The sequence below is a fragment of the Pseudomonas sp. SWI44 genome (assembly GCF_002947915.1).
GTDB lineage: Bacteria > Pseudomonadota > Gammaproteobacteria > Pseudomonadales > Pseudomonadaceae > Aquipseudomonas > Aquipseudomonas taiwanensis.
In genome coordinates this window covers 1,721,655-1,779,325 of record NZ_CP026674.1, presented here as the reverse complement: position 1 = coordinate 1,779,325, position 57,671 = coordinate 1,721,655, and the positions used below count along the sequence as shown (strand labels likewise).

Genomic DNA, 57,671 nt, shown 5'->3' with positions numbered 1-57,671 from the left:
CAGTGGATGCTGTTCATCGAAGGCATGGCCTCGGTGGTGCTGTGCTTCTTCGTGTTCTTCTGGCTCGACTCCAAACCACAGGACGCCAAGTGGCTGGGCAAGGCCGAGCAGGATGCCCTGGTCGAAACCATCGACCGCGAGCAGCGTGAGCGCGAGGCGGGCGGGGTGGTGAAGGTGTCGGCCTGGCGACTGCTCAAGGACCGTCAGATCGTGCTGTTCTGCGTGATCTACTTCTGCATCCAGCTGACCATCTACGCAGCGACCTTCTGGCTGCCGAGCATCATCAAGCGCATGGGCGAGCTGTCCGACATTCAGGTGGGCTTCTTCAACTCCATCCCCTGGCTGATCTCGATCCTGGCGATGTATGCCTTCGCGGCAGGCTCGGCGCGCTGGAAGTTCCAGCAGGCCTGGGTGGCCGCCGCGCTGGTGGTCGCGGCCATCGGCATGTTCATTTCCACCACGGGCGGGCCGGTCTTCGCATTCGTCGCCGTGTGCTTCGCCGCCATCGGTTTCAAATCGGCCTCGTCGTTGTTCTGGCCAATCCCCCAGGGGTACCTGGATGCGCGGATCGCTGCGGCGGTGATCGCCCTGATCAACTCCGTCGGCAACCTCGGTGGCTTTGTCGCTCCCACCACCTTCGGCCTGCTCGAGCAGCAGACCGGCTCGATCCAGGGTGGCCTGTATGGCCTGGCGGTGACCTCGGTACTGGCAGCGATCCTGGTGTTCTTCGTCCGCACCCGCCCCAACACCTCCTCGAACAGCCTCAAGCCGCAGTCGGCGTTGAGCCAGACCCACTGAACCTGCAGGAAACCCTACATGAACATGCAGAGCACTCCAGAATCCTTCAGCGGCTCCCCGGTACACACCGCTACCCCAGTGGTCACCGACCTGCGCGTGATCCCGGTGGCCGGCCACGACAGCATGCTGCTCAACCTCAGCGGTGCCCATGGCCCGTACTTCACCCGCAACGTTGTGGTGCTGCGTGACAGCGCTGGCAATACCGGCCTGGGTGAAGTGCCTGGCGGCGAGAGCATTCGCCAGACCCTGGAGGACGCCCGCAGCCTGGTGGTCGGCCAGCCCATCGGCCACTACCAGCGCGTGCTCAACGCCATGCGCCAGACGTTCGGCAACCGCGACGCTGCTGGTCGTGGCCTGCAGACCTTCGACCTGCGCATCACCGTGCACGCGGTGACGGCCATCGAGTCGGCCTTGCTCGACCTGCTTGGCCAGCACCTGGGGGTGCCGATGGCAGCACTGCTGGGTGAAGGCCAGCAGCGCGAAGCAGTCAAGATGCTGGGTTACCTGTTCTACATCGGTGACCGTCAGCAGACCAGCCTGGCCTACCGCAACGAAGCCGACGCCGATAACGACTGGTTCCGCCTACGCCACGAAAAAGCCCTGACCCCTGAGGCCGTGGTGCGCCTGGCGGAAGCTGCGAAGGCGCGTTATGGCTTTGGCGACTTCAAGCTCAAGGGCGGCGTGCTGCGTGGCGAGGAGGAGATGGAAGCGGTCACCGCCCTGGCCGAGCGCTTCCCTGAGGCACGCATCACCCTGGACCCCAACGGTGCATGGTCACTCAAGCAAGCCATCGCCCTGTGCCGCGACAAGCACGCTGTGCTGGCTTACGCCGAAGACCCATGCGGTGCCGAAAATGGCTACTCGGGCCGTGAAGTGATGGCGGAATTCCGTCGTGCGACCGGGCTGCCAACCGCCACCAACATGATCGCCACCGACTGGCGGCAGATGGGCCACGCGATTCAGTTGCAGTCGGTGGACATTCCGCTGGCCGACCCACACTTCTGGACCCTGCAGGGTTCGGTGCGTGTAGCGCAGATGTGCAACGACTGGGGGCTGACCTGGGGCTCGCACTCCAACAACCACTTCGATATTTCCCTGGCCATGTTCACCCAGGTGGCGGCCGCGGCGCCGGGCGAGATCACCGCGATCGACACCCACTGGATCTGGCAGGACGGCCAGCGCCTGACGCGCGAGCCGCTGCGCATCATCGACGGCCATGTGCGCGTGCCGCAGCGCCCCGGGCTGGGCGTGGAGCTCGATGAAGACCAACTGGCCAAGGCCCATGAGTGCTACCGCAACATGGGGCTCGGCGCACGGGATGACAGTGTGGCGATGCAATTTCTGATTCCGGGCTGGACGTTCGATCACAAGCGGCCCTGCCTGGTGCGCTGATTCCAATCTGCTCGCGAAAGCCCTTTCGCGGATAAACCGCTCTTACAGGCACGGCGCCGTCCCCAAAAACCGCCGGGATCCTGTAGGAGCGCGTTTCACTCGCGAACACCGGCGAAGCCGGTGCCATCCTCCCGGAAACGTCTACTCCGCCCTTAACCCCGCCCCGCAGGCTCACGCCGCTCCAGCACATCCGCATGAAAAACGAAACCTCCAATTCGCCAGCAGGCGCGTTCAGACACGCCATCTGCAACTTGTGACGCAATCGGAAAACCCTTGTCGTGATCGCGCACCTACGGGACGTTCTCGTGTAATTTCCTACAGCCTCACAGGGCTTAAATGAAGCCCGAATTCCGCTGGCGCGTTGCTCTGTAAAGCGTGCAAAAGGCCTACAACAGAGCGCGAGTGACGTGCCCCTTACGTTCTTCCCAAGGAGATTTTTTCGCTTACGTCTGCCCGTCCTTTCCTTGTGTCAGCAAAAAGAGAACAACATCAATGAGCACCGTGGGATCTGATGGCAACCTTGCACAAGGTTTCAAGCCACGTCACGTAACGATGCTGTCCATCGCGGGCATCATCGGCGCCGGACTTTTCGTGGGTTCCGGGCACGCCATCGCGGCGGCCGGGCCAGCAACCATTCTTTCTTACTTCGTGGCCGGAACCCTGGTGGTGCTGGTCATGCGCATGCTCGGCGAAATGGCCGTAGCGCACCCCGATACGGGTTCATTCTCCACCTACGCCGACCAGGCCATAGGCCGCTGGGCCGGCTACACCATCGGCTGGTTGTACTGGTGGTTCTGGGTCCTGGTGATTCCCATCGAAGCACTTGCCGCCGGGCACGTGCTCAACGCCTGGTTCCCGCAGGTGGACAGCTGGATCTTCGCCCTCGCGTCAGTCCTGCTGCTGGCCAGCACCAACCTGTTCAGCGTGGCCAAGTACGGTGAGTTCGAGTTCTGGTTCGCCATCCTCAAGGTCACGGCGATTCTGGGCTTCATCGGCCTAGGTTTCGCCGCGCTGATGGGCTGGCTGCCCAACCGCGAAGTCAGCGGCCTGAGCACCCTGATGGCCGAGTACGGCGGCTTCGCCCCCAAAGGCTGGTCGGCGGTGGTCGGTGCCTTCATCACCGTGATGTTCAGCTTCATTGGCACCGAGGCGGTGACCATCGCCGCATCCGAGTCCAGCGACCCCTCGCGCAACATCGCCAAGGCCACCCGCTCGGTGATCTGGCGCATCAGCACCTTCTACATCCTGTCGATCTTCGTGATCATCTCGGTGGTGCCGTGGAACGATCCACAGCTTGCGGTGGTGGGTTCGTACCAGCGCGCGCTGGAGATCATGAACATCCCCAATGCCGCACTGATGGTGGATTTCGTGGTGCTGATCGCCGTCACCAGTTGCATGAACTCGTCGATCTACATCGCCTCGCGGATGATGTACTCCTTGGCCAAGCGCGGTGATGCCCCAGCCTTCCTCAACAAGACCTCCAAGGTCGGCGTGCCGCGTGCGGCCGTGTTCGGCAGCACCCTGATCGGCGCGGCCATCGCCGTCCTCAATTACTTCGCGCCCAAGGGCGTTTTCGAGTTCCTGCTCGCAAGCTCCGGCGCCATCGCTTTGCTGGTGTACCTGGTGATCGCCATTTCCCAGCTGCGCATGCGCCGTCGCCTGGAGCGGGAAAATGCCGAGCTGAAGTTCCGCATGTGGCTGTTCCCATGGCTGACCTGGGCGGTGATTGCCTTCATCAGCGGTGCGCTGGCGGTGATGATGTATACCCCGGAGCACCGGGCTGAGGTGACGGCGACCTTGAGCCTGGCGATCGTGATTTCCTTCCTAGGGATCGTGACCTCGCGTGGGCATGCGCGGGCAGTGGCGGTGCGGTCGGTGGGCTGATGGGGTTCACTGATTGAAGGTGAAAAGAGCACCCTGGGATGGGTGCTCTTTTTGTTTGGGGGCGACTTGCTTCAACGCAGCAGGCCCAATTCAGCATCATCCAGCAGGGCTTTGCCCAGCGCGCAGAGGTAATGCGCAGCCCATATCAGGCTGGGTTTGTCCTCCATCAACCCGTCGATGGTCAGGTCTCGTGCATAGCCCATCAGTTCCGAGGCCTGTTCGCGGGCGTTTTGGCAGGGGATGCCGGCTTCGATGCGAAACAGGGGGTGGGTCTTGTTTTCACCTTGGTAGAAGATGGTTTTGCCCACTGTGCATTTGATGTCTTCGGTGGCCATTGAGGAATCTCCCTGGGGTGGGACGGTGCCTGGGCTGGCCCTATTGCCGGCAAGCCGGGCTCGTACAGGTTCAGCGCTCGACGAGGCGGGGCTGAGTGGGGGGGAAAGGGCCAGGCAGGTCGTGATGGCGGGTCAATGCAGCGTTTGCGGGTCCGCTGGTTGTTGGACCTGGGCCAGTGCGGTTTCGAGTAACCTTCGCAGGGTTTCGAGCTCGTGCATCGACGCCATGAGCAGCAACGATGCGGGCGATTTGGGCTGCATCAGCATCGCTTGGTGAGCGACGGCTTCGGCACAGACTGCGTAGTCCGAGGCCAGGATGAGCGTGTCTTCCAGGGAATGGAGGTGGTGGGGTGGATCGGGGACAACCTTCAGCATGGTTCGGCTCCTGACGTAGTGAAGCGGCCACCAACCGCGGCTAATCAGTAAGGTGGCAGCTGTACGCGGGTTAGCCGACCGGGACGTCAGGCACCCGGCGCACCCGAAGGTGCCCCACGCACAGCCGCCATAAGGCGCCAATGCCGATTGCTCGGTATTGCACTGCTGCGGTGTCCGACGATTGCGGGCGGCTAAACCCGGTCGTTGAGTACCAACGACAGGCCGAGACTAGAGTCAGCATTCAGCGTGTGCAATGGAAAATAGGCGAGGGGAGTATCTTTGGGAAATGGCCTACACGGAAGGGCTTAAGTCTGATTTTTTGGCTCTCAGACCCCGAACCCCAGACCCGGGAAAGAAAAAACGCCCGAAAGGGCTTCTTGTTTGAGAGTTGGGCCGGGGGAATCTGAAACGATTAGCTATCTTGTTGGAATATGTTAGAAAAGTCCGGTTTGATATTTGATTGGAATACCTTTTGGAATACCGAGTGGCTGGATTTGAGCTCAGGATCCCGTGGCGCTCCTTGTGGCTGATCTCGTGGTCTCTGCCGGTGGAGCGGTATTCAAACATCGGCGAGGTATAAGCCAGCGTCAGCCTCCATCCTCACTAGGTTCTCAATGATTTGAGCGCGTTTCACGCCATGCGTCTCAGCTAGCGCATCAAGCTGAGCGATCACCGCTTTCGAGAGTATGACGTTGACCTGCTTCTTGTCTGCAGCGCGTTCGTCGAACTGCTTACGGGCCCATCGCTTCTTGATCTCTCGAATCATCGCCGCCCGTTCGTAACGGCCTACATCAGCATGGTCGAAGAACATCAGCAGCTCTTGGTGGTTGCTGATTGGCGCTTGCCTGGATAGCGGTGACAAATGCTTCTTCTCAAGCCATTCCCAGGCGCAAGCACAGCGCCTTTCGCTCTCCTTTTTATCGGCAAACCACTCGAACTCGACGTCCTTCGCCTTGTGCCTACGCCAGTCCCGGTGAAGGTCATCGACCTGGGACGCCTTCTCAGCAATATCGACATCCCAAAGGTCGACCATGGCGATGAGGCGATCCTTGCCAGTGAGGTGGACTAGGCCGCGATGCAGGCGCAGGTCAGTCATCTGTTCGATCTCGCGGATCAGCCACCGGTACTGCCGTTCATCCTCTTCGATCCAGTCCAGCTTTTCGTTTGGCAGTAGGAATCGGTCCTTCTGTCTAGGGATGCGGGACTGGAAGAACCTCTCGCCCCTCAGGGCCCTGGCTATCTCGTCACGCATGGTGAGGCCGTTGCAGGTTCTGAGATCAAGCCTGGCCTCTCTGTAGTAGTAGAGGAACAGCCACAACCAGATGTCGTGGCGATGGTTTCGATGAGGCTCTTGGAGGAGCTCGCTCAGCCTGTCCGCATCCTTATTGGATGCGCGATTGTTGATTTCCATGTCATCTCATCTGGATCTAGGGGCGGCTATGGGGGCAAAATCTAGATGATTCTACATTGATTCTATTGCTGATCTAGATAGATTCTTGCTGATTTCTATGCTTATTCTATGGCGATTCTAGAATCATATTGTTTAATTATCTCCAGATTTCATTGGGGTTTATTGAGGTTATTGCAGGCTTCAGAGTCTCTTTTAGCTTTTCATTGTGAAATAGGAGAGCTCAGCACAGTACGCGCTGCTGGAAGCATGGCTTGGTAGCCACGCTCAGGCGGGCGAAAGTGCATCTAGGGTGAGACTGGTCTGATGTACAAACTCAGGCCGGATGCCCTGCTGGGCGTGGCGTGGGTCCAGGCGATTTCTGAATGAGGTCGGGTAGTCACAAGGTGGGGCCAGGGTTTGAGTCAGCGCTCGGGACCAGAGCGCTGTACATATGTACGTTCACAGCTTGAAGGTGCACTGTATGAGCGCCTGCGGATCAGTTCTTCAGTGTTTTTTTACCAGCTCTGCCAATCCTCTGAACGAATACGAGGAGCCCCGTTCATGAGGATCATCCGTCTGAAAGAAGTCATTGACTCGACCGGCCTTGCCCGGTCGACCATCTACAAATACATCGCGGAAGGCACCTTCCCGAAACCGGTGTCACTGGGCGACCGCTGCGTCGGCTGGGTCGATAGCGAAGTGCATGACTGGATCCTGGCAAGGATCGAGGAGCGGGACCTGGCAGGCGGGACTGTGCTGCGCCCGACCAGCCACTTAAGCGTGGCTAGCTAGAAATGACCATCTGCGCCATGATCGGCTAAGGCTGGTCATGGCGTTTATGCCGCTGGAAAGCCCAGCGCTCTCAGCTAACTCTCCCTGGAGGCCGATCGGTAAATCTCTCGGCAGGCTCGGCAATGTTGCTCCCCATTGCCTGGCCAGCCTGGGATGGCCGCTGGGGCTTGGGTCGGGATCCAGTTATATAGCTCTAGGCTATCAATTTATAACCATCCAATAGCCTGAGCTCTAATAGCAACACGAGCGCTATTACCCGGCCTATGGGTTAGGTCATCAGTTAAAAAATACACAACACGTACCTGGTATGCGAACCCCAATCAGGTACACAATCATGACCAAGCGAAACACCAGAACCGTTCGATCTCAATCCTATATCGCTATCCGGATTGAGCGCCTCATAAACGCCATCCAGCGTACAGACAGCCAAGCCTTTCGAATCACATACTCGAAGCATGGTGATGAGCAGGTCAGTGAAACCAGGCTGTCAAAATACTTCGATGGGATCATGCAGATGGTCGCGTTGTTCCATTGTGATGCGGAGTATCAATGCAGCTGGCAATTGAGCCTTTTTCAGGAAGCCTGTCAGGCCATTGGGGTTGAGCGCAGTCCCTTTGGCATTACCTGCTTGAACGAGAGTGAAACGCGCTATCTGAGCATCAGCGAGGCGCTGAACGAGCTGACCAAGAGCATCCGTACTCTCCTCACCCAAAAGAGATTCAAGCGTAGGGAACACGACCAGCGCTACCAGGCGATTCAGCAAGAGATCGAGGTCGGCCGCTATGTTGATACCGTGCTTGATCGCTACGCCCGTACCTGCGTGGTCAGGGTTGATCTGTATTATCGAACTGAAGCCCAAGTTAGGTTGCGTGTGGAGCGCGTTTTCGACGACCTGAATCGGTTGATTGCTGAGCGTGAACGTAACCTGATTTTCGATCATGAAACTGGCTACATCTGCAGCGTTGAACAAGGCGAGGATCGTGGGTATCACATCCATGCTGCTTTCTTCTTCAACGGCGCTGAAGTGAGTGCCGACATCTACAGGGCACAGCGGATCGGTGAGCTGTGGGAGCGCATCACCCGTGGTCAGGGTTGCTTCAACAACTGCAACCTCGAAAAAGATAAACATCAAGACAGACTGGGGATTGGCCTGATCCATAGGCGTGACCTGAGCGCGCGGGATAACGTGCATTACGCCATGCGTTACCTGGTCAAGAATGATCAACATCTGCGGCTCAAGCCGGTAGGCGCTCGTTGCTTGCGTAAGGGGCTGACAAGGAGGGTTTCCGGGATGACTAAGCTGTCCATTCCCCGGCGAGCGTAACTCATCAGGTAGGTTGGGGTTTATGGCTCAAGTTCGCGCTGGTGATTCGAAGGGTTGCCAGCGTGCAGGGTGCTAACACGGTGCTTGTGGAGTCTTGGTTGGCCGACGGTTTAGTCTCTGGTCAGGAGTCTAAGGCTAGCGTGAGTGCTGTGGATGACAGAGAAAGGGAAGCGATGCCGGCAGCATTACCAATCGGTTTATGAAAGGAATATCAACACTGAAAACAGCTTGGGCACTTATCCCTGCTGGAATCGTTTTCCTACCTCTGCGTGCTGGCCTATCAGGCATTTGCCGAAGATGCCTCCGATGATCGCTCCGGCCAGCAGTGGCAGGTATACAGCCGCATTATCCTGAGGAAACCTCAGGCTGCCCGGAGGAAGAGTTTCATCTGAACGAGTCACGGCTCGGGCATCGCTGAAGCGTCACCTGTCACCGATTATTTTCCCGAATCGTTTGCCGCTGATGCAGCTAGATGTCGTGGAAACCTGGAATGACTATCCGCAGCGTTGGCTTCTGGCTCGGAGTGGGCATTCTTCTGTTTCCAATCATCGTCGTCTGGTTCCTGCTGCGTCAGGATCATAGCACCACTAGCCGGGTAATTGGCTTTGCTTGGCTTTCCCTGGTTAGTGACTGTCTAGCCAGCAATTCGAAGGCTGTCATGAGCGGCCAGAGCCAGCCGGCCAAGGTTGTTGCCACATCCGAGCCGCTGATTGAAGTCGGGGCCCAGAAATTGGCTCAAGCCTACGACCGCAACACGGTCGCGGCTGATCAACAGTTCAAGGACAAGCGATTCAAAGTGACCGGAGTGGCGGATAGCATCAATGCCGATCTGTTCGGCAACCCCTATGTCACTCTGTGTGGTGGGGTAAACCAGTTAATGGATCCGCAGTTGAGCTCGATGACACCCATGCCAACTACGCCGCCGCTCTGCAGGGTGACATGCGCATCAGCCTGATCTGCACAGAGCGCGGTGATGTGGCGAAAACGCCAATGTCCAAGGATTGCGTACCAGATTTTCAGTAAGAAATTGGCGAGTACTTAACATTCGCTTTGACCCTAAATTGCCAGGCCAAATCGAGTGTCGATGGCCGTCATACCAAGTAAACTCATCAATTTTACGATTATCTGGATGCCTAAATGGTCAAGCTGGAAGACATCACCAAAGACTCCCAGATTCGTGGCCTGCATGGCGACGAGGTGGTGAAGGTCATCAGCGTCGATAAGGTCGGTGACTCGGCAATCAGCGTCGTCTACCAGAAGAGTGCGGGTGGCTACGGTGATCAGATGCTTTTCCGTAGCGATGAAGCTCGCCTGGAGCTAGCCCAGGCGGGCAAGGCCTGGGCATTTGATGCCCCCGGAGACGATTTCAAGCTGGGCCTTGAAGCCTGGCGTATCCAATTGGCTCACCTTTTTGACCCGATGATGGCAGTGCACACCTCTAACGTCGATCCGCTGCCGCACCAGATTTCCGCCGTCTACGAATCCATGTTGCCTCGTCAGCCGTTGCGATTTGTACTGGCTGATGACCCCGGGGCTGGCAAGACCATCATGGCCGGTCTGCTGATTCGCGAGTTGCTGATGCGTGCCGATGCTCGGCGTATCCTCGTGGTGTCGCCCGGCTCACTGACTGAACAGTGGCAGGATGAGTTGCTGGAGAAATTCGGTATCAAGTTCGAAGTGTTCAGCCGTGAGAAGCAGGAACAGTGCGCCACTGGCAACTACTTCGAAGAGCAAAACTTGCTCATCTGCCGCCTTGACCAGCTCTCGCGCAATGAGGACTACCAGCTCAAACTCAAGAATACCGACTGGGATCTGATCATCGTCGACGAAGCCCACAAACTGTCGGCCAACTACTTTGGTAACAAGGTCAACAAGACCAAGCGCTTCGAGCTGGGCGAGCTGCTCGGCTCGATCACCCGACACTTTCTGTTGATGACGGCCACTCCGCATAACGGAAAGGAAGAAGACTTCCAGATCTGGCTGTCACTGCTCGATGGCGATCGCTTCTACGGCAAGTTCCGCGAGGGAGCCCACAAGGTCGACGTATCCGACCTGATGCGGCGCATGGTCAAGGAAGAACTGCTTAAGTTCGACGGCACCAAGCTGTTCCCGGAGCGACGTGCCTACACTGCCAATTACTCGCTGTCTGACCTAGAGGCTTCGCTCTACCACGACGTGACTGAGTATGTGCGCAATCAGATGAACCTGGCGGATCGTCTCGATGGTCAGCATAAGAGCAACGTCGGCTTTGCCCTGACACAACTGCAGCGCCGTCTGGCTTCAAGTCCTGAGGCGATCTATCAGTCCCTGCGCAATCGTCGCAAGCGTCTGGAGAATCGAGTCGAGGAAGAGAAGCTGCACCTGCGTGGTGTCGCCAGTGTGCTGGGCGAGTACCTGGTAAAAAAACGCATCGAGGTGCCAGACAATCTCGACGACATGGAAGACGAACTCAGCGCAGACGAGTACGAGCTGTATGCCGACCAATTGGTTGACCAGGCCAGTGCTGCAGAAACCATCGCTGAGATGGAAACTGAAATCTGTCTACTCCAGGGCCTGGAACAGCAGGCGCAGCGCCTCGTGGCCTCGGGCAGTGACCGTAAGTGGGAAGAGCTGTCCTGTCTGTTGCAGGACTCCCCGCAGATGTACAACGGAGAAAGTCGTCGCAAGCTGATCATCTTTACCGAGCATCGCGCCACCCTGGATTACTTGGTCAGACGCATTGCCGACATGCTTGGGGATCCGCAGGCCATCGTCACCATCCATGGCGGTACCAATCGTGACGAGCGGCGCAAGGTGCAGGAAGAGTTTCGCCACAACTCGCGCGTGCTAGTGCTGATCGCCACCGATGCGGCGGGTGAGGGCGTCAACCTGCAGAATGCCAACCTAATGGTGAACTATGACCTGCCCTGGAACCCCAATCGGCTGGAACAGCGTTTCGGCCGTATTCACCGTATCGGCCAGGATCAGGTCTGCCACCTGTGGAACATCGTCGCCAATGAGACCCGCGAGGGTGAGGTGTTCCAGAAGCTGTTCGAGAAGCTGGAAATCGAAAAGCAGGCTTTGGGCGGTAAGGTGTTCGACATCCTGGGCGAGGCCTTCGACAACGTATCGCTAAAGGATTTGCTGATCGAAGCCATTCGTTACGGCGACTCGCCCGAAGTACGTGCACGGCAAAGCCAGGTCATCGAAGGGGCGCTGGACACCGAGCATCTGCGCGAAATACTTCGGCGCAACGCGCTGGTTGAGCAGCACATGAGCCTCGACCAGCTTTATGCCGTCAAAGAGGAAATGGAGAAGGCCGAAGCCCGCAAGCTACAGCCCTATTTCATCCGCGCATTCTTCAATGAAGCCTTCATCAGCGTAGGTGGTGAGCTGCGCAATCGCGAGCCTGCGCGCTACGAGATTCGTCACGTACCGGCCGCATTGCGCGAGCGTGACCGGGTAATCGGTGAAACCCGTACGCCTGTGCTCAAGCAGTACGAGCGCATCTGCTTCGAGAAAGAGCAGGTGCGCGTGCCGGGAAAACCCATGGCTGACCTGATCCACCCTGGTCATCCGTTGATGCAGGCACTGACGGATATCACTCTCAGCGCTCACCGTGGCAAGCTCAAGCAGGGCTCGGTACTAGTCGATCCCAATGACGACAGCCTAGTCCCTAAAGTGCTGTTCATGCTCGATCACAGCGTGCGTGAGAGCGCGAGCCATGGTGTTGACCAGCCGAAAATCGTCTCGCGCCGTCTACAATTTGTGGAGATCGACCCGCAGGGCCAAAGCAGCAATGCGGGCTGGGCGCCGCACCTTGATTTTTTACCGATCAAGCCGGAGGAAATTGCTCTGGTGCAGGACGTGCTAAACGCATCATGGCTGCAGAAAAATCTAGAAAATGTCGCGCTACAACATGCATCGCAACAACTGGTGCCTGAGCACTTCAACGAAGTGAAAAGCCGTGTTGTGCGTCAGGCCGAGCGCGTGCTGGCAGCGGTACATGAGCGCTTGGTCAAAGAAATCAACTACTGGTCAGATCGCTACCTCAAGCTCAGTGAGGACGTGGCTGCAGGCAAGCAGCCGCGCATGCAGCCGGGAAATGCACGTCGCCGCTATGAGGAGCTGACCGCTCGACTGGAGCAGCGCACACGTGAGCTACAGGCCATGCAACAAGTCAGCTCTGCCACCCCTGTGGTGATTGGCGGAGCACTGGTGATTCCTGCAGGACTGCTGGCTCAACGCCAAGGCGATACTGCGTTCTGCGCAGATGCCGAGGCGCGCTCGCGTATCGAGTGGTCTGCTATGCGTGCCGTCATAACAGTTGAACAGGCACTGGGGCATACCGTGAAGGATGTTTCCGCCGAGAAATGTGGCTGGGACATCACTGCGCGTCCGCCAGTTGCCGCCGATGGCAGCATCAAGGATGACCGTCATATCGAGGTCAAAGGACGCATAAAGGGCTCAACCACTGTCACTGTGACCAAGAATGAGATCTTCTCCAGCTACAACCAGGGCGAGAAATACATCCTCGCCATCGTGCTTGTAGATGGTGATCAGGTGGACGGTCCGCATTACATAAAGCACCCGTTCAAAAGTGAACCGGAATTCGGTGTGGCCAGTGTCAATTACGACATGGGTGAGCTGTTATCCCGAGCGATCAAGCCGGAGGAGAGCCTATGAAGCTCGAACGACTTCATCTGAAGAATTTTCGCTGTTTTGAAGAGTTATCGTTGAGTTTTGGTAAACGATTGACAGTGATTGTTGCTGAAAATGGGGCGGGTAAAACCGCTATTTTGGACGCGATTGCGATTGGTTTTGGTCGCTATTTGACTAAATTGCCTGGGGTCAAAGGCATTGCCATCAAAGATACTGACCTGCGCGTTGTTAATGGGGAGCGCGCTACTCCGTTTACGATGCTGGGTTGGGAAGTAAATACGATTGACCAGAAGGCTGTTATCTGGATAACGGGTCGTAGACGTGATGGCTCAGTTACAGCATCTGATATTAAAAATGAGCTTTCGGAGCACCTGTTGGCTTTGTTGCCAAAGGGTACTAAAGAAATTGATGAATTAGCCTTAGGGCTCGCACATGCTGAGGCAGAGCAGCAGCCATATTTTCTTCCGGTCATCGCATATTACGGGACCAACCGAGCCATTAGGGAAGAGGTTCAGCGTCGTCGTGGCTTCAAGAAGAAGTTTTCTCGATTTGATGCGCTAAGTGGTGCGCTAGAGGCTGACGCACGTTTCCGATCTGCATTTGAATGGTTCAATGCCATGGAAGATGCGGAGCGGCGCGAGCAGAAAGAACGTCGTGATTTTGATTACAAAAACTCTGACTTAGAAGTTGTTCGAAGCGCCATTGAACGAGTACTACCAAGCTTAAAGAGTCCTCGAACAGAAATTCGCCCGCTACGTTTTGTTATCGATCACGTAACGCCAGATGGTCAAGTTCGAACGCTGAGAATTGGACAGTTAAGCGATGGCTATCGCATCGTGTTGGGCGTCGTAATGGATTTGGCGCGACGCATGACGGAGGCCAACAGTTGTGGCCTACCGCCGAGCCAGAAAGGAGTTAATCCTCTGGACATGCCAGCGATTGCACTGATCGATGAGCTGGACTTGCATCTGCACCCAAGATGGCAGCAGCGTATCGTGACCGACTTGATGCAAACATTCACGAATACTCAATTTATTGTTACCACGCACAGCCCTCAGGTATTGAGCACCGTCAAGCGCGAGAATGTTCGCGTAATTAGTACGGATTCCGCAGGGCGGTCTTTTGTCGGTCTGCCATTGGCGGCTACGTATGGTGAGCCCAGCGGCGATGTGATGCACAGTGTCATGCTGGTAGACCCTCAGCCTCCTGTGGTCGAGAAGTCAGATCTGGAACGGTTGACTGAAATAGTCGATCAGGGGGGGTACGATAGTGAGCCGAGTGCTCCGGGCTTGATGCAACAGCTGATTGATGCTTTCGGCGAGCAACATCCACAGCTGCAGCGTCTGCAACGCAGTATTGTGCGGCAAAGGGCGCTTAAGGGATGAGGCATATTCGCAAGCAAGGGAATGGTGGATACCATTTAAATCAGTCACACGCCAACCCACCACAGACGGATCAAACTGCGACCAGCCGTTGGAGCAGTTTTGGTCATAAGCCAGATGTGCTGGATTACCTGCTTTATGAGCAATATCAGCTGTGCTGCTATAGCGAGATGCGTGCTGACGTAGATGGCTTGGGTTACCACATAGAGCATGTGGAGAACAAAAAACAGCATCCTCAACGTACTTTCGATTATTCAAATCTCGCTGCTAGTGCCTTGGAGAGTGATGAACTTTCGCCCTTTGTTGCCGCTCAACCAGTAGCAAATCAGCCGCAGGCTGTATTCGGTGGTCATGCTCCTGGCAAGCAGCGATCTGTCGATATGCAGCGATTCATTCCGCCGCATCAGGCGGACTGTGCGCACTTTTTTGCTTATCTGTCAGACGGACGTATTGTCCCCGCGAGTGGGCTGGATGCCGTGGGCACAGATCGCGCCCGCTACACCATCGACCTGCTTAATCTGAACAGCCCGTACCTAGTGACCAAGCGCCGCAATTGGTGGGGTGAGCTGGACGACTTGTTTACTGACCACGTTGCCAATGAAATGGACCTGGGCTGTCTCGCTTCCATTGATTTGGTCCCGCGCAATCGTGCTCTAAGCCCTTTTTTTAGCCTGACCCGCCAGTTCTTTGGCCGTATTGCCGAAGATATCCTGCTTCAGAATGCCCCGGACTTGATATGACTTATCCCATCAAAACCCCGAAAAAACTCATCGAAGTCGCACTGCCTTTGGACGCGATCAACGTCGCAGCGGCCCGTGAAAAGTCCATCCGTCATGGTCACCCCAGTACTTTGCACCTGTGGTGGGCGCGGCGGCCGTTGGCGGCGGCGCGGGCTGTGATCTTTGCGCAGATGGTCAATGACCCTGGCTACGAGCGTCATTTGGGGCGCGGAGTGAACAAGGAAAAGGCTGCGGCTGAGCGTGAGCGCCTGTTCAAGATCATTGAGGAGCTGGTGCAGTGGGAGAATACCAATAACGAAGAGGTGCTGGGTCGAGCGCGGGCGGAGATTTGGAAGAGCTGGCGCGAGACGTGTGAGCTGAACAAAAGCCATCCGCTGGCTGCCGAGCTGTTCAATCCAGAAAAGCTGCCGGGCTTCCATGATCCGTTTGCGGGCGGTGGTGCGCTGCCGCTTGAAGCCCAGCGCCTCGGCCTAGAAAGCTACGCCTCCGACCTCAATCCGGTGGCGGTGACCATCAACAAGGCGATGATCGAGATTCCGCCCAAGTTCGCCGGTCGTGCTCCTGTCGGGCAGGAAATCGCCGGTGACAAGGGCAGCAAGAAGCGCGCAACCCGCGATGCCTTTGAGGACTGGTCGGGCGCGAAGGGTTTGGCCGAGGATGTGCGCCGCTATGGTGCTTGGATGCGTGAAAAAGCACAGAAGCGCATCGGCCAGCTCTACCCGCAGATTGAAGTGACTGCTGAAATGGTCGCCGAGCGTCCGGATCTGGCCCAGTACCAAGGTGAAAAGCTCACGGTCATCGCTTGGTTGTGGGCGCGTACGGTAAAAAGCCCCAACCCGGCGTTCAGCCATGCAGAGGTCCCGCTGGTATCATCTTTTGTCCTATCGAACATGGTGGATAGAGGTGCGTGGGTCGAGCCAGTACTGAAGGGTGATTGTTACCGATTTTTTGTGAAGGTAGGTACACCGCCAGTTGATGCCCAGGCAGGCACCAAGGCTCATGGCAGAGGAGCAAACTTTCGGTGTCTGCTCTCGCAGACACCGATTAGTGGCGATTACATCAAGGCGGAAGGTCAGGCGGGGCGCATGGGCGTACGCCTGATGGCAATTGTTGCTGAGGGGCTGCGCGGGCGAGTTTATCTTGAGCCCACAGCGGAGCATGAGGCGATTTCAATCCCCGCTTCCCAGCCGTGGAAACCAACTGCGGATATTCCTTCGCGTATGACTGGTGGGAATTGTACCCCTTACGGAATGACAACTTGGGGTGACCTTTTTACACCCAGGCAGCTGGTTGCGTTGAACAGCTTCTCCGATTTGGTACAGGAGGCCATCGTCCGCGTGCATGATGATGCCCTGGCGGCCGGCATGGCCGATGATGGTCTGGGCCTGGATGAGGGCGGTACGGGTGCTACGGCTTATTCGCAGGCTATTGGTATTTATCTGGGGTTTTTTATCGGAAAGCTTGCTGACAAGGGGTCGTCTCTCTGCACATGGGACTCTGGTCCCACATCAACCAAGACCGCTTCTGGTCGCTCTGCTCGTGTGGCGACAGTACGAGTTACATTCGGTCGTCAGGCACTGCCGATGACGTGGGATTTTGCAGAGGTAAATTTCTTCAGTGATTCAGTGGGCAGCATGGGGACGGTGCTGAAGACATTGACTGCGCCGTTGGATTATTTCTCGGTTACGGCTAGCGGCGGGCATGGCTGTCAGTTTGATGCTCAGACCCAAAGCATCAGCCATAACAAGCTTATCTCTACCGACCCACCGTACTACGACAATATCGGCTACGCAGACCTGTCGGATTTCTTCTACGTCTGGTTGCGCCGCTCGCTACGCCCGATCTTCCCTAGTTTATATGCCACCCTGGCGGTACCCAAGGCTGAGGAGCTGGTGGCCACCCCACACCGGCATGGGAGTAAGGAAAAAGCTGAAGCCTTCTTCCTTGATGGCATGACTGCCGCCATGCACAATCTGGCCGAGCTTGCTCATCCTGTCTTCCCGGTGACCATCTATTATGCCTTCAAGCAGGCGGAAACCAAGGCTGAGGCCGGCACCTCTAGCACCGGCTGGGAAACCTTCCTCGCTGCCGTGCTTAAGGCAGGTTTCGCTCTGACTGGCACTTGGCCTATGCGTACAGAGTTGGGCAACCGCATGATTGGCTCCGGTACCAACGCGCTTGCCTCCAGCATCGTGCTGGTCTGCCGCCCACGTGCCGTCGATGCGCCTACTGTCTCTCGCCGCGAATTTATCCGCGAACTCAACGCCACCTTGCCAGATGCCCTGCTGGATATGACCCGTGGCGGCATCAACTCGCCGGTGGCCCCGGTCGACCTTTCCCAGGCCATTATTGGCCCCGGCATGGAAGTTTTCAGCAAGTATAGCGCCGTGTTGGAAGCCGACGGCTCGCCGATGAGCGTGCGCAGCGCCCTGCAACTGATCAACCGCTTTATCGGCGAAGACGACTTTGATCACGACACCCAGTTCTGCCTTGCCTGGTTCGAGCAGCATGGCTGGGCGACAGGCAAGTACGGTGATGCAGAGGTCTTGTCCAAGGCCAAGGGCACCAGCGTCGGTGGCCTGGTGGATGCCGGGGTGGTGGACAGTACCAGCGGTAATCTGCGCCTGCTCAAGTGGGCAGAGATGCCGCGTGACTGGTCGCCGGAGGACGACAACCGTGTGCCGGTTTGGGAAGCCCTGCACCAGCTGATTCGCGCCCTCAACCAGGACGGTGAAACCGCCGCGGGCCAGCTGCTCGCACGCATGCCCGACAAGACAGCCGGCCTCACTGCGCTGACTTATCGCCTCTACACCCTTTGCGAACGCCAGGGCTGGGCCGAGGAGGCCCGTGCTTATAACGAACTCCAGGGCGCTTGGCTCGGTATCGAACAGGCCAGCCAGGAAGCCGGTCACATCGGCAGCCAAGGCGCATTGGATATTTAACGCAGCATCTTTGGGATGAATTGACGTAAAGGAATAAAGGGATGCAACGGGACGATGCTGAGAGGCTGCTGAAAGTCGCTATTGGTAATGCGGCAGCCGTATTTAGGGATGGACAGTGGGAGGCTATCGATGCTCTGGTCAACCAGCGCAAGAAAATGCTGGTTGTCCAGCGCACAGGCTGGGGCAAGAGCTCCGTGTACTTTATCAGTACGCGGATTCTGCGTGATCGAGGGCAGGGGCCAACCATTATCATCTCGCCTTTGCTGGCGCTTATGCGTAATCAGATTGAGGCGGCTGGTCGGCTGGGCATTAACGCTGTCACCATCAATTCCACAAATTCCCATGAATGGGAGCAAGCTCGGCAGGCGGTGCTTGCCGATCATGTCGATTGCTTGTTGATCTCTCCGGAACGGCTGTCGAACGATGGTTTTATGGAGACCATTCTTCAGCCAATCGCGGATCGTATCGGCCTGATGGTGATTGACGAGGCGCACTGTATTTCCGACTGGGGGCATGATTTTCGGCCGGATTACCGGCGCATCGTCAACATTCTGCGGTTCCTCCCGGCCAATACCCCTGTCCTGGGGACGACTGCTACAGCCAATGATCGTGTGGTAAAGGATATTCAGGCGCAGTTTGGTGATATCCATATCGTGCGTGGCACGCTGACTCGAGAGAGTCTTGCGTTGCAGAATTTGCCCATGCCGGATCAAGCGAGCCGTTTGGCATGGCTGGCTCAAACCATCCCGACGCTACCGGGTACTGGCATTCTGTATACGCTCACTCAGCGTGATAGCGAGCAGGTCGCTCGCTGGTTGCGCGCGAATGGGATCAGTGCAGCGTCGTATCACAGTGATGTAGCCCACCCCGAGTTCGATAACAGTGACCAATACCGTCAGCACCTGGAAGATGAGTTGCTGGCGAATAACATCAAGGTGTTGGTAGCGACCACTGCGCTTGGTATGGGCTATGACAAGCCGGATCTTGGCTTTGTCATTCACTACCAGGCGCCTGGCTCCATCGTTGCGTACTACCAGCAGGTTGGTCGAGCAGGGCGGGCGATCGATTATTCGCTCGGTCTGCTGATGTCTGGAGAGGAAGACGAGAAAATTCATGCTTTTTTCAGGCGCTCGGCCTTCCCACCGGCTGGCCAAGTTCGGCACTTACTGGGTGTACTAGCAAGTCATGATGGACTGACGCTTCGTGATTTGGAGGAGCACAGCAACCTCGCTCATGGGCAGATTGAGAAGATCGTTAAGCTGCTCAGCGTTGAAAACCCTGCACCGCTGATCAAGATCGGCAGCAAGTGGTATCGCACACCGGTTCCTTACGAGCTTGATGAAGAGCGAATTGCTCAGCTCACCTCGCTACGTGAGCAGGAGTGGCAGCAGGTGCAGGCTTATCTGAATGAGACTGGCTGCCTGATGGCTTTTTTACGCTTTGCGCTTGACGACCCGGAGCATGAGGTGTGCGGTAAATGCGCAAACTGTCTGGGTAAGGCGCTGGTGTCCGGTACTGTGGACAGCAGACTGATACATGAGGCCGCGACCTTTATTCGGCATGCCGAGTTCCCCATCAAGCCCAAGAAGCAGGTGGCCAAGGGAGGCTTTCAACATTACGGTTTCCCGACGAACCTGCCTCCTCATCTTCAGGCCGAAGAGGGGCGTGTGCTATCGCAATGGCGCGATGGCGGCTGGGGAGATTTAGCGGCTGACGGCAAGGAACGAGGCCAATTTGATGACGCGTTGGTTGCTGCTATGGCGGAGATGATCCAAGCGCGTTGGCGGCCCGAGCCCAAGCCCACGTGGCTGTGCTGTGTGCCTTCTCTGGGGCATCCAACGCTGGTTCCTGAATTCGCTCGGCGGCTGGCGGCTGCTCTGAGGATTCCCTTTGTCGAGTGCGTAAGCAAGGTCAGGCAGAATGAGCCGCAGAAGTGGCAATACAATCGCTTCCACCAGTGCCGGAATTTAGATGGTGTGTTCGCAGCAGGCGAAGGCATCCCATCGGGCCCGGTACTGCTGGTTGATGACATGATCGATTCAGGCTGGACGATGACCGTTATTGCTGCACTGCTTAGGCGTGCGGGTAGCGGGCTTGTCTATCCGCTGGCAATTTCATCTACGGCAAGCAAGGCATGATAAATACCAATACACAGTCGATCCTGCTGCTGACTTCTTACTTCTCGAAGTCAGCTGGCTACGCCAAACCGCTTTCTCCGACGGAGTGGGGGCGTTTCGCACTGTGGCTCAACGAGCAAGGCAAGACGCCTGCAGACCTGGTGACGGCTGAGCCGCGTGCAGTGTTGCAGGGCTGGCAAGATGACAAGATCTCATTAGAGCGCATCGAGCAGCTGCTTGGGCGAGGGCATGCATTGGCATTGGCCCTGGAGAAATGGAGTCGCGCAGGGATATGGGTGCTTACTCGCTCGGATGCAGACTATCCCAAGCTGCTCAAGCAGCGGCTGCGTAACAGTGCTCCCCCTGTTCTGTTCGGTTGTGGCAATGCGCGCTTGCTGAATCAGCGGGGTGTTTGTGTGGTTGGTGCACGCAAGGCGGATGACGCGGACCTCGGTTTCGCCACGGCCTTGGGTGAGCGTATTGCGGTGGCAGGTTTGTCTGTGGTTTCGGGGGGCGCGCGTGGCGTCGATGAGGCTGCGATGTTGGGTGGTTTGAAACAGGATGGAACCGTCATCGGCATTATGGCAGATAGCCTGCTGTCGGCGGCGATGGCCAGCAAGTGGCGGAAGGGATTGATGGACAACAATCTCGTGCTGGTTTCGCCATTTTATCCTGAAGCTGGTTTCAACGCCGGAAATGCCATGGCGCGGAATAAGTACATCTACTGCCTGAGCCAAGCGGCGGTGGTGGTTCGTTCTGATACGAAAGGCGGGACCTGGAGCGGTGCGACTGAAAACCTGAAAAAGGCCTGGGTGCCTTTGTGGGTCAAGCCAGCTCAGGATGCTCAATCCGGCAACCAGGCGCTGGTATCAGAAGGTGGGTACTGGTTGGAGGGGGCAATCGAGCATCTGGATATACAGAGCTTGTGTGCGTCAGCCACTTCCAATCCGGTTGCTGCCGATTTGCTCTCTGCTGCTAGCGGGGTTGCTGTTACCGATATAGAGCAATCAGTCCCGAATGTCGCTGAGGAAGAGTCTCCTCAAACATCCTACCCAATCAGTGGCCAGGATGATCAGGGCTTTCAAGCGAATTCTGAGCCGAACACCGATGCTGTTGAAATGAGTTTTTATCAGTTCTTCCTCAGCAAAATGGCGTGCATCCATGCAGCTGTCACAGCGGACGAGTTGGCAGAGCGGTGGGACGTCCCAAAGAAACAGATCAATGATTGGCTCAAGCAAGCGGTAGACGAAGGGCGTGTGCAGAAGCTGACAAAGCCTGTGCGCTATCAGCTTATGAAAGACTCTGGGCTAGAAAACGTAGCTGCTGAAGAAACAGCCGGTGAATCTGTCGGGCAGCTGGGGCTTGGCCTCGATTAATTTTTGAAGGGATTATCTAATGTCGTTGAAACCCTGGCGCCTTATCGCCGAACCCCATGAAGACGTGCGCAGCGGTACTTTTGTTCAGGCGGAGTTCGCTGCCGATATCACTCGTGTCCACACCGGTACGGCGGCGGCGGAGTACCAAGATCCTAAACTTTTCTTCCAACGCACCTTTATTACCGAGGGCATGCGTCTGTTGCTGGATTCGGTGGTTAAGCGCTTGTCTGGCAAGGGCGGTGACCCTGTCATTCAGCTGCAGACTGCCTTCGGTGGCGGCAAGACCCACACCATGCTGGCGGTCTATCACCTCGCTCAGGGCAAGTTGCCGGCTAGCGAGATGCCAGGCGTAGGCACGATTCTAAACAAAGCAGGTGTTAACGAGCTGGCTCCTGCGCGTGTAGCGGTGCTTGATGGCATCAAGTCTTCCCCCAACCAGCCGGTGCAACATGGCGCCTGTTCAGTGCGCTCGTTGTGGGGTGAACTGGCCTGGCAACTGGGCGGAGAAGAGGGCTATGCACTGGTGGCTGACGCTGACTTGTCTGGCACTTCGCCGGGTAAAGATGTGCTGGTTACGTTGCTGAGCCGTTATGCTCCGTGCGTGATCCTGGTAGACGAGCTGGTGGCCTACATCCGTCAGTTCGAGGAAGGCGTTTCGCTGGTCGGCGGAACCTTTGACTCCAACCTGACCTTTATCCAGGCTCTGACTGAGGCGCTCAAGGCTGTACCGACGGCCGTGATGTTGGCCTCGTTGCCTGAGTCCGAAAAAGAGGCTGGTAGTCAGCGTGGCGTGCGTGCCCTGGAAGCACTGTCGCACTACTTCGGCCGTGTGCAGGCTCTGTGGAAACCGGTGGCCACGGAGGAGGCGTTCGAGATCGTTCGTCGCCGACTGTTCAGCCGAATCAATGACCAGCTAGCCGCCGAGCAAGTGTGCCGCCAGTTTGCGGATTTCTATATTGCCCACAGCGGCAAGTTTCCCTCGGAAACTCAGGAAAGCCATTATTACGAGCGCCTGAAGCAGGCTTATCCGATTCATCCGGAGGTTTTTGACCGGCTGTATGACGACTGGTCGAGCCTCGATAACTTCCAGCGTACCCGTGGCGTCCTGAAGATGATGGCCAAGATCATCTACAGCCTGTGGAAAGACGGAAATAACGATCCGTTGATCATGGCAGGCAGCCTGCCGTTTTCGGATACCGACACTCGCAACGAGTTTACCTATTACCTGCCAGCAGGCTGGGATCCGGTGGTGGATCGGGATATCGATGGGCCGCGCGCCGAAACCGTCGCCATTGAGAACCACGATGCGCGCCTTGGTGCTGTGCACGCCTGTCGTCGGACTGCGCGTACGATTTTCCTGGGTAGTGCGCCGACAACCTCCAGCCAGCTGGTTCGCGGTATCGAGCTTGAGCGCGTGCTGCTGGGCAGCGCTCAGCCGGAGCAGCAACTCGGCCTGTACGAAGATGCACTGCGTCGCTTGGGTGACAAGTTGCATTACCTGAACAGCGCCAACAACCGCTACTGGTTCGACACGCGCCCAAACCTGCGTCGCGAGATGGAGGAGCGTAAGAAGCGCTTCAAGGATCGAGAGGATGTGTTCCCGACCCTACGTCAGCGCCTGAATAATCTTGGCGGCTGTTTTGGTGGTGTGCACGTATTCACTGGCAGTGGTGATGTGCCAGACGACTGGACGCTCCGCCTGGTGGTGCTGGCGCCTGATTCGCCGTACAGCAAAACCGGGCCGAATGTTGCGCTGAACAAGGCGTTGGAGATCCTTAAAAATCGTGGTGAACAGCCACGGCAAAAGCAAAATCGCCTGATTTTCCTGGCGGCCGATGCCGACAACGTAAGCCGCTTGAAAGATCACGCGCGTTCAGTGTTGGCCTGGGAGTCTATCGTCAGCGACTATAAGGACAACCGTCTGACGCTCGACAATCTGATGGCCAAGAATGCTTCGGTCAGTCTGGAGCAGGCCCGGGAAACACTGAATCGTAGCTTGCGTGAAACCTGGAAATGGTTGCTGGTCCCCGTGCAGCATGCAGGTAATCTGACGGAGATTGTCTGGGAGCCCTATGCCATAAATCCTGGCGCTGCCAACCTGTCGCAGGAAATTGAAAAAGTCCTGCGGGAAAACGAGCTGTTGATCACCGAGTGGGCTCCGATCCATCTCTCGAACATGCTCAAACGCTGGTTCTGGAAGGATGGTGTTGCTGAGGCTGGTGCCCTGGAGGTATGGCAGAAAACCTGCTGTTACCTCTATCTACCGCGTCTTCGCGATGAGCAGGTATTTGTCCGCACGCTGAACCAAGGTGTGCAGAGTAAGGACTTCTTCGCTGTAGCGCAGGGCAGGGAGGGCGACCGCTATCCGGGGTTTGTATATGGCAAGTCGACCTCGGTCATTCTCGATGGCTCTTGCCTACTGATTGAGCCGGGTGTGGCATCGGTCTATGCAGAGGCGCTCCGAGCCAAGGAGGCAGCGGCCAATGCGGCGTCCACAGTGCAGATCCCCGCAGGCGAGCTGATCCATGACATTCCCGCTGGTAGCTCTGCTGGATCGGTTGGCGGTGCTGGTGCTCTGGATGGCTCAGGAGGCTCGGTGGATGCTCCGGTGGTGAAGGCACTGCCGACGCAGTTCTATGCCAGCGCCGAGCTAGATCCGATCAAAGCCAAGATGCAGTTTGCAACGCTGGTCGATGAGGTAATTCAGCAGTTCTCGGCGAAGCACGGCGTGAATGTGACCATTTCCATTGATATCCAGGCCAGCAGTTCAGGTGGCTTCGATGACTCGCTTCAGCGCTCGGTTAAGGAGAACTGCAACGTGCTCAAGGTGAATACCTACGAGTTTGAGTAGCGGTGTTCGCGGTGGGCGCCCTAGTTGACGCCCGCCGCTATGGCCAGTGAGCCGGGATTTCGATGCTGTAGTTCTTGGCGACGGTTTTCAGTGTGGCGAGGATCTCAGCGTGTCGTGCCTGATCGGCTGGTTGCCAAGCCTCACGGCGATCCAGTAGGCCTTTCAGCTCGCCCAAGTTGTACATGCCAAGGCGATGGAAATTACCCCAGCTGGGAATGCCGAATAGGTTGTAGATGACCACGGTAGCATCGCGTTCGCTGGCCAGACGCTTTTCTCCGATGAGCTTTTCAGCAGCTGCTTCGGCTTCGTCGCGGTCGTCGTAGGTGTTGAGTAGTTTCATCGGTGCTTGGCTGTGTTTCGAATGGGCGGTGGATTCTGCCTGACTGACAAAAAAAGAACAGCTAGTGACCTGTTCAGAGAGAACCGCTTGAATGCGGCTCTCACTGAATATTCGCTATCAAATTAAGTCCGTTGGAGCCGATTGAGGACCCAACACGCCACCACCACAGCCGCGAGCAGTGGCGGAAAGCGCACCATCAGTACTACCAGCAGCAATATTACCAAGCAGCCGACCAATATGCCGGTAAACATGAACGCGGCTGTGAAGGTGCGTATTAGTTGCTTCATATCGCCTCCTTACAGACAGCCCTGTTCCGCCAGCGATACGCAGCCTTCATGGCCTACCACGATATGATCTAGGGTTCGCACCCCGACCAGATCCAGCGCCTCCTTTAGCTTGTGGGTGAGGTTGCGATCAGCCAGGCTTGGTTCGGGGTCTCCAGATGGATGGTTGTGCACTAGGATCATTGCGGCGGCATTGTGCTCTAGAGCTAGCTTCACGACCTCACGTGGATAGACGCTGGCGCCGTCCAAGGTGCCCCTGAACAGCTCATGGAAATTGATCACGCGATTTTTGCTGTCGAGCATGAGCAGGCCGAAAATTTCATGCTCATACTCGGCCAGCAGTGCTTGCAAGTGGCTAAACACCTCTGTCGGTGATGTCAGTGCTCGCCCTCGACGCAGACGCAGACTCGCCAACTGGCGGGCCATCAGCAGGATGTCGGTTTCGGTGACCGGTGACTCGATCAGGTAGGTGCCGGTCGAGTCACTGGCTTTCAGCTTGTGCAGGCGCATGCTGGGCTCCTTGGCGGTGATCAATCGGTGGGGTATGGCGCTGGGCTTGTACCTCCAGCTTCTCGGTCAGGCTGTTTTTCACAGATCGCTGGGGAGTGTTGGCAGCAGGGGATTGGCTTTCCTCTGCGGGGTAGAACTCCTTGACGATGGTGCCGGCGTCCTCCTCGCTGTCCTCGAACGCGCCATTGGCGAAGCCACTCTGCGCCGCTTCATCCAGCGCAGCTTGATCGAAGCCTGCTGCTTGCCGCTGCGCATCGAGCTCATTGGCGGCTTGCAGCGCCTCGGCCATGTCCATACCGCCGCGTACTGTCAGGTCGACGTAGAAGATCGGCGTGCCATGACTCTGGCGAGTGGACTTGCCATGCAGGCGCAGTTCTAGCGGCAGGCACGCCAGGCGGTTACCGGAGATGGCCTGGAAGTAATACAGCCGGGCAGCTAGGGTGCGGATGCTGTTGAAGCCGGTGGTGCGGAACACGAAGCTACCGAGCGGATCCTCATCGCCAATGACCACGTTCAGCCGTCCGTAGGGCCTACAGGCATTACCCTTGGCCAATGGGCAGGCATCCGGCGAAGGGCAGGGCAGGGACTGCATACCGTCTTGGGTGACGCGCTTGCAGGTCTCACCGTTGCCCACGCACAGCGGTCGTCCGGACTGCCGATCAAATAGGGTGTAGTCGGCACGAAAGTTCAGCTCAGGCTCGTTGAACAGCAGGCGCACCGGGATGCTGCGCAATTTGTTGTCCTTGCCCTGACGCAGTTCGTCGTTGAGCGGATGCAGCAACCAGCCGTCCTTGCCTTGCACTTGGGAGGTAACGGTGAACTGGTCATCCTTCTCCGGTAGGCGCTTGCCGTTCTTCTCGGTGACCTTACCGATGGAGATGCGCCCGAGCACGGGAGGCGTTAGGGCTAAGCCTTTCAACATGGTGGTTCTCCTAGAAATGAAAAAAGGCCAGCGATGCAGCGCGACTGCATGGACTGGCCAAGGGGAGGAAAGGGGGATGAAGATGGTTCAGCCGACCAGAAAGCGCCGCGCACCGGGTTTCAATAGCGGGTACTTGGCCTGCAGGTAAGGCTTGTCCTGGAGCAGCTGAGCGACATCGAGACCGACACTGTCCTTGGCTTTGCGCCAGCTGACGTAGCCGCTGGTGAACTCCGCCCGGCTGGCATCGCCCATGGCCTGCTGTAGCATCTGCTTGAGCTCGGCCTCGCGCTTTTCCTTGCCGGCAATCGACTGGCGGACGGCCTTGAGCTCGATGAAGGCAGCGCTCAGTCCTGCATGATCACTGAAGTCGACGACTTGGCCGTTGTCCTCCGGATAAAGACAGCGCAATGCGGATTCAGCAGAGGCGGTGCCATCGGCTGGCGGTGGTGTATCGGTCTCCACGTACTGCCAGAACTTGCGCTCCAGTTCGATCAGGCGCGCGATGAGTTGTTCGTCCCTCTCAATTCGATGGACCTCCAACTCCTGACCGCCGATCAGCACCGCCACATCTGCAGCCTGCTTGCCGGTGACGGCGAGTTGGTGCATCACTTGAAGCTGAACATACTCGGGGACGCCCTCTTTCCAGAGGCGTGCCCCGTTTATGCCGGCGGTCTTGCATTCGAGGATCTGCACACCGTCGGCACCGATCACCTCGCGGTCGATGTTAGCGAGCATCCAGGGCAACTCCGGATCCGGATGCTGCAGAACAGCGTTGATGCGACGGACCCTGTTCTTGGTGCGTTTGCTGTAGTGCCAGGCCACGATGGGCTCCAGGACATTGCCCCAGTACATCGGGCTTTCCTCATCGTGAGGATCAACCTTCGGTAGCCCAGCATCGCGGCCGGTTTTCTCCAGCCACAGTTCCAGCTGCGACTTGTAGGGGTTTAGCCCCACCGCAGCGGCGGCATCCGAACTGCCGATACCTTGTTTGCGGATCTGCAGCCAGTCCTCGCGCGGCAGCTCCTTGGTGCTGACCAGGCGCAGGGCAGGGCGTTTCTTGCGGGTGCTGCCGTTCAATGACGTTGCTTTCATGGTATTCACCTGCAGACATAAAAACGCCCAGCCAGCACAAGGCTGACTGGGCGCGAGGTTGAGGTAAGTGCGGGTTAAGCTGCGAGCTGCAGTGCGGCATCCAGGGCGCGTTGCTTGATCTGCGCCCCCTGGCCAAACCAGGCCGAGTCCATGCGGTACTCGTTGCTACGGGTGCGGCGCTCGTGGTCGACAAACTCGGTCACGGCATTGAGCAAGCCCCAGGCGGTGCCGCGTGCCGAATCCAGCTGACTGCCCCGGCCCCGGCCCTCGTACAGCTCCTGGACTTTGCGCAGGGCGCGCTCGTTGGGCAGTTGCTCCGGCAGCGCACCGGTCGGACTGGTTTCGCATAGCACGCCCATAAAGAACCCCAGTGCCTCATGCCACTGCACCTTGCGTTCGGCCAGCGCGCGCATGCGGTACATGAAGTCGTCCCATTGCGAGACGGCGATACCGAGTTGCTTCTTCACCACTTTCGAATCGAAGCGGGTGTTGTGTGGCACCTTGATCGCCCGGCTGGTGCCGTCAAGGGCGATGGTCAGGGTGTTGTTGCACACGACACGCACCGTGGTTGGTGTGGCTGTGGTGGCCAGGGTGCCGTCGCAGGAGGTCGCCAGCAGCAGATAGCCATTCACCTGGTCGTTGTCCTTGAGCGCCGCGCCTTGCCCGGTACGCGCCAGCGCCCAGAACTTGCGCCCACCCTTGAGCACGCCGGCCGTTTCCAACTCGTAGCCGGAAACCTCGGTGAGGTCGCGATAAAACTCCAACACTTCCCGAGGTTGCACAGCGTGGTAGCGCTGAGAGACCACCGATAGCGGTGCCTTGGTGTCCGAACGGAACAGCACTTTCTGTTCGGGAAAGGAGTGGATCGCACCCAAGTGGCCAACTGCATCCGACTTGAAGTGCACAGGGCTTTCCAGGATCTGCCAGTCCATGCCGGCTTCGCGTTGCCAGACTTCGATGGGCTGTTTCTGGGTGAGTTGATTGCCCAGGGCGTGCCAGGGAGTTGTGCCAGCGTAGGCCATAGTTTCGACGAGATGAGCCATGTGAACGATTCCTTTAGGTGCAAGTCGGCATGAAACGCTGCGCGAGGCGCAGCACCGACCGGACGTAATAAATAGAAGGTAAGTTGACTTGGTTAGGTCGGGAGGTTGAAGCGGTGACCGCAGAGTAGGCAGAGGTTGTGGGCCAGGACGTGGCGGTCAAGCGACTCACCGAGCTGAGCGCCGAGCGCGCAACCGCCAACCCCGCCAGCCAGGCCACCGAGGATGGCGCCCGACACGGAACCTAGGGTGATGCCGACTGGCCCGGCGAGCACACCGATAGCTGCGCCGGCCTGACCACCAGCCAGGGCAGCACTGACGCCACGCGCAACACCGCCCACGGTGCCGATGGTCGCGCCGACTTTCATGGCGTGATGGAAAGAAGCGACTTTGCGGGAATGACAACGGGGGCACTGCAATGACATGGGACGAATCTCCTTGGTACTGATGTCATTGCGGTAATGTGGGGCTGAGAATTTTTTGAATCGAATGGCCGCTTTTCAGCAGCGAAGCTAATGGCGTAACGGCCTACAGTCGGCCAGGAGAGGACAGTCAATCCCAATAAATAAATCTACCCCCTTTTCGCTTGCGCCACACTTCAAGGTCGTGGATGCCCGAGGCGGGTACGTATGCTCGCCTGAGACCCTGAGAGGTCCATTTGCGAGACCGACTCTTGAGTCGGCTGATTCGGGATGGCTGGGCCACGGGCGCAATTCGGGATGCTGCGTTTTCTCAAGATTTGGGTCTTTAGCCGTGGGCGGTATCGCGCGAAGGATAGGCGCAGCCCTAATGTACGCCGCCTGGCAGCGCCCGACCTATAGCAGCAGAGTGTCATGTAGCCTAAATAGAGCGGATGGCCAGTTGTCTCTATCTACATCGGATCCGTTACTATAGATGCCTTGCCACGGCTACATGCTGACAGCGGCCAAGGAGGGGCATGATGTGGGTCGATAACGAAACAGACACGGACTTCCTCAATTTTTCTGGGGTAGCCGACACCGTCGCAGAGATCGTGTACCAGGCCAATGGACGTCCGATTTCCATCGGGGTTTCTGGTGCGTGGGGGGCAGGCAAGTCATCCATGATCAAGCTGATCCAGGCGTCGCTACGTAATCCTCCGGAACCGGGGAAAAAGCCTGAGAAAGACTTCGTCTTTGTTGAGTTCAATGCCTGGCTGTACCAAGGGTATGACGATGCGCGCGCTGCATTGATGGATGTCATCGCGTCCCGCCTGCAAGAAGAGGCCGAGGCGCGGCAAACGGCACTCGACAAGGTTACCGAGCTGGCTGAGCGTGTGAATTGGCTGCGTGTGGCCAAGCTTATGGGCGGCGCGGCGGTGTCTTTCGCAGCTGGTGTGCCGGCACCTGGTCTTATCGGTGATATGTGGGGCTTGGCCAAGCAATGGTGGTCTGGTGAGGTCGATCAGGCGATGATCGGCGAGACCCATGATAAAGCCGAGAAGGTGGCGGATGAGGCCAAGAAACTCATCAGGGAAAACCCCAAAAGAACCTCTCCGCCCAAGGAGATTCAGGCGCTTCGAGATAATTTTGAGTCGGTCTTGGACGAGCTTGGTGTCACATTGGTCGTTCTGATCGACGACCTGGATCGTTGCTTGCCCGAAACAACAATCTCGACCCTCGAGGCAATCAGGCTTTTCCTGTTCTTGCGCAATACGGCCTTTGTCATCGCTGCGGATAACGAAATGATCAAGCATGCGGTGCGCCGGCATTTCAGCGGGGTACCGGACGATATCCTGGTCACCAGCTATTTCGACAAGCTGATCCAGGTTCCGATCCGGGTGCCGCCTTTGGGGACGCAGGAAGTGCGGGCGTACATGATGATGCTGTTCACAGAGAACAGCGGCCTGCCCAAAGAAGAGATCGAGTCAATTCGTGTCAGCGTTCGCGATCAGCTTCGGACAACCTGGCAGGGTGGCCGAGTGGACAGGGCCTTCATGCAGTCCCTGTCCAACAAATACCCTGAGGAGCTGATCGGGAAATTCGACACGGCAGAGCGACTTGCAGCAGTGATGACCTCAGCGTCGGGCATTCATGGCAACCCCCGGCTCATCAAGCGGTTTCTAAACGCTCTGGCGATCCGGATGAGTATCTCTCGTGCCCACGGTGTGGGGGTGGATGAGGCAGCATTGGTCAAATTGATGTTGTTCGAGCGCAGCGGGAATCCCAAGGCCTTTGAAGAGCTGATGAAGGCGGTTGCGGCTGATAAGCATGGCAAGCCCGCGATGCTCACCGACTGGGAAGCTGATGTGAAGCAGGGCAAGGACTTTTCTTTGCCGCAGCCCTGGGATCACCCCTTCGTGAAAGAGTGGCTTGCCCTGCCCCCGGCACTGGCGGACAAGGATTTGCGCGGCGCCATTTACGTCAGCCGCGAACATGCGCCGATTATCACGGACGAAGATCGACTTTCATCGACCGCCGCCGAGTTGCTTACCGCGTTGCTCGACTCGCCCGATATGGCGGCTCAGCTCAAGGATCGCCTTGGGCACATTGCTCCCATCGAGATCAATGTGATCATGGATCGACTCCTCGACAAAGCAGGTAGCGAGCAAGAGTGGGGAGTGCCAGCTGTTCTGGATGCGATGCTGGTCATCGCCGGTATTGATGGGTTGCAGGGCCCACGCCTCGCAGCATTTTTGAAAGAGCGTCCGCCCGCGCAGATCCAGGCGGGGATTGTGCCGAAGCTGAAAGACGAAGCATGGGCGAGGTCTGTATTCGATTACTGGCTGAACCTTGATGCCAGTGCCCCTGTTAAAGCTGCAATAAGGAAGTTGAATGGGAACGTCCCAAAATAGCGACGGACCAGGCAAAGGGGTGCCTATGGTGCCCCCGTGGACGCCTCCGCTGCCGCCAGTGCCTCCACCACCTGTTCCACCTCTGCCTCCAGAGCCACAGGATCTGCCAGACCCTGAGCTGCCTGATCCCGGAGAGGATCAGACTGATCAAGATGGTCATCAACCAGATGATTCTCCGGAGGATGACAACGACTCGAGGACAGCTCCGGAGTCGCCGCCACCACTCGCGCCACCAGGCCGTTTTGGCGGGGCGCGTAGGGGGTTGGGTGACTATGCCAAGAACGGTGATCGCAGCGGTCTCCAGAGGAGTTTGAAGCACTACGTCAAGTATGGGTATGGAGGAGCCAAGACCACCACTGCTCGATTTGGCGGCACAGCGGCAGTTGCCGCGATACTGGGCAGTACCCTGCAGTCGGTGGCTGAAGGTACCAGCCAGGCAAATCCGAACCCCATTGATCCCGTTCTATTGAGCGGTCAGTCGGCATCGGAAGTGATGGATGCGCTGGTCGAGGCCGTACGCCCTGTGGATGGCACTCAGGATGCGGAAGCTGAGCGAGCTTCAATCCGTGGTTCTCTATCCGATGTCCTTGTGAAGTACCCCAATGCCGATTTGCTGAATCTGGCTCCTGAGGAGCGGGCCTACGCAATTGAGCGCTTCACCGCGATGGATGTGTTTCACCGGTACGAGCTTGATCTGGGGAAAACGATCCAGGAGAAAGCCTCGTCGGCCTTGGTTGCGGTACGGCGCCTGAAAGAGATCAAGGAGTACATCAAGGAGTGTGTATCGGCGTCCTTTCGCACAATTGCAGCCACTGGAGCACGGTTGACGACGGGGCGGATTTCCCAAGTCGTGACCCAGGCGCTACAGGAGACCTTTGAAGTTTTTGAGGGGTATGTCGAATGAAGTTCATTTGTGGCCCTGCCGGCTTCCAGGTGCGAGCTGTTGACCAGGCGATGCAGGTGGTGATCTATGGCCAGGCGAAAAAGGGGCAGGTAAGTGTTGGAGGCTATGCCCGGCATCTGCTTGAGAAGGCTCACTTGGAAATCTCACCTCAGGCGTGGGATTTTCTGAGCATTGCTCTTTCCGTCGTTGCGGCGGACTTCACAGATCTGCGTGCCAGTAGCACGGATGGATGGACGCGTACGCTCGAACTTCATATTGCTGTTCAGGATCCTGCGTTCTGGAATGCTCAGTCACGAGCGCTGGAAGCTGCGTTGGGCTTTTTGACGACAGACGTGTGGACGTTCGTCTTTCATTCAGGTGGGTATGGGCCACCTGCTCAGCTGCAGGCATTACATCCCCGAGAAGATTCGGTCGCCCTGCTTTCTGGTGGAATGGATAGCCTGATCGGTGCCATCGATCTGGTCGCTCAGGGGGTGAGGCCTTATGCCGTAAGCCAAATTGTCCGGGGGGATGGTGAGAAGCAAGACGCGTTCGCTCAAAGTCTTGGGTTGTCTAGGATCGGCCTCAATCACGTTGCTAAGTCTCCGGGGCCTCAAGAGCCTTCCCAGCGGGCACGATCCATCGTTTTTCTGGCATTTGGATTGGCCGTTGCGACGTCCCTTGATCGCTATCATCAGGGTGATCGCGTACCTCTCTACATCTGTGAGAATGGTTTTATTGCCATCAACCCCCCATTGACCGTGACTCGGCTCGGTAGCTTGAGTACCCGCACCGCGCACCCTGAATACCTCGGTCGATTGCAGCAGATCTTCGATGCTGCCGGTATCAACGTTCAGATTCAGAACCCCTACGCGCTGATGACAAAAGGCGAGATGTTGGCGGGGTGCCTAAACCAGGATCTACTCAAACTGCATGCTGTGACATCGACCAGCTGCGGGCGTTTTCAGCGGTTTGGATACAAGCATTGCGGGCGATGTGTTCCGTGCCAGGTCAGAAGAGCCTCCTTCAAGCGATGGGGTGCGCTGCGAGACAGTACGCCATACGTCTACGGCGACCTGAGCATCGATAGCCCTCAGTATGGGCGCTTCGAAGACGTTCGTTCTGTGGGGATGGCGGTGGCGAGTGTTGCGCAGGACGGGTTCGATCAGTGGCTAGGGCACAGCCTTTTTTCGCCGTTCATTACTGACAGGGTCGGGTATCGGCGAATGCTCGTCCAGGGCCTTGATGAGCTGGCGAAATTGCACTCGTTCTATGGGCTTGTCTGAATGACGCTGCACTAGCCATACTGCATTCATTCATCCGGGCTCAAGCGAGCTCTCAGAAACTCGATGAATCCCTGCGTCTTTGCGGGCAGCAGTCTCGTCTCTTTCATCGCGTAGATAGTGATGGGCTGGCCTTCCCAGCCCTCAAGTACCTGAACCAACTTACCACTGGCGACTTCTTCAGCGACGATTTCCGCTAGGGCTAGCAGGATTGAAACCTCACATAGCCTAGACAAATCGCAGAGTGTCTGCTTATGGCTGTTTGTAGCCTGCTGCGACCGGCTACTTTGGGACAGTGTTTGTTGATCAGCGTATCAAAACGACTTTTCTGTCCCGATTCTCCTGGATAGCTGACACCGATAGATTGCCCGTCGCTGATTCCTGGATGTGCTCACTCCACCAGGCCATCATTGGGCGTCTCCGTTCGATGTAGTCCGCACGGTTGTAGGCGCTGCGAACCTCGTCCTTATCGACGTGGGCAAGTGCTACCTCGATTAATTCGGGATCCCAGCCATGCTCGTTGAGGATGGTGCTGGCCATCGAGCGCATGCCGTGGCTGACCAGACGCCCCTCGAAGCCCATTCGCTTCAGCGCCATGTTGGCAGTCTGGCTGTTGCAGTGGGTGCGGGGGTTCCGGTCTGCGGGGAACACATACTCCCGATGTCCGCTGTAGGGTTTGATCGCTTCCAGGAGCGCGAGAGCCTGCTCTGTGAGCGGGACAATGTGCGTGCGGCGCTTCTTCATACGCTCCGCAGGGATCGTCCAGATCTTCTTCTCGATGTCGATATCTGCCCAGCGGGTGGTTGCTGCCTCCACTGGCCGGGTCATGGTGTGGAGCTGCCACTCGATCAGGCAGCGGGTTGTTCTTTTTATGCTGGCATTGGCGATTGCCACCATGAGCTCTTTCAGCTCATCGGGGGGCAGTGCCGCCATGTTTTTCTTTTTCGGTTTCTTGAAGACGGAGCGGATACCGCTGAGCGGGTTCGCGTGAATCAGTCCCGAGTTGACCCCGTAGGTCATGATTTCGTTGAGCCGCTGCGTCAGCCGCTTCACGGTTTCAAGGCTGCCCTTGGTTTCGAGTGGTCGGAGCAGATTGATGACTTGCGGTGCGTTGATGGCTGAGATCGGTGTGGAGCCCAAGTCCGGGAATATGTGCAATGTTAGCGAGCGCCAGATGTCCTCAGCGTAGGCCGGCGTCACAGCATCCTTCTTCAGTTCATACCAGGACGTCGCCACATTCTGAAGTGTGTGCTCAGTCGCAGCTTGTTTAGCTTGCAGCACAGCATCCCGCTTCTCTTTAGGGTCGATGCCGTGGGCAAGTGCTTCCCTCGCTTCAACGGAACCCTTGCGTGCTTGGGCCAGCGAGACTTCGGGGAAGGTTCCCAGTCCCATGTTGATCCGCTTCTTCGTCACTGGGTGTCGATAGTTGAAGTTCCACAGCTTGGAACCATTGCTTCTCACTCGCATTTGAAGTCCACCGCCATCAAATAGGACGTAGTCCTTTTCAGCAGGCTTGGCAGATTTGACTTTGAGTTCAGAGAGGCGGGTAGCTTGTGCGCACATTGGCATTCCAGACTTGATTTTGGCATTCCAAAAATTAGCACCTACGGGCTTGGAATGCCATTTGGAATGCCAAAAGGTGTAGCTGCTCATGGACGTCCGTGGACGCCGATGGCGTAGAAAGCCGCGTATTTACTGGCTTTCAGACACAAAAAAAGACGTCCGTGGACGTCTTTAGATGTAAATTTGGTGGAGCCGGGGGGATTTGAACCCCCGTCCGCCAGTACTCCGCTGTCGGTACTACATGCTTAGCCGTGTCTACTGAGTTAATCCGCAGCCGCCCGACGGGCAGGGTGCTTTGGACGAGTTGGGTAAGTTTTAGTCGCTTTGCCCCCAACGTGCTACACGACGATCCTGTTCTGTATGACAATCATTTCGGGTTTACAGGCATCCCCTGATGATTGCTGGAGCCGAAGCTACCAGGAGAGCGGGCTCAGCTGCTTACGCAGCGAGAGCGTAGCCCTCGTAGTTTTCGTCATTGGCAACTATAGAAAGTTGCAACAGTGGATTTACGAGTTCTGTTACCAACTCGGCATGCACCTAGAGTTTCGCTACCGGCGTCGAATCCTGATCGGCCCCACGCTACAGCTCTCTAGCTGGCTTACCTTTCGGTACGCACGATGGAGTATACGCGTTTGCGCGGGCGACGTCGACTGTCCGTCCTGTCGCCCGCCCCTTGGGGTCACGCTCCGCTCGGGGAGCCGCTGCTCTTGTCGGTTTTCTCCAGACGCTCAAGCACTTTGGTGGTGATGGCGATGCACTCTTTGGTATCGCCTGAGGCTTGTGCTGCCTTGGCTTTGTCGACGTGCTCGGTGATGGCTTTGTCCAGGCCTTCGGAGGTGGCGCCAGCGGTGGCCATGCTGTCGTCGATTTTCTGCAGGTTGGCCGTGCAAAGGTCTTCGGCGGCGAACGCTGGGGCAGCCAGGAGGGTGGCCGCGGCGAAGAGGGCGGAAAGCGCAGTACCTTTCATGGGTGTCTCCTTTGAGGGCCTCTGGAAGGTGGGCCTGTTAGGTGGACTGTGGGGAGGTGCCGAGGGTTCAATCGGGGTGGTGGGGGGGGGAGGGCTTGGGGTTGTTAGGGGGGATTGGGCGCGGCGCATCGCGAGCAAGGCTCGCTCCTACACTGGTTGGGGGCCGTTTTTGCCGATGCGATATGTGTGCGAGCGCTTGGGTGCCTAGCGCGATACCGGGTCGTACATACCAGGCGGTCTCGCGGATCTGTCACTGGCGTTATTGGCCCGAAACAGACGTAGGGAGCCAACTGTCTTTGCGCTTACGCCCGACCAACGCACCTATTAGGGCGTGCAGGCGCTAATTCTGCCTCCAGGGTACACGTTCGAACTGGCTGATCACCCCCAAGGCATCGCCCATGGGGGCCTGGGAGATCGAGCGCCGCCCGTACGGCGCATCGCGAGCAAGGCTCGCTCCTACGATTCCTGCGGGATTCGCGCGCGAACGCCTGGGTGCATGGCACCATATCGTGTCGTACAAACCAGGCGGTCGCGCGCATCTGTCACTGTCGTGACTGGCCCGAAACAGACGTAGGCGCGAGCCTTGCTCGCGATGCGCCGCGCGGGCGGCGCTCGATCTCCCATCCCCTGAACACCTCAAGGCGATCACCTCTCGAGACCACCCACCGCCCTCAACTCACCCCCCCCCGAGGCCGTGTCACGCGGTCCACCAGGTACACCAGCCCGTGGTAGTCGATACCGCTATGACTGGACAACCCAATCTCACAGGTACGACTCGTAGAAATGCCCTCACTGCAATACTGCACCGCATCCTTCAAGCTGCGCAGCGAATGCGCATTGAGCTCAGGCGTGGTGAAGCCCTTGTCACCGGCAAAGCCGCAGCAGTGAATCCCTTCCGGGATCACCACCTGATTGCTGCAACGCCGCGCCAGGTCGATCAGGGCCTGGCTCTCGCCCAGGTGCTGGGTGCTGCAGGTCACATGCACGGCCACCGGCTCGTCCTGAGGGGTGAACTCCAGCTTGTCGAGCAGGTGAGTGCGGATAAAGCGCACCGGGTCGTACAGGTCCAGGCGGGTTTCACCCAGGTCCTGCACCAGGCGCAGGGTGCAGGGGCTGGTGTCGCAATAGATCGGGTCGAGGCCGCCACGGCTGGCATGCAGCAGGGCGTTGATCAGCTCCTGGCGCTTGTGCTCCGCTTGCTCGGGATAACCTTTCGAGGCGAACGGCTGGCCGCAGCACAGGCTGTCGGCGTTCTCCGGGAACACCACCTGGTAACCTGCCTTCTCCAGCAGGGCGCGGGTCTTGTCGAGCAGTGAACTTTGCTCGCGGTCGGCATAAGCCGGGCCCATCACCCGCGAGACGCAGGCAGCCAGGTACACCACGCGTGGTCGGGCGTCGTTGCTGGCCGTGCCGAAATCCAGCGGGCGCAGCGGCTGGGGCATTGCCGGCGTCCACTGTGGCAAGCGGCCTTTACTGGCTTTGCTCAGGCTGGCGCTCAGGCGGCCCAGGCGGGGGGCGCCGAGCAGCTTGCGGGCGGTGTTGGCGGCGGTCAGGGTCAGGCGGGCACCGCCCAGCGCGGTGCCGAAGTGGTCGGCCAGCCAATCGGCGGTCTTGCCATGCTCGGCGGCCTGGCTGCGCAATTTCTTCACCAGTTCGCCGGTGTTGATGCCCACCGGGCAGCGCTGGGCGCACAGGCCGGTGGCAGCACAGGTGTCGATGCCTTGGTATTGGTAGGTCTGCAGCAGTTCGCGGGTGTCGATGCCGGCGCGTTTCTTGGCCTGGATGTCGCGCCACATGACGATGCGTTGGCGTGGGCTGAGGGTAAGGCCCTTGGACGGGCACACGGGCTCGCAGAAGCCGCACTCGATGCACTTGTCGACGATCTCGTCGGCCGCCGGCAGGGGCTTGAGGTGCTTGAGGTGGATGTCCGGGTCTTCGCTCAGCACCACGTCCGGGTTGAGGATGCCGTTGGGGTCGAGCAGGCGCTTGAGCGTCCACATCAGCTGATAGGCATCATGGCCCCACTCCAATTCGACGAACGGCGCCATGTTGCGGCCGGTGCCGTGTTCGGCCTTGAGCGAACCGCCGAACTCCACCGCCACCAGTTGCGCCACGTCATCCATGAAGGCTTGGTAGCGCGCCACTTCCTCGGCGCTGTTGAAGCCTTGGGTGAAGACGAAGTGCAGGTTGCCCTCCAGCGCATGGCCGAAAATGATCGCTTCGTCGTAGCGGTGCTTGTCGAACAGCTGGATCAGCCGGTTGACGCCTTCGGCCAGTTGCTCGATGGGGAAGGTCACGTCTTCGATGATCACGGTGGTGCCGGTCTGGCGCACGGCGCCGACAGCGGGGAAGGTGTCCTTGCGGATTTTCCACAGCTGGTTGTACACCGCGGGGTCTTCGCTGAAGTCGACTTGCTGCTCCAGCGGGAACTCGGCGATGGAGGTCATTACCTGCTGCAGTTGTTCGTGCAGCAGGCTCCGGCTGGCGGCGCGGGACTCGATCAGCAGGGCGCAGGCGTGGTCCGACAGGCCTTTTACCCACAGCGGCATGCCGGGCATGTCCTGCACTGAACGCAGGCTGCGGCGGTCGAGCAGTTCGACGGCGGAAACCGGCTGGCGCTTGAGCACGGTCACGGCGCGGCAGCAGCTTTCCACGCTGGGGAACACCAGCAGGGCGCTGGCTTTGTGCGGGTGGTCCGGCACGGTGTCGTAGGTGACGGCGCTGATGAAGCCCAGGGTGCCTTCGGAACCGACCAGCAGGTGCTGCAGGATATCCAGCGGTTTGTCGTAGTCCACCAGGGCGTTCAGCGACAGACCGGTGGTGTTCTTGAGCCGGTACTTGTGGCGGATGCGGTCGGCCAGTTCGGTGTTGGCGCGGGTTTCCCGACCGAGGCGGGCCAGGGCTTCGAGCAGGCTGGCGTGGCTGTGCTCGAAGGCTGCGACGCTGGCGGGGTCCTCGCTGTCCAGGCGCGTGCCATCGGCCAGCACCAGGCGCATGCCGGCCAGGGTGTGGTAAGTGTTCTGGGCCGTGCCGCAGCACATGCCGCTGGCGTTGTTGGCGACGATGCCGCCGATCTTGCAGGCATTGATCGAGGCCGGGTCGGGGCCGATCTTGCGGCCAAAGGGGGCCAGCCAGGCGTTGGCCTGGGCACCGATGACGCCGGGCTGCAGGCGGATCTGCTCGCCCTGGCCACGGATTTCGCGGCCGTTCCAGTTGTCGCCCAGGACGATCAGCACCGAGTCGCTGATGGCCTGGCCAGACAAGCTGGTGCCAGCCGCGCGGAAGGTGACCGGCACGCGTTCGCGCTGGGCCAGGTGGAGCAGGCCGACCACTTCGTCCTCGGACTCGACGCGCACGACCAGTTTGGGAATCAACCGGTAAAAGCTGGCGTCCGTGCCGAAGGCCAGGGTCGAGGTCGGGTCGTCGAAACGGCGTTCGGCGGGGATCAGGCGCTCGGCATCACGCAGGAACGCGGCGGGCAGGCTCATGCAGTCTCCTCGCGGGGCCGGGCGTCTGTCGCGCCGCGTGCCCCGGGTTTATCAGGCAGTCAGGCGGGGATGGCTTCGTGGGAGCGGCTCAGCGCGCCCAGTTCGCGAACCAGCGAATCGCGGGTGATTTCGCTGATCGACTTGGCACCGGTCAGCACCATCGCCACGCGCATTTCCTTCTCGAACAGTTCGAGCAGGTTCTTCACCCCAGCCTGGCCGTGGACGGCGAGGGCATAGAGGAAGGCGCGGCCGATCAGGACGGTGTCGGCACCCAGGGCGATCATGCGCACCACGTCCAGGCCACTGCGAATGCCCGAGTCGGCGAGAATCTTCAGGTCGCCTTTCACCGCGTCGGCAATCGCCGGCAGGGCGCGGGCGCTGGACAGCACGCCGTCGAGCTGGCGGCCGCCGTGGTTGGACACCACGATGCCGTCGGCGCCGAACTTGACCGCGTCGCGGGCGTCGTCGGCGTCGAGAATGCCCTTGATGATCATCGGGCCGTCCCAGAATTCACGAATCCATTCCAGGTCTTTCCACGAGATCGACGGGTCGAAGTTGTTGCCCAGCCAGCCGATGTAGTCGGCCAGGCCGGTGGGGTTGCCCCGGTACTTGGAGATGTTGCCCAGGTCGTGCGGGCGGCCCATCACGCCAACGTCCCACGCCCATTCAGGGTGGGTCATGGCTTGCAGCACGCGGCGCAGCGGGCCGTTCTTGCCGCTCATGCCGGAGTGGGCATCGCGGTAGCGGGCACCCGGCACTGGCATGTCGACGGTGAACACCAGCGTCTTCACGCCGGCGGCCTTGGCGCGCTCCAGGGCGTTGCGCATGAAGCCGCGGTCTTTGAGGACATACAGCTGGAACCACATGGGCCGGTCGATGGCCGGAGCCACTTCTTCGATCGGGCACACCGACACCGTGGACAGGGTGAACGGAATGCCATGGGCAGCGGCTGCGCGCGCCGCCTGCACTTCACCACGGCGCGCGTACATGCCGGTCAGGCCAACGGGCGCCAGGGCCACGGGCATGCTCAGGGTTTCATCGAACAGCTGGGTCTTCAGGCTCAGCTCGGACATGTTCTTCAGTACGCGCTGGCGCAGGGCGATGCTGGCCAGGTCCGAGACGTTGTGACGCAAGGTGTGCTCGGCGTAAGCGCCGCCGTCGGCGTAGTGGAAGAGGAAAGGGGGCAGCTTGCGTTGGGCCGCGGCGCGATAGTCGGTGGAGGCGGAAATGATCATGGATTCTCGCAGCGTGGGTTGAGGAAGTTACCGGGCGCGCCATGGCGCCCGGCCCCTTTCACTTTAGTGATGAACCAGCATGCCGGTCAGCCAGTAAGCCTGGATCAGGGTGATTAGGCCGACGATGGTGGCGAAGAACAGGCTGTGCTTGACGGTGAAGCGGAACAGGTCGGATTCCTTGCCGACCAGGCCGGTCGCGGCGCAGGCCACGGCGATCGACTGCGGCGAGATCATCTTGCCGGTCACGCCGCCGCTGGTGTTGGCAGCCACCAACAGGGTGTCGTTGACCCCGATCTGGTGCGCGGTGGTGGCCTGCAGCGAGCTGAACAGCGCGTTGGACGAGGTGTCGGAACCGGTCAGGAACACGCCCAGCCAGCCGAGGAACGGCGAGAAGAACGGGAAGGCAGCGCCAGTACCAGCCAGCACCAGTGCCAGGGTCGACGACATGCCCGAGTAGTTGGTGACGAAGGCGAAGGCCAACACCATGCCAATCGAGAGAATGGGCCAGCGCAGCTCCCAGAGGGTTTCTTTGAAAGTGGTCAGACCAGTTTTGACGTTGATCTTGAGCACTGCCATGGAGATCAGCGCCGACAGGAAGATCGCGGTGCCGGTGGCGGAGATTGGGTCGAGCTTGAACACGGCCGGCATTGCGGTGGCGGTGGTGACGATCGGCGCGGTCTTGATCACCAGCTGGTCAAGGTGCGGGATGGCGAAGTTGAACACGAAGTTGTACATCGATCCGCCAGCGGCGAAGGCGGCTTTGAACGGCTTCAGGGTCCAGAGGGTGACCAGCACGGTGAGGATCAGGAACGGCGACCAGGCCTTGAAGATCTCGCCCAGGCTGTAGGGCGAAGGCTGGCTGCCACCGCTGCTGACCACGGCGGCGCCGACACTGCCCTTGGCTTCTGCGAACGAGCGCTTGGGTTGCCACACTTTCAGGAACAGGGTCAGGGCGATCAGGCTGGCCAGTGCCGAGGTGATGTCCGGCAGTTCTGGGCCGATGAAGTTCGAGGTGAAGTACTGGGTGACGGCGAAGCTCAGGCCTGCGACCAGGGCTGCTGGCCAGGTTTCTTTCACGCCTCGCAGGCCGTCCATCATGAACACCAGCCAGAACGGTACGAACAGCGACAGCAGCGGCAGTTGACGACCGGTCATGGCGCCAATGTGGAAGGCGTCGATACCGGTGACCTGGCCCGCAACGATGATCGGGATACCCAGGGCGCCGAAGGCCACGGGCGCGGTGTTGGCGATCAGGCACAGACCGGCGGCGTACAGCGGGTTGAAGCCCAGGCCGACCAGCAGCGCGGCCGTGATGGCCACCGGTGCGCCGAAGCCGGCCGCGCCTTCGAGGAAGGCACCGAAGCAGAAGCCGATCAGCAGCACCTGCAGGCGCTGGTCATCGGTGATCGACAGCACCGAGCTGCGGATGACTTCGAACTGGCCGCTCTTGACCGTGAGTTTGTAGAGGAACACCGCGGCAACGATGATCCAGGCAATTGGCCAGAGGCCGTAGAGGAAGCCATAACCGGCGGCGGCGAAGGCCATGTCGGCAGGCATCTGGAAGGCGAAGATCGCCACCAGGATCGACAGTGCAAGGGTGATGCTGCCGGCGACGTGGCCTTTGAGGCGGAACACGGCGAGCGCGAGGAAGAAGAACACGATAGGGATGACCGCCGCCAGTGCGGACAGGCCGAGACTACCAAGCGGGGTATAGAGTTGTTGCCAGGTTTGCATATGGGGTGGCCCCTAATTGTTGTTGGTCAGGCACTGGCATTGGATAATTGGTAAGACCAATTTACAATGGCTGGACGCTAGGTTAAAAGCGCTGTCGTGGGTGTGTCAATTTGTCCGAGGCAAAACTTTGGTCGCGTGCCGATGAGTGGCCAGCTGATTGGCTGGCAAAATCCATAGCTGATGGGTGTCTGCGCGGCGCGGATCGGCGAGAATAGACGCCCCCCGAAACAAGCAGGGGGTTCGTGGAGAGCATGTGATGGTTTTTGATCAGGTCCGCCAACGGCGTCTGTCCGACGACATCGTCGATCGGTTGGAAGGGATGATTCTCGAGGGTACCTTGACCTCCGGGCAGCGGCTTCCTGCGGAGCGCGTGCTGGCCGAGCAGTTCGGGGTGTCCCGTCCGTCGCTGCGCGAGGCCATCCAGAAGCTGGTGGCCAAAGGGTTGCTGGTCAGCCGTCAGGGTGGCGGCAACTATGTCGCGCAGAGCCTCGGTTCGACCTTCAGTGACCCTCTGCTCCAGCTGCTCGAGCACAGCGCCGAGGCGCAGCGCGATTTGCTCGAGTTTCGCCATACCCTGGAGGCGTCCTGCGCCTATTACGCGGCGCAGCGTGCCACCGAGCCTGATCGCGTGCGCCTGAAGGCGGCATTCGACACCTTGCAGGACTGCTATACCCGGGTCGATGAAGTCACCCGGGCGGAGGAGGGCGCAGCCGATGCGCGTTTCCACTTGGCCATTGCCGAGGCCAGCCACAATGCGGTGCTGCTGCACACCATCCGTGGGTTGTTCGACCTGCTCAAGCGTAACGTGGTGACCAATATCGGCGGCATGTACCAGCAGCGCTCAGAAACCCGGGACATGCTGATCAGTCAGCACCGGGAGCTGTACCTGGCGATTGTCGAGGGCAGGGCTGACGATGCGCGGGAGGTGTCCAGCCGGCACATTCTGTATGTGCAGGAGGTGCTGGAGGAGGCGCATGAAGAGGCGCAGCGGGTCGCGCGGGCGGAGCGGCGTAGCGGGCGTTGAGTACGCTGGCCTTTTCGCGGGTTTGCCCGCGAAAGGGCCAGCACAGGCCGAAGCGTATTACTCTTCCTTGCCCTTGTTGCGCACCGCACGCTGCAGCTCGCGGTTGGAGTCGCGTTCGCGCATGGTATCGCGCTTGTCGAACTCCTTCTTGCCCTTGCCAAGCGCGATTTCGCACTTGATCAGGTGCTTGCTCCAGTACAGCGACAGCGCCACGCAGGTGTAGCCTTTTTGCGCCACGGAGGCTTCCACGCGCTCGAGCTCGCGCTTGTTCAGCAGCAGCTTGCGGGTGCGGGTGGGGTCGGCGATGACATGCGTGCTGGCGGTGGTCAGCGGGGTGATGTGGCTGCCGAACAGCCAGGCCTCGCCATCCTTGAGCAGCACGTAGCTGTCGGTCAGGTGTGCCTTGCCGGCCCGCAGGCTCTTTACTTCCCAACCGGACAGGACCAGTCCGGCCTCGAACTTGTGTTCGATGAAGTAATCGTGTCGCGCCTTCTTGTTTTGCGCGATGGTCCCGGTCGGATGTTTCTTTTGTTTAGCCATAGGGGCGGCATTATAGGCAGTCGCTGCGTCGTCGGCTACGGGATTTCAGTGTGCTTGAGCCAGTGGAATGAATACCGGACAATACGGGCCCTGTCTTTTGCACAGAACCTGTTTTCGGCACGCTGCGAAGCGCCGCCACCCAGCCTTGGAAGTGACGCCTGGATGACTACCCATATTCAACGCTCCGCCCTGCTGCCGTATCCCGCCCAGGCGCTGTACGATCTGGTCAACGACGTAGCCAGCTACCCGAAGTTCCTGCCCTGGTGCTCGGCATCGACCGTGATCGAAGCCAGCGATACGCACATGCGCGCGAAGCTGGAAGTGGCCAAGGGTGGCATGAGCCAGCAGTTTGTAACGAGCAATGTGCTGGTGCCAGGCCAGTCCATCGAGATGAATCTCGAAGAAGGGCCGTTCACCCAGTTGCATGGTGTATGGGTGTTCAAGCCGCTGGGTGAAAAGGCCTGCAAGATCAGCCTGGACCTGTCCTTCGACTATGCCGGGCCTATCGTGCGGGCAACCCTGGGGCCGTTGTTCAACCAGGCGGCGAATACCCTGGTAGATGCGTTCTGCCAGCGCGCCAAGCAGCTCAATGGTTGAGCGCTCGCTGAAAATCGAAGTGGTCTACGCCACGCCCGAGCGCCAGTGGTTGCTTGCCTGCGAAGTGCCCCGTGGTACGACCGTACGCGAGGCGTTGCGTATTTCGGGGATTGCGGGGCAGGTGGCCGGTCTGGATGTCGAAGGTTGCCCTGTGGGCATTTTCGGCAAGGTGGTCAGTGACCCGGCGGTGCGCCAGGTAGAGGAGGGCGATCGCCTGGAGATCTATCGGCCCCTGCTGGTCGACCCTCTGGAGGCGCGCAAGCAGCGCGCCGCCAAGGCCAGGGCCAAGCGCTAGTCGCCTGGGGTGCACAAAAAAGCCCGGATGCGATCCGGGCTTTTTGTTGTCCGCAATATTACTGCGGCGAGGTTTCCAGCGGTGCTGGGGTCGGGACCGGGGTGGTCTCGATGGTGTCGATTTCGCGCTGGATGGATTCTTCCACCGAACCGGGTTTGGCAGGTTTTTCTTCCGGCTGCGGCGTCGGTTGGCCTTCGCCGGCTGGGCTGACGGTGGTGTCGCCGCTGCCGCCGAGAATTTCCTGGTCCTTGCTCACGCCGGGCATGAAGTCGCCGGACAGGCTGACCAGTTGGTCGCTTTCGTTGAAGAAGACGCTCATGCGCTCCTGCTGGCGCTGCCCGCCACCAGGCTGCAGACTGTACAGGTAGTCCCAGCGGTTGGTGTTGAACGTGTCCTGAATCAGCGGGTTGCCCATGATAAACCTTACTTGCCGGCGGGTCATTCCGGGACGTAATTGGTCTATCATGTCTTGCGTAACGACATTGCCCTGCTGGATGTCGATTTTGTAAACCCCGGGAAACGAGCAACCGGCGAGTGCGAGCAGTCCCACAAAGGTGAGGCTGGTTAGCAAGAGCTTGGTGTTTTGCATCGGTGGGCGACTTCCACTATCTTGGCTGGACAACGTAAACCCCGATCATACCCGTATTAAGAGAAGCTGCGAAGCAGCATCGGCGAGAAAGCTGACCATGGTTGAAAATAGCGAATTGCGCAAAGCCGGTCTCAAGGTGACCCTGCCTCGAGTCAAGATCCTTCAAATGCTGGACTCGACCGAGCAGCGTCACATGAGTGCCGAGGATGTCTACAAGGCGCTGATGGAGGCGGGCGAGGACGTCGGTCTGGCTACTGTTTATCGCGTACTGACCCAGTTCGAAGCAGCGGGTCTGGTGGTTCGCCACAACTTCGACGGCGGTCATGCAGTGTTCGAGCTGGCGGACGGCGGTCACCACGACCATATGGTCAACGTGGACACCAGCGAAGTCATCGAATTCATGGATGCCGAGATCGAAAAACGTCAGAAAGAGATCGTCGCCGAGCATGGCTACGAGCTCGTGGACCACAATCTGGTCCTGTATGTACGTAAGAAGAAGTAACGATTTTTATCGTTGTTCATGACAAAGGCGACCTCAGGGTCGCCTTTGTACTTTAGGGCTCGGGTGATTCATGTCTGCCCAATCGCCAGCGCGCCGGCTCGGACACGGCTCCGGTGGGCCCGAAGATTTCAAGCCTTCCCGCTGACCACCATCTTGCGCGCATGCGCCAGGGATTCCTTGGTCAAGTCGATACCGCCGAGCATCCGCGCCACTTCCTCGACCCGCTCGCGCTTGGCCAGGCTGGTCACTGCGGTGTGAGTGGTGTCGCTGTTGCGCACCTTGTGCACGAACAAATGGTGATGCCCTTGTGCGGCGACTTGCGGTAGGTGGGTCACGGTCAGGACCTGGCCGCGTTCACCCAATCGGCGCAGCAACTGGCCGACGATTTCGGCGGTGGGGCCGCCGATGCCGACGTCGACTTCGTCGAACACCAGCGTCGGGATGCGGGAGGTTTGAGCAGTGATCACCTGGATCGCCAGGCTGATGCGTGACAGTTCACCGCCCGAGGCCACCTTGGCCAGGCCCTTGAGGGGTTGCCCAGGGTTGGCGCTGACCAGCAGTTCGATCTGCTCAAGGCCATGGGGCGACAGTTCCTGGCCGTCGTTTGGTGTCAGTTCGATGCAGAAACGCCCACCGGGCATGCCCAGGCGCTGGATCTCCTGCTCGACGGCAGTTGCCAGCTGGCTGGCGGCCTGCCGACGCAGTGCGCTCAGTTCGCTGGCCTTCTCTTTATAGTGGTGGGCGTAGGCGGTCAGCTCATCGCCCAGGCGTTCGATGGATTCGTCACTGGCATTGAGCCCTTCCAGCTCTTCCATCAGCTGTTGTTGCAGGTGCGGTAGCTCGGTCGGGTGCACGCGGTGCTTGCGTGCCAGGGTGTAGAGGGTGTCGAGGCGTTCTTCCAGGGCTTGCAGGCGCATGGGGTCGGCATCGAAGTTGTCCAAGAAGCGGTTGAGTTCGCCCACGGCCTCTTCGACCTGGATCTGCGCGCTGGCGATCAGGTTGGCGGCCTCTGCCAGTGCCTTGGGGGCATGGTTGGCGGCGCCCAGCCGGTTGAGGCTGGAGGTGAGGGCGCTCAGCACATTGCCCGAGTCGCTCTCGCTGCACTGGTCGATGACCTGGCGGCAAATGCCGAACAGCGCCTCGGCACTGGTCAGGTTCTTGTGTTCCTGTTCGAGTTGTTCGAGTTCGTTTTCGCCCAGGCCCAGGTTGTCGAGTTCTTCCAGTTGATAGCTGAGCAGCTGATGGCGAGCGCGTTGCTCGTCGCTCGAGTTGGTCAGGCGCTCCAGTTCGAGGCGGGTCTGGTTCCAGCGTTTGGCGGCCAATTGCACCTGGCGCGCCAGGTCGATGGCACCGGCATATTCGTCCAGCAGGCGGCGATGGGTGTCGGTCTTGAGCAGCGACTGGTGTTCGTGCTGGCTGTGAATGTCGATCAGCAGTTCGCCCAGCGCCTTCAGGTCGCCCAGCGGGCAGGGTGTGCCGTTGATGTAGCCGCGGCTCCGGCCCTCGGCGGTGATGACCCGGCGCAGGATGCACGGCCCGTCGATGTCCAGGTCGCGTTCGGCCAACCAGGCACGTGCCTCGGGGATGTCCACCAGGTCGAAGGTGGCGAGGATGTCCGCCTTGTCTGCGCCGGGACGCACAACGCCGCTGTCGGCACGGTCACCCAAGGTGAGGCCGAGGGCGTCGAGCATGATCGACTTGCCTGCGCCGGTCTCACCGGTGATGACGGACATGCCACGGGCCAGTTCGAGGTCGAGGTGCTCGACGATGGCGTAGTTGTGAATGGACAGGTGCACCAGCATGAGGGCGGCTCCCGAAGCGGTTGGTCTGGTTATTTATACAGTAGTTTTTTCGAGGCTGACAATGCCCGTTGGCAGATTCTTGCGTTGCCTGAAAACCACATTGCCCCTTGAAGCCTGTTTTTCCGGCCCCATATAGCCGACAAACAAGGCGAGCCAGGCTCGCAGACCAGAAATTTGCGGAGGAGAACACCCATGGCTGACGAACAGCTGGATGAAAACACCCTTAATACCGAAGAGGCTGGTGCGACGTCCGTCGATGCCCGCGTCCAGGAGCTAGAGGAGCAGCTGGCCGCCGCCAAGGATCAGTCCCTGCGCACCGCCGCCGAACTGCAGAACATTCGCCGTCGTGCCGAGCAGGACGTCGAGAAGGCGCACAAGTTCGCCCTTGAGAAATTCGCCGGCGACCTGCTGCCGGTCATCGACAGCCTGGAACTCGCCCTGACGCACTCCAGTGCCGAAGACGAGCACGTCAAGCTGATTCGCGAAGGCGTCGAGCTGACCCTGAAGATGTTCCAGGACACCCTCAAGCGCTACAACCTCGAAGCCATCGACCCGCACGGCCAGCCGTTCAATGCCGAGCACCATCAGGCGATGGCCATGCAGGAAAGCGCCACTGTCGAGCCCAACAGCGTGCTGAACGTGTTCCAGAAGGGCTACCTGCTCAATGGCCGCCTGCTGCGCCCCGCCATGGTGGTGGTCAGCAAGGCGCCAGCAGCGCCACAACCTTCTATCGATGAAAAGGCTTGAAATCCGTCAGGGCATCCCCATCTAGGTGTCAAGCCTTCAAGTATTACCGCAGTTGGCTGAATGAAGTCGCTGCTACCAAATTCAAGTTTCGGGAGATTCAACATGGGTAAAATCATCGGTATCGACCTGGGGACCACCAACTCGTGCGTCTCCATCCTGGAAAACGGTAACGTCAAAGTCATCGAGAACGCCGAGGGCGCGCGTACTACCCCTTCGATCGTGGCTTACGCCAACGATGGCGAAATCCTGGTTGGCCAGTCGGCCAAGCGCCAGGCCGTCACCAACCCGCACAACACCCTGTTCGCCGTGAAGCGTCTGATTGGTCGTCGCTTCGAAGAAGACGTCGTGCAGAAAGACATCAAGCTGGTGCCGTACAAGATCGTCAAAGCCAACAATGGTGACGCTTGGGTCGAGGCCGGCGGCAAGGAAATGGCTCCGCCGCAAATCAGCGCCGAAGTCCTGAAGAAAATGAAGAAGACCGCCGAAGACTACCTCGGCGAGCCGGTCACCGAAGCGGTCATCACCGTTCCGGCCTACTTCAACGACAGCCAGCGTCAGGCCACCAAGGACGCCGGTCGTATCGCGGGTCTGGACGTAAAACGCATCATCAACGAACCGACCGCTGCTGCCCTGGCCTACGGCATGGACAAAGCGAAGGGCGACCACACCGTGATCGTCTATGACCTCGGTGGTGGTACCTTCGACGTTTCCGTGATCGAGATCGCTGAAGTCGACGGCGAGCACCAGTTCGAAGTACTGGCCACCAACGGTGACACCTTCCTCGGTGGTGAAGACTTCGACATGCGCCTGATCGACTACCTCGTCGACGAATTCAAGAAAGAATCGGGCATGGATCTGAAGAACGATCCGCTGGCCCTGCAACGTCTGAAAGAAGCGGCTGAAAAGGCCAAGATCGAGCTGTCCTCGTCTCAGTCGACCGACGTCAACCTGCCGTACATCACTGCGGACGCTACCGGTCCTAAGCACCTGAACGTGAAGATTTCCCGCGCCAAGCTGGAGTCGCTGGTCGAAGACCTGGTCAACCGTACCATCGAGCCTTGCCGCATCGCGCTGAAAGACGCGGGTATCGACGCAAGCAAGATCGACGACGTGATCCTGGTCGGTGGCCAGACCCGTATGCCGATGGTGCAGAAAGCCGTTGCCGACTTCTTCGGTAAAGAAGCACGTAAGGACGTCAACCCGGACGAAGCCGTTGCCATGGGCGCAGCCATTCAAGGCGCGGTACTGGCCGGTGACGTGAAGGACGTACTGCTGCTGGACGTCAGCCCGCTGACCCTGGGTATCGAAACCATGGGCGGCGTGATGACTCCGCTGATCGAGAAGAACACCACCATCCCGACCAAGAAGTCGCAGGTGTTCTCGACTGCCGATGACAACCAGGGCGCCGTGACCATCCACGTTCTGCAGGGTGAGCGTAAGCAGGCCGCTCAGAACAAGTCGCTGGGCAAGTTCGACCTGGCCGACATTCCGCCGGCCCCACGCGGTGTGCCGCAGATCGAAGTGACCTTCGACATCGACGCCAACGGCATCCTGCACGTCAGCGCCAAAGACAAGGCCACCGGCAAGTCGCAGTCGATCGTGATCAAGGCCAACTCCGGTCTGTCGGACGAAGAAATCGAGCGCATGGTGCGTGACGCCGAGGCCAACGCCGAGGAAGACCGCAAGTTCGAAGAGCTGGCCGCTGCCCGTAACCAGGGTGACGCGCTGGTTCACTCGACTCGCAAGATGGTCGCTGACGCCGGTGACAAGGTTACCGCCGAAGAAAAAACCGCCATCGAAGCTGCGGTCGTTGCCCTGGAAGCCGCCGTCAAAGGCGACGACAAGGCTGCCATCGATGCCAAGGTCGAGGAGCTGTCGAAAGTCTCCGCGCCAGTGGCTCAGAAGATGTACGCCGAACAGGCTCAGCAGCCGCAGGGCGGTGCCCAGCAGGCTGAGCCGGAAGCCAAGCACGATGACGTGGTTGACGCCGAGTTCGAAGAAGTGAAAGACAACAACAAGCAGTAATCCCTGCATGTTGTCGGCCAGTGAGCGTCATTTGACGATGAACTGGTAGGATGTCGCCGCGCGGGGGCTTGCTCCCGCGTTGGTGTGTCTGGAATACGAGAATTTTTACAGCATCTGTCAGGGCGCTTTGGGCGTGTAGCGGCAGGTGCTGACGGCATGGAGCATGCCGAACGCCCTCAAGAGTGCAAATGACCTATGGCAAAGCGTGATTATTATGAGGTCCTGGGTGTCGAGCGTGGCGCCAGCGAAGGTGACCTCAAGAAGGCTTATCGCCGCCTGGCGATGAAGTACCACCCCGACCGCAACCCGGATGACAAGGCGTCGGAAGAGCAATTCAAGGAGGTCAGCGAGGCCTATGAAGTGCTGTCCGACGCGAACAAGCGTGCATCCTACGACCAGTATGGTCATGCCGCTTTCGACGCTGGCATGGGGGGCGGTGGCGGCGCTGGTTTCGGTGGTGCCAACTTCTCTGACATCTTCGGTGATGTCTTCAGTGATTTCTTCGGCGGCGGACGCGGTGGTGCTCGTGGCGGCGCGCAGCGCGGCAGCGACCTGCGATACACCCTGGAGCTGAATCTGGAAGAGGCTGTGCGCGGTACCACGGTCAATATCCGGGTGCCTACGCTGGTCAACTGCAAACCCTGCGACGGTTCGGGTGCGAAGAAGGGGTCGACCCCATCCACCTGCCCGACCTGCGGCGGTGCTGGCCAGGTACGCATGCAGCAGGGCTTCTTCGCCGTGCAGCAAACCTGCCCCCGTTGCCATGGGCAAGGCAAGATCATCACCGACCCTTGCACCTCTTGCCATGGCGAAGGCCGTGTCGAGGAATACAAGACCCTTTCGGTCAAGGTGCCGGCGGGCGTCGATACCGGCGACCGCATCCGCCTGTCCGGTGAGGGCGAGGCCGGTACCCATGGTGGCCCGACCGGCGACCTGTACGTGGTCATCAATGTGCGTGAGCACGCGATCTTCCAGCGTGATGGCAAGCATCTGTACTGCGAAGTGCCGATCAGCTACACCGATGCGGCCCTGGGCGGCGAGCTGGAAGTGCCGACCCTCGATGGTCGGGTCAAGTTGAAGATCCCCGAAGGCACCCAGACCGGCAAGCAGTTCCGCCTGCGTGGCAAGGGCGTGGCGCCGGTGCGTGGGGGTGCGGCGGGCGACCTGCTGTGCCGTGTCGCGGTGGAAACGCCGGTCAACCTCAGCCGCCGTCAGCGCGAGCTGCTTGAAGAACTGCGCGATTCGCTCGATGGCGACAGCTCTCATTCGCCCAAGGCCAGTGGCTGGTTCGAGGGTGTGAAGCGCTTCTTCGGCGATCTCTGACAAGGAACAGACGTATGCGACGTATTGCAGTGATGGGCGCGGCGGGGCGGATGGGCAAGACCCTCGTCGAGGCCGTGCAGCAACAGGCGCCTCAGGCAGGCCTGACGGCGGCGATCGATCGCCCCGACAGTTCCCTGGTGGGGGCGGATGCGGGTGAGTTGGCGGCCCTGGGCCGTATTGGCGTGCCGATTTCCGATGACCTGGCCAAGGTCGCCGACGAGTTCGATGTGCTGATCGACTTCACCCATCCCTCGGTCACCCTGAAGAACCTGGCGTTCTGCCGCAAGGCAGGCAAGGCCATGGTCATCGGTACCACTGGCTTTACCCCGGAAGAAAAGCAGCAACTGGTCGAGGCGGGCAAGGAGATTCCGATCGTCTTCGCCGCCAACTTCAGCGTTGGCGTCAACCTGTGCCTCAAGCTGCTGGATACCGCAGCGCGGGTATTGGGCGACGATGTGGATATCGAGATCATCGAGGCGCACCACCGACACAAAGTCGATGCACCTTCGGGTACCGCCCTGCGCATGGGTGAGGTGGTTGCCCAGGCGTTGGGGCGCGATCTGCAGGAAGTGGCCGTTTACGGTCGCGAAGGCCAGACTGGCGCGCGCGATCGTCAGACCATCGGTTTCGCTACTGTGCGTGCCGGTGACGTAGTCGGTGACCACACCGTGCTGTTCGCCGCCGAAGGCGAGCGCGTGGAGATCACCCACAAGGCGTCCAGCCGCATGACCTTTGCCAAGGGTGCCGTGCGTGCGGCGCTGTGGCTGGATGGGCGTGAGCCGGGCCTGTACGACATGCAGGATGTGCTCGAGCTGCGTTAAGCAGGTCGAGCGGCGGTGGCTTCATCGCGGTAAGCCTGCTCCCGCTCCCGCATGGAATGGCGTTGCTCCGAGGTTTGGCGCGGTGTCTGTAGGAGCGGGTTTACCCGCGAAGGGGTTTTCAGGGATGTCAGTCTGTCGCAATCATGTGTTTTAGAGACACATATGCGGTAGACCTAAAACGCACTTTTCTGTAAGCTACAGCTTTAGTGTGTCCACTAAAAGCGCGCAGCGAATTGAATTCAGCACATGAAAGCGGGGTGACGTGTCCATACGTCACTCCGCTTTTTTGCAACCTGCGATCGCCCTTTCATGCTTGATTAACGGGAGGTCTTCTTGACAAAGCCAGCCATACTCGCCCTTGCCGATGGCAGTATTTTCCGCGGTGAAGCCATCGGAGCCGACGGTCAGACCGTTGGTGAGGTGGTGTTCAACACTGCTATGACCGGCTACCAGGAAATCCTTACTGATCCTTCCTACGCGCAGCAAATCGTTACCCTGACCTACCCGCACATCGGTAATACCGGCACCACCCCGGAAGATGCCGAGTCGAACCGCGTCTGGTCCGCTGGCCTGGTCATCCGTGACCTGCCGCTGCTGGCCAGCAACTGGCGTAACACCCAGTCGCTGCCTGAGTACCTGAAGGCCAACAACGTCGTCGCCATCGCCGGTATCGACACCCGTCGCCTGACCCGCATCCTGCGTGAGAAGGGCGCCCAGAACGGTTGCATCCTGGCCGGTGACAACATAAGCGAAGAAGCCGCCATCGCCGCTGCCCGCGCCTTCCCGGGCCTCAAGGGCATGGACCTGGCCAAGGTCGTTTCCACCAAAGAGCGCTACGAGTGGCGTTCCAGCGTGTGGGAGCTGAAAACCGACAGCCACCCGACCATTGACGCTGCCGACCTGCCTTACCACGTGGTGGCCTTCGACTACGGCGTCAAGCTGAACATCCTGCGCATGCTGGTCGCCCGCGGCTGCCGCGTGACCGTGGTGCCTGCCCAGACCCCGGCGAGCGAAGTCCTGGCAATGAATCCAGATGGCGTGTTCCTGTCCAACGGCCCTGGTGACCCCGAGCCTTGCGACTACGCGATCCAGGCGATCAAGGAAATCCTGGAAACCGAGATCCCGGTCTTCGGTATCTGCCTCGGCCACCAGCTGCTGGCCCTGGCCTCCGGCGCCAAGACCGTCAAGATGGGTCATGGCCACCACGGTGCCAACCACCCGGTCCAGGACCTGGACACCGGCGTGGTGATGATCACCAGCCAGAACCACGGTTTCGCCGTCGACGAAGCCACCCTGCCGGGCAATGTCCGCGCCATCCACAAGTCGCTGTTCGACGGCACCCTGCAGGGTATCGAGCGCACCGACAAGAGCGCGTTCAGCTTCCAGGGCCACCCTGAAGCGAGCCCAGGCCCGACCGACGTCGCGCCACTGTTCGATCGTTTCATCGATGCCATGGCCAAGCGCCGCTGAGCATCCTGCTTCAAGGCCCCGGGCCGGCTCGTGCCGCGCCCGGAAGCGCCTGACCCAGATTGTTCAAGACGGCTTGCCGACTGACCCGCGGATTTGAGTGACAACCCAATGCCAAAACGTACAGACATTAAAAGCATCCTGATTCTCGGCGCTGGCCCGATCGTGATCGGCCAGGCCTGCGAATTCGACTATTCCGGCGCCCAGGCCTGCAAGGCCCTGCGCGAGGAAGGTTTCCGCGTCATCCTGGTGAACTCCAACCCAGCCACCATCATGACCGACCCGGCCATGGCCGATGCCACCTACATCGAGCCGATCAAGTGGCAATCGGTGGCCAAGATCATCGAGAAAGAGCGTCCGGATGCCCTGCTGCCGACCATGGGCGGTCAGACCGCACTGAACTGCGCCCTGGACCTGGAGCGCCACGGCGTTCTGGAGAAATTCGGCGTAGAGATGATCGGTGCCAACGCCGACACCATCGACAAGGCCGAAGACCGTTCGCGCTTCGACAAGGCGATGAAAGCCATTGGCCTGGAGTGCCCGCGTTCCGGTATCGCCCACAGCATGGAAGAGGCCAACGCCGTTCTCGAGCGCCTGGGCTTCCCGTGCATCATCCGTCCGTCGTTCACCATGGGTGGCACCGGTGGCGGTATCGCCTACAACCGTGAAGAGTTCGAAGAAATCTGCGCCCGTGGTCTGGACCTGTCGCCGACCAAGGAGCTGCTGATCGACGAATCGCTGATCGGCTGGAAGGAATACGAGATGGAGGTGGTCCGTGACAAGAAGGACAACTGCATCATCGTCTGCTCCATCGAAAACTTCGACCCGATGGGTGTGCACACCGGTGACTCCATCACTGTCGCTCCGGCGCAAACGCTGACCGACAAGGAATACCAGATCATGCGTAACGCCTCGCTGGCGGTACTGCGTGAAATCGGCGTCGAAACCGGCGGTTCCAACGTTCAGTTCGGTATCTGCCCGAACACCGGCCGCATGGTCGTGATCGAGATGAACCCGCGTGTATCGCGCTCCTCGGCCCTGGCCTCGAAGGCTACCGGCTTCCCGATCGCCAAGATCGCCGCCAAGCTGGCCGTGGGTTACACCCTCGACGAGCTGCAGAACGACATCACCGGCGGCCGCACTCCGGCTTCCTTCGAGCCGTCGATCGACTACGTCGTCACCAAGCTGCCGCGCTTCGCCTTCGAGAAATTCCCGAAAGCCGACGCCCGCCTGACCACCCAGATGAAGTCGGTCGGTGAAGTCATGGCCATCGGCCGTACCTTCCAGGAATCCCTGCAGAAAGCCCTGCGCGGCCTGGAAGTCGGTGCCTGCGGTCTGGACCCGAAAGTCGACCTGGCCAGCCCGGATGCCAACAGCATCCTCAAGCGCGAGCTGACCGTACCGGGCGCCGAGCGTATCTGGTACGTGGCCGACGCCATGCGTGCTGGCATGACGTGCGAAGAAATCTTCAAGCTGACCGGCATCGACATGTGGTTCCTGGTGCAGATGGAAGATCTCATCAAGGAAGAAGAGAAGGTCAAGACCCTGGCCCTGTCGGCCATCGACAAGGACTACATGCTGCGCCTCAAGCGCAAGGGCTTCTCTGACCAGCGTCTGGCCAAGCTGCTCGGCATCACCGACAAGAACCTGCGTCGTCACCGCCACAAGCTGGAAGTGTTCCCGGTCTACAAGCGCGTCGACACCTGCGCCGCCGAGTTCGCCACCGATACCGCCTACCTGTACTCGACCTACGAGGAAGAGTGCGAGGCCAATCCGTCGACCCGCGACAAGATCATGATCCTGGGTGGCGGCCCGAACCGTATCGGTCAAGGTATCGAGTTCGACTACTGCTGCGTACACGCTGCCCTGGCGCTGCGTGATGACGGTTACGAGACCATCATGGTCAACTGCAACCCGGAAACCGTTTCCACCGACTACGACACCTCGGACCGTCTGTACTTCGAGCCGCTGACCCTGGAAGACGTGCTGGAAGTCTGCCGCGTCGAGAAACCCAAGGGCGTCATCGTCCACTACGGTGGCCAGACCCCGCTGAAGCTGGCTCGCGCCCTTGAAGAAGCTGGCGTGCCGATCATCGGTACCAGCCCGGACGCGATCGACCGCGCCGAAGACCGTGAGCGTTTCCAGCAGATGGTTCAGCGCCTGAACCTGCGCCAGCCGCCAAACGCCACCGTGCGCAGCGAAGACGAAGCCATCCGTGCCGCTGGCGACATCGGCTACCCGCTGGTCGTGCGTCCGTCGTACGTACTGGGCGGTCGCGCCATGGAGATCGTCTACGAACTGGACGAGCTCAAGCGCTACCTGCGTGAAGCGGTCCAGGTCTCCAACGACAGCCCGGTGCTGCTCGACCACTTCCTCAACTGCGCCATCGAAATGGACGTGGATGCGGTGTGCGACGGCACCGACGTGGTGATCGGCGCGATCATGCAGCACATCGAACAGGCCGGTGTTCACTCCGGTGACTCGGCGTGCTCGCTGCCACCTTACTCGTTGAGCAAGGAAGTCCAGGACGAAGTCCGTGACCAGGTGCGCAAGATGGCCCTGGAACTGGGTGTCGTCGGCCTGATGAACGTGCAGCTGGCCCTGCAGGGCGACAAGATCTACGTGATCGAAGTCAACCCGCGTGCGTCGCGTACCGTTCCGTTCGTTTCCAAGTGCATCGGTACTTCCCTGGCGATGATCGCGGCGCGCGTCATGGCGGGTAAAACGCTCAAAGAGCTGGGCTTCACCCAGGAAATCATCCCGAACTTCTACAGCGTCAAGGAAGCCGTCTTCCCGTTCGCCAAGTTCCCAGGTGTTGACCCGATCCTCGGCCCTGAGATGAAATCTACCGGTGAAGTGATGGGTGTCGGCGACAGCTTCGGTGAAGCCTTCGCCAAGGCCCAGATGGGCGCCAGCGAAGTGCTGCCGACCGGCGGTACTGCGTTCATCAGCGTGCGTGACGACGACAAGCCACAAGTGGCTGGCGTTGCCCGCGACCTGATCGCCCTGGGCTTTGAAGTGGTTGCAACTGCCGGTACCGCCAAGGTGATCGAGGCGGCTGGCCTGAAAGTGCGCCGTGTGAACAAAGTGACCGAAGGTCGCCCGCATGTGGTCGACATGATCAAGAACGACGAAGTGTCGCTGATCATCAACACCACCGAAGGCCGCCAGTCGATCGCCGATTCCTACTCGATTCGTCGCAATGCGCTGCAGCACAAGATCTACTGCACGACCACCATTGCGGCAGGTGAAGCCATCTGCGAAGCGCTGAAATTCGGCCCTGAGAAGACCGTTCGCCGCTTGCAGGATCTGCATGCAGGACTTAAAGCATGAGCATTACCAAGTACCCGATGACCGTCCAGGGCGCTCGCGCCCTGGAAGAGGAACTGACCTTCCTGAGCAAGACCGAGCGCCCGCGCCTGAGCCAGGCGATCGGTGAAGCGCGTG

44 protein-coding genes and 1 other RNA gene (2 of these 45 cut by a window edge) are annotated in these 57,671 nt (G+C 59.3%); 27 read left to right on the top strand and 18 right to left on the bottom strand.

All coding sequences use genetic code 11. From position 1 onward, the window contains the following. The 3 genes from C4Q26_RS08490 to gabP form a co-directional block, all read left to right on the top strand. Nucleotides 1-798: the 3' portion of an MFS transporter gene (locus C4Q26_RS08490; protein WP_104882986.1), read on the top strand. 552 nt of this gene lie to the left of the window's left edge; 798 of the gene's 1,350 nt are visible here — the last part of the coding sequence; its start codon lies off the left edge, out of view; its stop codon occupies nt 796-798. Between the two features lie 24 nt (nt 799-822). Next, a complete protein-coding gene (gene gudD, locus C4Q26_RS08485; protein ID WP_371919416.1) occupies nt 823-2,190 on the top strand; it encodes a glucarate dehydratase in 1,368 nt (455 codons plus the stop codon). Between the two features lie 492 nt (nt 2,191-2,682). Beyond that, nucleotides 2,683-4,074 carry a GABA permease gene (gene gabP, locus C4Q26_RS08480; protein WP_023378589.1) on the top strand — a complete coding sequence of 464 codons (1,392 nt, stop codon included), beginning with the start codon at nt 2,683-2,685 and terminating at the stop codon, nt 4,072-4,074. A gap of 71 nt (nt 4,075-4,145) precedes the next feature. On the opposite strand, the gene C4Q26_RS08475 is transcribed toward gabP, so the two are convergent. The 3 genes from C4Q26_RS08475 to C4Q26_RS08465 form a co-directional block, all read right to left on the bottom strand. After that, on the bottom strand, nt 4,146-4,409 hold the full coding sequence (locus tag C4Q26_RS08475; RefSeq protein ID WP_104882985.1) for a DUF3077 domain-containing protein: 264 nt from the start codon (nt 4,407-4,409) through the stop codon (nt 4,146-4,148). A gap of 132 nt (nt 4,410-4,541) precedes the next feature. Next, nucleotides 4,542-4,784 (bottom strand): hypothetical protein, encoded by a 243-nt coding sequence (locus tag C4Q26_RS08470; RefSeq protein WP_104882984.1) that lies wholly within the window; start codon nt 4,782-4,784, stop codon nt 4,542-4,544. Between the two features lie 559 nt (nt 4,785-5,343). Continuing rightward, nucleotides 5,344-6,195 carry a hypothetical protein gene (locus C4Q26_RS08465; RefSeq protein WP_104882983.1) on the bottom strand — a complete coding sequence of 284 codons (852 nt, stop codon included), beginning with the start codon at nt 6,193-6,195 and terminating at the stop codon, nt 5,344-5,346. 540 nt (nt 6,196-6,735) lie between these two features. Between C4Q26_RS08465 and C4Q26_RS08460 the strand changes: the two genes are divergently transcribed. From C4Q26_RS08460 to C4Q26_RS08410, 10 genes are all read left to right on the top strand, one after another. Further along, nucleotides 6,736-6,966 carry an AlpA family transcriptional regulator gene (locus C4Q26_RS08460; RefSeq protein WP_104882982.1) on the top strand — a complete coding sequence of 77 codons (231 nt, stop codon included), beginning with the start codon at nt 6,736-6,738 and terminating at the stop codon, nt 6,964-6,966. Between the two features lie 334 nt (nt 6,967-7,300). After that, the gene (locus C4Q26_RS08455; protein ID WP_104882981.1) at nt 7,301-8,290 is read left to right on the top strand and encodes an inovirus-type Gp2 protein; all 990 of its coding nucleotides are present in this window, start codon (nt 7,301-7,303) and stop codon (nt 8,288-8,290) included. A 490-nt stretch (nt 8,291-8,780) separates the two neighbouring features. Beyond that, entirely contained in the window at nt 8,781-9,245 is a 465-nt protein-coding gene (locus tag C4Q26_RS08445; protein WP_177429829.1) for a hypothetical protein, read from the top strand. Nucleotides 9,246-9,427: 182 nt separating this feature from the next. After that, nucleotides 9,428-12,955 carry a helicase-related protein gene (locus C4Q26_RS08440; RefSeq protein ID WP_104882980.1) on the top strand — a complete coding sequence of 1,176 codons (3,528 nt, stop codon included), beginning with the start codon at nt 9,428-9,430 and terminating at the stop codon, nt 12,953-12,955. Beyond that, nucleotides 12,952-14,316 carry an AAA family ATPase gene (locus tag C4Q26_RS08435; protein WP_104882979.1) on the top strand — a complete coding sequence of 455 codons (1,365 nt, stop codon included), beginning with the start codon at nt 12,952-12,954 and terminating at the stop codon, nt 14,314-14,316. The genes C4Q26_RS08440 and C4Q26_RS08435 overlap by 4 nt, the downstream gene beginning before the upstream one ends. Next, on the top strand, nt 14,313-15,053 hold the full coding sequence (locus C4Q26_RS08430) for a retron system putative HNH endonuclease (protein WP_104882978.1): 741 nt from the start codon (nt 14,313-14,315) through the stop codon (nt 15,051-15,053). Before C4Q26_RS08435 ends, C4Q26_RS08430 begins: the two co-directional genes overlap by 4 nt. Further along, nucleotides 15,050-17,995 carry a DUF1156 domain-containing protein gene (locus C4Q26_RS08425; protein WP_104882977.1) on the top strand — a complete coding sequence of 982 codons (2,946 nt, stop codon included), beginning with the start codon at nt 15,050-15,052 and terminating at the stop codon, nt 17,993-17,995. Before C4Q26_RS08430 ends, C4Q26_RS08425 begins: the two co-directional genes overlap by 4 nt. Nucleotides 17,996-18,036: 41 nt before the next feature. Next, nucleotides 18,037-20,133 (top strand): RecQ family ATP-dependent DNA helicase, encoded by a 2,097-nt coding sequence (locus tag C4Q26_RS08420; RefSeq protein WP_104882976.1) that lies wholly within the window; start codon nt 18,037-18,039, stop codon nt 20,131-20,133. Further along, a complete protein-coding gene (locus tag C4Q26_RS08415) occupies nt 20,130-21,488 on the top strand; it encodes a DNA-processing protein DprA (protein ID WP_104882975.1) in 1,359 nt (452 codons plus the stop codon). Before C4Q26_RS08420 ends, C4Q26_RS08415 begins: the two co-directional genes overlap by 4 nt. Nucleotides 21,489-21,507: 19 nt before the next feature. Beyond that, entirely contained in the window at nt 21,508-24,339 is a 2,832-nt protein-coding gene (locus C4Q26_RS08410) for an ATP-binding protein (RefSeq protein ID WP_104882974.1), read from the top strand. A gap of 37 nt (nt 24,340-24,376) precedes the next feature. On the opposite strand, the gene C4Q26_RS08405 is transcribed toward C4Q26_RS08410, so the two are convergent. The 6 genes from C4Q26_RS08405 to C4Q26_RS08380 all read right to left on the bottom strand — a co-directional run bounded on the left by C4Q26_RS08405 (nt 24,377) and on the right by C4Q26_RS08380 (nt 28,952). Then, nucleotides 24,377-24,679 (bottom strand): hypothetical protein, encoded by a 303-nt coding sequence (locus C4Q26_RS08405; protein ID WP_104882973.1) that lies wholly within the window; start codon nt 24,677-24,679, stop codon nt 24,377-24,379. 296 nt (nt 24,680-24,975) lie between these two features. Beyond that, nucleotides 24,976-25,473, bottom strand: a complete 498-nt coding sequence (gene radC, locus C4Q26_RS08400; RefSeq protein ID WP_104882972.1) for a DNA repair protein RadC — start codon at nt 25,471-25,473, stop codon at nt 24,976-24,978. Further along, nucleotides 25,445-26,395 (bottom strand): hydrolase or metal-binding protein, encoded by a 951-nt coding sequence (locus C4Q26_RS08395; RefSeq protein WP_104882971.1) that lies wholly within the window; start codon nt 26,393-26,395, stop codon nt 25,445-25,447. Before C4Q26_RS08395 ends, radC begins: the two co-directional genes overlap by 29 nt. Nucleotides 26,396-26,482: 87 nt before the next feature. After that, complete coding sequence (locus C4Q26_RS08390) at nt 26,483-27,487, bottom strand: YqaJ viral recombinase family protein (RefSeq protein WP_104882970.1); 1,005 nt, start codon at nt 27,485-27,487, stop codon at nt 26,483-26,485. 74 nt (nt 27,488-27,561) lie between these two features. Next, the gene (locus C4Q26_RS08385; RefSeq protein ID WP_104882969.1) at nt 27,562-28,530 is read right to left on the bottom strand and encodes a DUF932 domain-containing protein; all 969 of its coding nucleotides are present in this window, start codon (nt 28,528-28,530) and stop codon (nt 27,562-27,564) included. Between the two features lie 92 nt (nt 28,531-28,622). Next, nucleotides 28,623-28,952, bottom strand: coding sequence for a hypothetical protein (locus C4Q26_RS08380; RefSeq protein ID WP_104882968.1), 330 nt, complete (start codon nt 28,950-28,952; stop codon nt 28,623-28,625). Nucleotides 28,953-29,467: 515 nt separating this feature from the next. On the opposite strand from C4Q26_RS08380, the gene C4Q26_RS08375 reads away from it, so the two are divergent. The 3 genes from C4Q26_RS08375 (at nt 29,468) to qatC (ending at nt 33,508) form a co-directional block, all read left to right on the top strand. Next, entirely contained in the window at nt 29,468-31,339 is a 1,872-nt protein-coding gene (locus tag C4Q26_RS08375; RefSeq protein ID WP_104882967.1) for a P-loop NTPase fold protein, read from the top strand. A gap of 310 nt (nt 31,340-31,649) precedes the next feature. Beyond that, on the top strand, nt 31,650-32,243 hold the full coding sequence (gene qatB / locus C4Q26_RS28290; RefSeq protein ID WP_256583391.1) for a Qat anti-phage system associated protein QatB: 594 nt from the start codon (nt 31,650-31,652) through the stop codon (nt 32,241-32,243). Then, nucleotides 32,240-33,508: a Qat anti-phage system QueC-like protein QatC gene (gene qatC / locus C4Q26_RS08365; protein ID WP_104882966.1), complete on the top strand. Its 1,269-nt coding sequence runs from the start codon at nt 32,240-32,242 to the stop codon at nt 33,506-33,508. The genes qatB and qatC overlap by 4 nt, the downstream gene beginning before the upstream one ends. Before the next feature lie 303 nt (nt 33,509-33,811). On the opposite strand, the gene C4Q26_RS08355 is transcribed toward qatC, so the two are convergent. From C4Q26_RS08355 to C4Q26_RS08330, 6 genes are all read right to left on the bottom strand, one after another. Continuing rightward, nucleotides 33,812-35,068: an integrase domain-containing protein gene (locus C4Q26_RS08355; RefSeq protein ID WP_104882965.1), complete on the bottom strand. Its 1,257-nt coding sequence runs from the start codon at nt 35,066-35,068 to the stop codon at nt 33,812-33,814. A 184-nt stretch (nt 35,069-35,252) separates the two neighbouring features. Next, nucleotides 35,253-35,644, bottom strand: a transfer-messenger RNA (tmRNA) gene (gene ssrA / locus C4Q26_RS08350). 103 nt (nt 35,645-35,747) lie between these two features. After that, nucleotides 35,748-36,035, bottom strand: coding sequence for a hypothetical protein (locus C4Q26_RS08345; RefSeq protein ID WP_023378599.1), 288 nt, complete (start codon nt 36,033-36,035; stop codon nt 35,748-35,750). A gap of 671 nt (nt 36,036-36,706) precedes the next feature. After that, on the bottom strand, nt 36,707-39,523 hold the full coding sequence (locus C4Q26_RS08340; RefSeq protein WP_104882964.1) for an FAD-binding and (Fe-S)-binding domain-containing protein: 2,817 nt from the start codon (nt 39,521-39,523) through the stop codon (nt 36,707-36,709). 59 nt (nt 39,524-39,582) lie between these two features. Further along, nucleotides 39,583-40,758, bottom strand: a complete 1,176-nt coding sequence (gene lldD, locus C4Q26_RS08335; RefSeq protein ID WP_023378601.1) for an FMN-dependent L-lactate dehydrogenase LldD — start codon at nt 40,756-40,758, stop codon at nt 39,583-39,585. Nucleotides 40,759-40,821: 63 nt separating this feature from the next. Beyond that, nucleotides 40,822-42,492, bottom strand: coding sequence for a lactate permease LctP family transporter (locus C4Q26_RS08330; protein ID WP_023378602.1), 1,671 nt, complete (start codon nt 42,490-42,492; stop codon nt 40,822-40,824). 256 nt (nt 42,493-42,748) lie between these two features. Between C4Q26_RS08330 and C4Q26_RS08325 the strand changes: the two genes are divergently transcribed. Beyond that, complete coding sequence (locus C4Q26_RS08325) at nt 42,749-43,516, top strand: FCD domain-containing protein (RefSeq protein ID WP_023378603.1); 768 nt, start codon at nt 42,749-42,751, stop codon at nt 43,514-43,516. 57 nt (nt 43,517-43,573) lie between these two features. Here the strand turns inward: C4Q26_RS08325 and smpB are convergent, their stop codons facing one another. Beyond that, nucleotides 43,574-44,056 carry an SsrA-binding protein SmpB gene (smpB, locus tag C4Q26_RS08320; protein ID WP_023378604.1) on the bottom strand — a complete coding sequence of 161 codons (483 nt, stop codon included), beginning with the start codon at nt 44,054-44,056 and terminating at the stop codon, nt 43,574-43,576. Between the two features lie 162 nt (nt 44,057-44,218). Between smpB and C4Q26_RS08315 the strand changes: the two genes are divergently transcribed. Together C4Q26_RS08315 and C4Q26_RS08310 are read left to right on the top strand one after the other, a co-directional pair. Then, nucleotides 44,219-44,653 (top strand): type II toxin-antitoxin system RatA family toxin, encoded by a 435-nt coding sequence (locus C4Q26_RS08315; RefSeq protein WP_023378606.1) that lies wholly within the window; start codon nt 44,219-44,221, stop codon nt 44,651-44,653. Continuing rightward, nucleotides 44,646-44,948 carry an RnfH family protein gene (locus C4Q26_RS08310; protein ID WP_023378607.1) on the top strand — a complete coding sequence of 101 codons (303 nt, stop codon included), beginning with the start codon at nt 44,646-44,648 and terminating at the stop codon, nt 44,946-44,948. Before C4Q26_RS08315 ends, C4Q26_RS08310 begins: the two co-directional genes overlap by 8 nt. Nucleotides 44,949-45,006: 58 nt before the next feature. On the opposite strand, the gene C4Q26_RS08305 is transcribed toward C4Q26_RS08310, so the two are convergent. Continuing rightward, nucleotides 45,007-45,537, bottom strand: coding sequence for an outer membrane protein assembly factor BamE (locus C4Q26_RS08305; RefSeq protein ID WP_023378608.1), 531 nt, complete (start codon nt 45,535-45,537; stop codon nt 45,007-45,009). Between the two features lie 97 nt (nt 45,538-45,634). Between C4Q26_RS08305 and fur the strand changes: the two genes are divergently transcribed. Further along, nucleotides 45,635-46,039, top strand: coding sequence for a ferric iron uptake transcriptional regulator (fur, locus tag C4Q26_RS08300; protein WP_023378609.1), 405 nt, complete (start codon nt 45,635-45,637; stop codon nt 46,037-46,039). Between the two features lie 128 nt (nt 46,040-46,167). Here the strand turns inward: fur and recN are convergent, their stop codons facing one another. Beyond that, a complete protein-coding gene (gene recN / locus C4Q26_RS08295) occupies nt 46,168-47,841 on the bottom strand; it encodes a DNA repair protein RecN (RefSeq protein ID WP_023378610.1) in 1,674 nt (557 codons plus the stop codon). A gap of 192 nt (nt 47,842-48,033) precedes the next feature. On the opposite strand from recN, the gene grpE reads away from it, so the two are divergent. From grpE to greA, 7 genes are all read left to right on the top strand, one after another. Next, nucleotides 48,034-48,588 carry a nucleotide exchange factor GrpE gene (gene grpE / locus C4Q26_RS08290; protein ID WP_104882963.1) on the top strand — a complete coding sequence of 185 codons (555 nt, stop codon included), beginning with the start codon at nt 48,034-48,036 and terminating at the stop codon, nt 48,586-48,588. A gap of 102 nt (nt 48,589-48,690) precedes the next feature. Then, a complete protein-coding gene (gene dnaK, locus C4Q26_RS08285) occupies nt 48,691-50,613 on the top strand; it encodes a molecular chaperone DnaK (protein ID WP_023378612.1) in 1,923 nt (640 codons plus the stop codon). A gap of 195 nt (nt 50,614-50,808) precedes the next feature. Next, nucleotides 50,809-51,936, top strand: coding sequence for a molecular chaperone DnaJ (gene dnaJ, locus C4Q26_RS08280; protein ID WP_023378613.1), 1,128 nt, complete (start codon nt 50,809-50,811; stop codon nt 51,934-51,936). A 14-nt stretch (nt 51,937-51,950) separates the two neighbouring features. Continuing rightward, entirely contained in the window at nt 51,951-52,757 is an 807-nt protein-coding gene (gene dapB, locus C4Q26_RS08275) for a 4-hydroxy-tetrahydrodipicolinate reductase (RefSeq protein WP_023378614.1), read from the top strand. Nucleotides 52,758-53,090: 333 nt separating this feature from the next. Beyond that, a complete protein-coding gene (carA, locus tag C4Q26_RS08270; protein ID WP_023378615.1) occupies nt 53,091-54,227 on the top strand; it encodes a glutamine-hydrolyzing carbamoyl-phosphate synthase small subunit in 1,137 nt (378 codons plus the stop codon). A gap of 108 nt (nt 54,228-54,335) precedes the next feature. Next, on the top strand, nt 54,336-57,557 hold the full coding sequence (carB, locus tag C4Q26_RS08265; protein ID WP_023378617.1) for a carbamoyl-phosphate synthase large subunit: 3,222 nt from the start codon (nt 54,336-54,338) through the stop codon (nt 57,555-57,557). After that, nucleotides 57,554-57,671: the 5' end (the start) of a transcription elongation factor GreA gene (greA, locus tag C4Q26_RS08260; RefSeq protein ID WP_023378618.1), read on the top strand. The gene runs 365 nt beyond the window's last position; only the first 118 of its 483 coding nucleotides appear in the window; its start codon is at nt 57,554-57,556; its stop codon lies beyond the right edge, outside the window. Before carB ends, greA begins: the two co-directional genes overlap by 4 nt.

What these genes read in the sequence shown, in the direction of transcription:
- C4Q26_RS08430 (WP_104882978.1), top strand. Translation starts at nt 14,313, where the DNA reads ATGAGGCATATTCGCAAGCAAGGGAATGGTGGATACCATTTAAATCAG.
- C4Q26_RS08345 (WP_023378599.1), bottom strand. Translation starts at nt 36,035, where the DNA reads ATGAAAGGTACTGCGCTTTCCGCCCTCTTCGCCGCGGCCACCCTCCTG.
- C4Q26_RS08385 (WP_104882969.1), bottom strand. Translation starts at nt 28,530, where the DNA reads ATGGCTCATCTCGTCGAAACTATGGCCTACGCTGGCACAACTCCCTGG.
- C4Q26_RS08470 (WP_104882984.1), bottom strand. Translation starts at nt 4,784, where the DNA reads ATGCTGAAGGTTGTCCCCGATCCACCCCACCACCTCCATTCCCTGGAA.
- C4Q26_RS08445 (WP_177429829.1), top strand. Translation starts at nt 8,781, where the DNA reads ATGACTATCCGCAGCGTTGGCTTCTGGCTCGGAGTGGGCATTCTTCTG.
- C4Q26_RS08460 (WP_104882982.1), top strand. Translation starts at nt 6,736, where the DNA reads ATGAGGATCATCCGTCTGAAAGAAGTCATTGACTCGACCGGCCTTGCC.
- C4Q26_RS08340 (WP_104882964.1), bottom strand. Translation starts at nt 39,523, where the DNA reads ATGAGCCTGCCCGCCGCGTTCCTGCGTGATGCCGAGCGCCTGATCCCC.
- C4Q26_RS08410 (WP_104882974.1), top strand. Translation starts at nt 21,508, where the DNA reads ATGTCGTTGAAACCCTGGCGCCTTATCGCCGAACCCCATGAAGACGTG.
- carB (WP_023378617.1), top strand. Translation starts at nt 54,336, where the DNA reads ATGCCAAAACGTACAGACATTAAAAGCATCCTGATTCTCGGCGCTGGC.
- C4Q26_RS08315 (WP_023378606.1), top strand. Translation starts at nt 44,219, where the DNA reads ATGACTACCCATATTCAACGCTCCGCCCTGCTGCCGTATCCCGCCCAG.
- fur (WP_023378609.1), top strand. Translation starts at nt 45,635, where the DNA reads ATGGTTGAAAATAGCGAATTGCGCAAAGCCGGTCTCAAGGTGACCCTG.
- C4Q26_RS08355 (WP_104882965.1), bottom strand. Translation starts at nt 35,068, where the DNA reads ATGTGCGCACAAGCTACCCGCCTCTCTGAACTCAAAGTCAAATCTGCC.
- C4Q26_RS08455 (WP_104882981.1), top strand. Translation starts at nt 7,301, where the DNA reads ATGACCAAGCGAAACACCAGAACCGTTCGATCTCAATCCTATATCGCT.
- lldD (WP_023378601.1), bottom strand. Translation starts at nt 40,758, where the DNA reads ATGATCATTTCCGCCTCCACCGACTATCGCGCCGCGGCCCAACGCAAG.
- gudD (WP_371919416.1), top strand. Translation starts at nt 823, where the DNA reads ATGCAGAGCACTCCAGAATCCTTCAGCGGCTCCCCGGTACACACCGCT.
- C4Q26_RS08310 (WP_023378607.1), top strand. Translation starts at nt 44,646, where the DNA reads ATGGTTGAGCGCTCGCTGAAAATCGAAGTGGTCTACGCCACGCCCGAG.
- dnaJ (WP_023378613.1), top strand. Translation starts at nt 50,809, where the DNA reads ATGGCAAAGCGTGATTATTATGAGGTCCTGGGTGTCGAGCGTGGCGCC.
- radC (WP_104882972.1), bottom strand. Translation starts at nt 25,473, where the DNA reads ATGCGCCTGCACAAGCTGAAAGCCAGTGACTCGACCGGCACCTACCTG.
- C4Q26_RS08415 (WP_104882975.1), top strand. Translation starts at nt 20,130, where the DNA reads ATGATAAATACCAATACACAGTCGATCCTGCTGCTGACTTCTTACTTC.
- gabP (WP_023378589.1), top strand. Translation starts at nt 2,683, where the DNA reads ATGAGCACCGTGGGATCTGATGGCAACCTTGCACAAGGTTTCAAGCCA.
- C4Q26_RS08420 (WP_104882976.1), top strand. Translation starts at nt 18,037, where the DNA reads ATGCAACGGGACGATGCTGAGAGGCTGCTGAAAGTCGCTATTGGTAAT.
- qatC (WP_104882966.1), top strand. Translation starts at nt 32,240, where the DNA reads ATGAAGTTCATTTGTGGCCCTGCCGGCTTCCAGGTGCGAGCTGTTGAC.
- C4Q26_RS08390 (WP_104882970.1), bottom strand. Translation starts at nt 27,487, where the DNA reads ATGAAAGCAACGTCATTGAACGGCAGCACCCGCAAGAAACGCCCTGCC.
- C4Q26_RS08305 (WP_023378608.1), bottom strand. Translation starts at nt 45,537, where the DNA reads ATGCAAAACACCAAGCTCTTGCTAACCAGCCTCACCTTTGTGGGACTG.
- C4Q26_RS08475 (WP_104882985.1), bottom strand. Translation starts at nt 4,409, where the DNA reads ATGGCCACCGAAGACATCAAATGCACAGTGGGCAAAACCATCTTCTAC.
- dnaK (WP_023378612.1), top strand. Translation starts at nt 48,691, where the DNA reads ATGGGTAAAATCATCGGTATCGACCTGGGGACCACCAACTCGTGCGTC.
- C4Q26_RS08440 (WP_104882980.1), top strand. Translation starts at nt 9,428, where the DNA reads ATGGTCAAGCTGGAAGACATCACCAAAGACTCCCAGATTCGTGGCCTG.
- grpE (WP_104882963.1), top strand. Translation starts at nt 48,034, where the DNA reads ATGGCTGACGAACAGCTGGATGAAAACACCCTTAATACCGAAGAGGCT.
- C4Q26_RS08380 (WP_104882968.1), bottom strand. Translation starts at nt 28,952, where the DNA reads ATGTCATTGCAGTGCCCCCGTTGTCATTCCCGCAAAGTCGCTTCTTTC.
- dapB (WP_023378614.1), top strand. Translation starts at nt 51,951, where the DNA reads ATGCGACGTATTGCAGTGATGGGCGCGGCGGGGCGGATGGGCAAGACC.
- smpB (WP_023378604.1), bottom strand. Translation starts at nt 44,056, where the DNA reads ATGGCTAAACAAAAGAAACATCCGACCGGGACCATCGCGCAAAACAAG.
- C4Q26_RS08425 (WP_104882977.1), top strand. Translation starts at nt 15,050, where the DNA reads ATGACTTATCCCATCAAAACCCCGAAAAAACTCATCGAAGTCGCACTG.
- C4Q26_RS08435 (WP_104882979.1), top strand. Translation starts at nt 12,952, where the DNA reads ATGAAGCTCGAACGACTTCATCTGAAGAATTTTCGCTGTTTTGAAGAG.
- C4Q26_RS08465 (WP_104882983.1), bottom strand. Translation starts at nt 6,195, where the DNA reads ATGGAAATCAACAATCGCGCATCCAATAAGGATGCGGACAGGCTGAGC.
- recN (WP_023378610.1), bottom strand. Translation starts at nt 47,841, where the DNA reads ATGCTGGTGCACCTGTCCATTCACAACTACGCCATCGTCGAGCACCTC.
- C4Q26_RS08405 (WP_104882973.1), bottom strand. Translation starts at nt 24,679, where the DNA reads ATGAAACTACTCAACACCTACGACGACCGCGACGAAGCCGAAGCAGCT.
- C4Q26_RS08330 (WP_023378602.1), bottom strand. Translation starts at nt 42,492, where the DNA reads ATGCAAACCTGGCAACAACTCTATACCCCGCTTGGTAGTCTCGGCCTG.
- C4Q26_RS08325 (WP_023378603.1), top strand. Translation starts at nt 42,749, where the DNA reads ATGGTTTTTGATCAGGTCCGCCAACGGCGTCTGTCCGACGACATCGTC.
- C4Q26_RS08395 (WP_104882971.1), bottom strand. Translation starts at nt 26,395, where the DNA reads ATGTTGAAAGGCTTAGCCCTAACGCCTCCCGTGCTCGGGCGCATCTCC.
- C4Q26_RS08375 (WP_104882967.1), top strand. Translation starts at nt 29,468, where the DNA reads ATGTGGGTCGATAACGAAACAGACACGGACTTCCTCAATTTTTCTGGG.